The organism is uncultured Aquimarina sp. (genome assembly GCF_947496855.1).
Classification (GTDB): Bacteria; Bacteroidota; Bacteroidia; order Flavobacteriales; family Flavobacteriaceae; genus Aquimarina.
In genome coordinates this window covers 1-45,909 of record NZ_CANMED010000011.1, presented here as the reverse complement: position 1 = coordinate 45,909, position 45,909 = coordinate 1, and the positions used below count along the sequence as shown (strand labels likewise).

Here is a 45,909-nt window from a genome sequence, read left to right as displayed (position 1 = left end):
CCTGTTGTTGAATTTGTTAGTGATGATACTTCTGTTGCTGATTTGATCACAAGAACGTATCGTATAACGGACGAAGCGGGTAATAGTATTAATGTTACTCAGACCATTACCATAAATGATACGACAGATCCTACTGCGAGCGATCCAACATCAATTATTGTAGCATGTATTTCTGATGTACCTGCGCCTGATGTTACAGTGGTATTGGATGCGATGGATAATTGTACTACGAATCCCGTTGTCACTTTTGTTAGTGATGATACTTCCGTTGCTGGTTTGGTAACAAGAACGTATCGTATAACGGACGAAGCTGGTAATAGTATTAATGTTACTCAAATCATTACGATAGATGATGCAGAAGCACCAATTATAACATGTCCAGATAATCAAACACTAACTATAGGTTCTTTAATTCCTGATTATACAGGCTTAGTTATGGTTACGGATAACTGTGATACTTCTCTAAATATTACCCAAACTCCAGCTGTAGGAACAGCTTTTGTTGATGGAATGACAATAGAGTTCATTGCAACTGATTCTAACGGAAATTCTAATAGTTGTTCGTTTATAATTACAGCTTCTTCGGATACAGAATCTCCGGTAATTGATTGTATAGCTGATCAAACTCTTTCTTGTGATGCTCAAATAATTTTGGATTATAGCTCCGAAATTACGGTGATGGATAATATGGATCCTAGTCCAATCATAACTCAGGAGCCAGCTCCTGGAAGTGAAGTTATAGATGGAATGGAGATTGTGATAACAGCAACTGATGCCAGTGGGAATAGTTCTGATTGTCGTTTTAGATTATATATAGATACAATATCAATAGAAGCTGGAGAAGATGTAGAAATTGAAGAAGGACAAGAAATACAATTGAATTCTGAAACTTTGGATTTGGGTACTATTGTTTGGTCTCCTCAAACTGGACTTTCAGATACAACTATTTTCAATCCAGTAGCAAGTCCAACAGAGACTACTACATATATAGTAATATTTACCAGTGAGGAAGGATGTATTGCTGAAGATATGATAACCGTGTTTGTAGAGCAACTTCCTGAAGATGAAACTAAATATGGGTTCTCTCCTGATGGAGATGGAATAAATGAATTTTGGGAAATCGACGGAATCGAAAATTACCCTAATAACAAAGTTCTAATATTTAACCGTTGGGGAGATTTAGTTTTTGAAATCAACGGATATAATAACACTTCCCGTGTTTTTGACGGAATCGCTAATCGAAAGAGAAGCTTAGGAGCTGATAAACTTCCAGAGGGAACTTATTTCTTTAACATTGAAACTGAGGGTACAAACAATTTAAGGAAATCAACCGGTTTCCTTGTTTTAAAACGCTAATTCATGAAAAAAATCTATATACAATTGATAGTTGTTTTACTATCAAATGGATTCTTATTATGCAAAATGTACGGTCAGCAAACACCGGTTTTTGCAAACTATGATTACAATGCAATACTAATAAATCCAGCTCATGCGGGTTTTTATCCAAATACTGATGTAACGTTAACAAATAGAGGATATCTAAATCAAATTGATGGAAGCCCTAGAAATATAGGGTTGACTTTTAATACACCATTAAATTCTCGTAATGTAGGCTTGGGAGCAGGATTTTCTAGCGATAAAATAGGGGTTACAACCGCTACAAGCTTATTTGCATCTTACGCTTATAAAATCATTTTTGACCATAATTATAATCGCGCAAGATGGTGGTCTTATAATCCTAACGTATTATCTTTTGGAATTACAGGAGGGATATTGTTATATAATGAAAACCTACAGGAATTAGGAATACAGAATGATCCTAATTTTGAGAATAATATTAATACTACGATCCCTACTATTGGAATCGGAATTTTATATAACAGAGAACATATTTATGTTGGATTTTCAGCTTCTAATGTTTTGGTAAATTCTTTGGCTTCTGATGATAATATAAACCTTGATAACCCATTATATGCATATATGGGGTATAGATTTTTTACGACCCGTTTTCAGGAATTAATGATTAAACCAAATGTTCTCATAAAATACGTTTCTGGAGCACCAATTCAGACAGATCTTAATCTTACAGTAAACTATAAAAATAGAATTGAAGGCGGGTTGGGGTATAGAACGAATTCGTCAATAAACTTTCTGGCCGGTTTTTATTTCTTTGATCACTGGAGGTTGCTTTATAACTATAACCAAACACTAAGAAGTAATCCGATTAATAATACACACGGAATTATTCTTAGTTACCGTTTTGGAGCTGGTTTTAGTAATAAAGGATAGCCCAAAAAAATCGTAAAGTCGTTCTTTGTTCTAACTAGAAAAACAAAATCAATCTTGAATATAATTCATTTTCATTGCATACTTAGTTAGTCCAGCAAGATTTCTTACGCTAAGTTTAGCAATTAGATTCTTCCGGTAACTTTCTATTGTATGTTTACTTAAGAACAATTTATCAGCAATTTCCTGAGTTGTGAATTCTTGTGCGATTAAGGTAATAACATCTATTTCTCTTTGAGTAAGTTTTACTTCTTCATCTTTCTTTTTAGAAAACTTATTTTCCATGTAGATGTCTTTTATCTCACGCGAAAAATACTTTTCTCCTTTTAATATAGTTTGTATTGCTTTAAGAAGTTCTTCTTTTTCTGCATTTTTAGGTACATAACCATCGACATCATGCTCAATAAGGTTGTCAATCATATCTGGGTTATTGTGCATGCTCACTACCAAAGTTTTAATATTTGATTTTCTTTGTTTTACAATTTTATTCAGAGCGATACCATCCATTTCTGGCATTGTGATATCAGTGATAATAAGGTCTATCTTTTCATCTGGATTAATCTCTAAATATTTCGCTATATGTTTGCCATTTTTAGCAGTCAATAAAATATTATAATCTTTTTCAGAATTCAAAATACTTAATAAGCCATCCAAAAACATTTTATGGTCATCAGCTATAATTAGGTTATATTTCATTTATGGTCGGTGTTAGGTTGGTTATTTCTATATTAATAATAGTTCCTCTTTTAATTCTAGAATCGATATCTATAGTTCCGGAAATCTTGTTTAATCTACTTCTTATATTTCTAAATCCAATTCCTTCTATGTTTTTATTTGTATCAAAACCTACGCCATCATCCTCGAATAAAATACTTAACTCATTTTCTACCAAATTAAGTTGCAACTCTATAAAAGAAGCTTTTGCGTGTTTAATACTATTGGTAATTAGTTCTTGGATAATTTTAAAAGTTTCTATTTGTAATTCTTCTTCTAATAGATCAATTTCTTTTCTTGGATATACGCTGCAAGAGGTCACAAGACTGCTGGCCCCGCCAATGTTTTTAAAATATTCTTCGAGTACATCACAAAAATTATTTTTACTAAATTTTTTAGGAATCAAGTTATGAGAAAGATCACGAACTAACTCATAGGTATCGTCTATTTGAGTATTGACACCTTTCAGTGCACCTTCGATTTTATTTTCAGAATTATTTAATTGGAGTTTAATCGCAGCAAGATTTCCTCCGATACTATCGTGTAATTCTTGTGCGATTCGTTTTCTTTCTTTATCCTGACCTTCTACAGAAGCTTTAATAACCCTTAATTCTTGATCTTTTAGTAAGGATGAAATTTTTTCCTCATTTATTTCCTCTTGCTTTATAGTTAATTCACTTTGAGCCTTTATTTTTTGATAATAGGTAACGAGTAAACCAATTACAGGAATTAAAAGTATTAAAAAAGAATATAAAATAATATTTTTAAAACCTTTTTGTTTAGTGGTTTCAGCCTGTTGGACTGCTAATTGTGCATCTTTGATTTCTTGATTTTTCTTTAGAAGAATATTTTCATTTAATGTTTTTTCCGTTGAATTCTGAAAAGATAAAAGTTTATTTTCATTTTCTTTCTTCTCTATTTCACTCTCTTTATTTTTGATTTCTTGTTTAAGCGTTAGGTTTCTAATCGCTTCTTCGCGATTTGCTAATTCCAGATTTCGATTGGTGTTTTCTACTTGAAGAAATTTTATTTCTTTCTCTTTTTGTAAAGTTTTAAATTTCACTTCCAGTTCTCTGATATGATTGTCTTTCTGAAGCTCCCTAATGGAATCTTTTATTTTAATTTTTTTCTCAAAGTATATATAAGCATTTTTATAATTTTCTTGTGCTTTTGAGCTTTCTTCCAAATGATTGTATATTGTAATTTGTTTATCGAGAAAACCAAGTTCTTCAGAAAGTAATAGTGATTCTTGATAGGCTTTTTTTGCCTCTTCGTGCATCCCTTTATCTTGGTATACCAGACCAATATTATTCATAGCATCTAAAGTAGGTCTGCGATACTTTTTTTCTTTCCCTAAAACGAGTGCTTGATTATAATAGGATAGTGCTTCATCATAGTTTTTCATTAGATGATACTGTGCTCCTATATTTTGTAATATTACCATTTTATTTCTTGAACCCTTGTCGTCCTTAAAATATTCAAGAGTTTTTTTTAAATAAGAAAGAGCTAGTTCAAAATTATTTTTATAAGAATAGGCAGTTGCTAGACTTATGTATACTGTAAATATAAACTTAGTATTCTCCGTGTATTCAAGACAAGATTCTAGAAGTTTGATTGCATAATCATAATCCTTTAACCTAATGTATGTTGTAGCTAAATTGTGTACTTTTCTAAAATATCTTCCCCTAGTTTGATGTTTTTGAGCAATTTCGATACCCTTAAGATGCCATTTTTTGCTTTCTTCTAATAAGCTTTTGTCTCCATATGCATTGGCAATAATATTATATGCAGATGATAGACTTAGCATTGATAATGAGTCTTTTTGGTTTCCGATTAGTTTTATGGTTTCGTATCCATAAAACAATGCGGAATCAGCTAAGTTTCTATCATTGTTATAAATTCCAATAATGATATTAGCATAGATTTTGTTTTTTTTATGTTTTGTTTTTTTTAATAAACGATGACTATTAGTGTAGGCGTCTAGTTCTCTTTCTGTTCCTAGAAACTTGTATGCTTCATCTAACTGTTTTTGTTCTTTAGAATAAATATTCAATTTTTTAGTAGATAGAGATAGGGTATTACCATCAACTTGTCCATACACACAAAAAGAAATAAATAATAAGACAAAGATTAGTATTTGCTTAGAGAAATTACAAAATTTCAGACTAGTTAATAGAATATGATTAGATAATTTCATCTGTTCCTTCATTACTATCATGATATCATTTTTTTTTCTTCATTCATTTTGGTAATTACCGGAATGGAGATATCTATGATAGTACCTCTGTTTATTCTAGAATCAATAAATAAAGTTCCTGAAATATTTTCTAATCTACTTTTTATATTCCGAAATCCTATACCATCTTTGTTTTTATTTACATCAAATCCTTGTCCATTGTCTTCGAATATTATGTTTACAATCTTTTCCACAAGAGTAATTTGTAATTCAATAAAAGAGGCTTTTGAATGCTTAATAGTGTTGGTTATTAATTCTTGGATTATTTTAAAACTTTCGTCTTGTAAATTTTCTTCTAAAAGGTCAATCTCTTTTCTTGTATATGCACTAAATGAAGTAATCAAATTACTTGCGTCTCCTATATTATTAAAGTACTCTTCTAAGACATCGCAGAAGTTATTTTTACTAAACTTCTTAGGAATGAGGTTATGCGAAAGATTACGGACTAGTTCATAGGTATCATCTATTTGAGGATTTATCCTTTTAAGAATACCTTCATTTTTTTCAGAAGCATTATTTAATTGAAGTTTAATCGCTGCTAGATTTCCTCCAATACTATCGTGAAGCTCTTGTGCGATTCGTTTCCTTTCTTTGTCTTGTCCCTCAATAGACGCCTTTATAACCTTTAATTCTTGATCCTTTAGGAGTGAAGATATTTTTTGTCGACTAATTTCTTTTTGTTTTTGATTTAATTCACTTTGAGTTTGAATTTTTTGATAATATGTGATTAGCAAGCCAATTACTGGAATTAGAAGAATTAAAAAAGAATATAAAATAACATTTTTAAACCCTTTTTGCCTAATTGCTTGTTCTCGTTCCAATTCAAGCTCTAGATTTCGATTAGAATTTTCCGCTAATAAAAGTTTAATTTCTTTTTCTTTTTTAATTGTTTGATATTTTACTTCTAGTTCACTGATTTCTTTATCTTTTTGTAGCTGATTAATAGAATCTTTTACCTTATAATATTGAGTAGTAAAATAAAGAGCACTTTTGTAATTATTTCTTATTTTTTCGATTTCACTAAGGTCTTTATAAATTTCCATTTGTGTAGAAAATAGTCCTAGCTCTATAGCTTTGTATAGACATTCAGAAAGTATTAATTCTGCATCCTTATAATTACCTATTACCATTAAGACATCCCCTATATTCGCTTTTGCTAATAAAGATATTTTTTGAAATTGTTGTTTATCTGCAACTTTAGCAGCTTTTTGATAGTTTACGATAGCTTTTTTGTTTTCACCCATTTCTTGATAATTAGCACCTAGATTAAGAGCTATTACTGCCAATGCCTGATACTGATTATCTTTTATTGCTAATATTTCGGCTTTTTTAAGATAATTGTTGGAGGTCTCAAAATCTTTTAAATTAGCATATATGGTACCTATATTAATATAACTACCATAAATAATTTCGGGTTCATCATTATATGTTAGGCACTCTTCAAAAAGTTCTAGTGATTGTTGATAGTTCCCTAATTCGCTATATGTTAGGGCAAGTCCATGTAATTGTGTGAAATAAAGATTTTTTTCTTTAAAATCTTCTGTTAGAGCAATACCTTTTTGATGCCATTTTTTACTTTCATCTAATAATCCTTTATTCTTATAATTGATGGCTAAAATATTATAAGCTAAAATTTTCCCTCTGGTACTTAGAGAATCATTTCCTACTTTATTAAATTTCAGGGACTCTTCCACATAGTAAATAGAAGAATCAATTAATGTTCTGTTTTTATAATAATAGGCCAATAATAAATTAGAATTAGCTTTTGCGTATTCAGTTTTTACAGTTTTTAATAAATGATGCGCAATTTTTACTATTTTTTGATCTTCCTCACTATTAAGAACTTTAAAAGCCTTGTCAATAAGTTTTCTTTCTCTATCAAGGAGAGTGTCTTTTTTGAAAAAAAAAGGGATGTTATTATCCTTAACCTGAGCAGTACTGGTTAAATAAAATATTAAGAAAACACAAAAAAATCCTTGATGTAATAACTTAGGCATAGTCAAAGATATTCATTTTGAAAGGTATAGATATCCCTGAAAACAGGGTTCTTAAAGATCCCTTTTTATGTTAATTATAGAGAAGATATTGTGCTCTTATTTTTTTGAAATTTTCAAGATCTTTTATCCAGGTTTTTTTAATTTCTCTAGCAGTATAGCCTTGCTCTATTTGTTGTTGTAATTTTTGCGTTCCTGCATGTATTGTAAATGATTTGGTATTAAAAAAACCTTCTTTATTTTTAGAATTAAGATAGGCGTCAAGCAGCCATTGTAGGTTTATACTATCAAGTCGTTCGGTTTTTTTTAGATCTTTTCCATAACAAACTTCTCCTTTATGTTTTGGATATTTGGATCCAAAATTAGGTTGTGGAGTATATGCAAAATCATATTGATCAATTGGGAAATCGGGAGAACCAAAAATTTGAAATTGCATTTCCGTACCACGACCTGCATTTATAGTTGTTCCTTCAAAAAAACCAAGGCTAGGATAAAGATTTATCGATATATCATTTGGTAAGTTAGGAGAAGGTCTTATCGATAAACTATAAGGCGTTTGGTGTGTGTAATTTTGGACAGGTATAATCATGACTTCACATTTTAGATTATCTCCTAACCAACCTTCACCATTTACCATTTTCGCATATTCACCTATAGTCATACCATGAACTAGCGGAATAGGATGGACTCCAACAAAACTGGAATGTTCCGGTTCTAATGTGGGCCCATCAATATAGTGTCCATTAGGATTAGGGCGATCTAAAATTAACAAAGGAATGTTATTTTCGGCACAAGCCTGCATCACATAATGAAGCGTAGAGATATAGGTGTAGAATCGTGCCCCCACATCTTGAATATCAAATACTACAATTTCTATATCAGAAAGAGCTTCATTAGAAGGCTTTTTGTTTTTACCATGTAAAGAAAAAATGGGTAATCCTGTTTTAGTATCTTTTCCATCTGCTACCAATTCTCCTGCATCTGCTTTTCCTCTAAAACCGTGTTCTGGAGAAAAAACCTTTTGGATGTTAATGTTTCTTGAAAGTAGAGAATCTACTAGATGCGTATATTGTTCTAAGTCAGTTGGAGTAACTCCTTCTGTTTGTAAAAGAGGTCCTAGATTTGGAAATTTGAAAATAACAGAAGTTTGATTACCAACAATAGCTATTTTTTTATCTTTTAGTAAAGGTAGATAGCGTTCAGTTTGATTAGCTCCTACAATAATTGGTTCCAAAATGTTCAGAGAATCTTGTTTTTGATGTTCTGAAATGACGCTTTTTACGTTAATAATGGGCATTTTACCATTAGGAGTAGTCTGAGATGAAGTTTTTGTTCCGCTTCCACAAGAAATAAGCAGTGTAAAAAGGAATAAAAACGTATTTTTGAATGCATTTCTGATAAAAACCATAGATAACTTTGAATTTCGAATATTTTATTGCCAAACGCCTTATCAAAGGTAAGGAACATAAAAGTAGCATATCGTCTGCAATCATAAAAATAGCCATTTTTGCTATCGCTATAGGTATGGTTATGATGTTAATAACGGTTGCTACCGGTATAGGTTTACAACGTAAAATTAGAGAAAAAGTTGCAGCGTTTAACGGACATGTTATTATTACTAGTTATGACAATAATAATAGTATAGAGTCTTTAATACCCATTAAAAAAGATCAACATTTTTATCCAAATTTTGTTGATGTAGAGGGTATAAAGCATGTCCAGGGTTTTGCCACAAAAGGAGGTCTTATTAGAACTGAAGATGATTTTGAAGGAGTTGTAGTTAAAGGAATTGGAAACGACTATGACTGGTCATATTTTGAAGAATATTTAATAAAAGGAGCCTTGCCAGATTTTAAGGATCCCAGAAATAATCAGATATTAATATCGGCTTATACTTCATCACGATTAGGTTTGGAAGTAGGTGATAAGGCAAATACTATTTTTTTAAAGAAAAACTCTAGCTCTAATATTCCGGCCAATATTCGTGCTTTTGAAATTGTAGGGATATACGATTCTGGTTTTCAGGAATTTGATGAGAAATTTATTTTTGCGGATATAAGACATATCCAAAAAATGAATAAGTGGAAAGATGGTGAAGTAGGAGGTTTTGAAGTCTTTATAGATGATTTTGATGAAATAGATAAAAAAGGTAAAGAAATCTATGAGAGTATTCCGTCTGATTTAGAGGCGCAAACGATTGCTTTAAAGTATGGTAGTATTTTTGAGTGGTTAAAACTGTTTGATTTAAATATTATAGGTATTATTGGCATTATTATATTGGTAGCAGGAATTAATATGATTACGGCATTACTCGTTTTGATATTAGAAAGAACACAAATGATAGGGATCTTAAAATCATTGGGAACTAATGATTGGAGTATTCGAAAAGTATTTTTATATAACGCAGGATATTTAATTCTTCTCGGTTTATTTTGGGGTAATCTTATTGGTATAAGTTTGTTGTTTATTCAGAAACATTATGGAGTTATTGGTCTTAACCCTGTTACTTATTATGTAAGTACTGCTCCGATTTATATAAGCTTAGGATATATTATTTTGCTCAATATAGGAACTACGTTACTGTGTTTAACAATGCTTCTAATACCATCTTATGTAATTGCTAAAATATCACCTTCTAAGGCAATAAGATTTCAGTAGTAGTAAATAAGGCATCTTCCTCTTACTTAATGACTTTGTATTTGTATCTTTGCACCGCATAAAAAACAATTGTAAGAGACCGTAATAAATTAGTAAGCTTGTGAAGTACGCAAATAATATATTAGAAACCATTGGTGATACACCTATGGTAAAGATGAATGCTTTAGTAAAAGATGTAAATGCACTGGTATTGGCAAAATATGAGACATTTAATCCCGGAAATTCGGTTAAAGATCGAATGGCTCTAAAAATGGTTGAAGATGCTGAGGCTGATGGAAGATTAAAGGCTGGAGGAACTATTATCGAGGGTACTTCTGGTAATACCGGAATGGGATTAGCACTCGTAGCTATTATAAAAGGATATAAGTTAATCTGTGTAATGGCAGATAAACAATCCAAAGAAAAAATGGATATTCTACGAGCAGTTGGTGCCAAAGTGATGGTATGTCCAACAAATGTGGAGCCAGATGATCCTAGGTCATATTACTCGGTTTCTAAAAGATTGGCAGAAGAAACTCCTAATTCTTGGTATGTAAACCAATATGATAATCCATCTAATGCAAAGGCACATTACGAGAGTACAGGGCCTGAGATATGGGAACAAACAGATGGAAAGATTACTCATTTCATTGTAGGAGTAGGTACTGGAGGGACAATTTCTGGAGTTGGGAAATACTTGAAAGAAAAAAATCCTAATATTAAGATTTGGGGGATAGATACATATGGTTCTGTTTTTAAGAAATATCACGAAACTGGTATATTTGATGAAAACGAGGTGTATTCTTACATAACAGAAGGTATCGGAGAAGATATTTTGCCTGAGAATGTAGATTTCTCCATTATTGATGGATTTACGAAAGTAACAGATAAAGATGCAGCAGTATATACACAGAGACTTGCTAAGGAAGAAGGAATGTTTCTAGGTAATAGTGCTGGAGCTGCAATTAAGGGATTATTACAATTAAAAGATCATTTCACAAAAGATGACGTAGTTGTTGTGTTATTCCATGATCACGGAAGTCGTTACGTAGGTAAGATGTTTAATGACGATTGGATGAGAGAACGCGGTTTTCTAGAAGAAGAAGTATCTACTGCGGTAGATTTAGTTAAAAATCACATAGAAAAACCTTTGGTGACTGTGAAAACCGAAGAGCTGGTTTCTCATGCAATAGAACGTATGCGTAAATTTCAGATTTCTCAAATACCGGTTTTGGATAGTGAAGGTTTTGTAGGTTCTGTGGATGAAAGTGCTTTATTTACTGCATTTCTCGAAGATAAAAATATGGGTGATACTCCAATTAGGGAGATTATGAATGACCCTTTCCCAATAGTCGAAGCAAACACATCACTTGATGAAATATCAGGATTAATAAAAAATGGTAATCCAGCAGTTCTTGTAGCTCTTGATAATGGTAAACATCATATCATCACAAAATATGATGTTATCAGTCATATAAAATAAATTATTATATTTATATCAGGTAAGGAACCCCCTTTATTAGTTTAACAAGCTAATATAGGGGTTGTTTTTATACACTAATTTTAATTTAGATACCGTTTTACGCAACTTTATCGTAAAATATCAATCTATATAGAAAGATTCGTATAAAATCTTAGGGCTATGCAAAAATATTCATTCGACTTTTCTAATATAGATGATATAAGGAACTATTTTAGATCTCAATTAGATCCGAAAGGAACTACTGATAGAATCTATTTCCCACCCGAAATTGGAGAAGGGTATCTAAGTTATTATAAAATATCTCCAGAGGTTTTTCTTTTTATTAATAATTATAAAGCGCACGTTGATATAGAGTATGAAAGAGAGCCTATTGCTGAAAAAGATATTATCCTGCATTTTAGAAAGTATTCATTGGATCATCAAATAAAGAAAAATGAAATTATAAGCTCGTATTCTGATGGTTATACTCCTGGAAATATGAGATGCATGGATGCACAACAAGGCGAAAGAGTTTATATAACTAAAGGAGCTGAAGTAAAATCTATTATGATTGTACTGAAAAGTGAATATATAAAACCCTATTTTCTTAAAAATAGTGATATGGCGGAAAGAGTAGATAGCTATATTCGATACTCACATCAGCATATTGATAAATTTTATCTTTCGTATAAACAGTCTATTCTCTTTGATCAGATTGTTTCTCCAGATGTTAGTAAAGTGGAGAATTATTTATTTTTTATTGCAAGAGGAATTCGTTTGCTAGAAACGTTCTGGAAAGATGTTTTGATGTGGGAGACAGAAAGTAATCCTTTTAATATAAATAGTTCACAAGTTGGCAGTATTTATAAAGTTAGTAATTATTTGGAGCATAATTTACACGAACCATTTATTGGTGTAGATCAATTGTCGTCTATGGCACATATGAGTCGTACGAACTTTTTTAATATGTTTAAAGAGATTCATGATCAAACGCCTTTAGAATTTTTTAATAATAAAAAATTGGAAAGCTCTTATAATATGATATTTGCAAAAGGGTTGTCTATTAAAGAGGTAATGGATAATCTAAATTATTCTAATTCTTCAAAATTTAAAAAAGCTTTTTTTAATAAGTTTGATATTTATCCAGATATCCAAATTTGATTACACCATAAATTAATATAAAATAAAGATGGTCATCAAAAAATGACAACCATCTATAACCTAACACAAACTCAACTAAGCTTAGGATTTTGTAATCTTTATATTTTCTTGAAATTATCTTCCCTATTTCTAAGAACAAATTAAAGAAATCAAATAATTTTAGCAATTTCCATTAATACATAAAATCTTACCAATAGTACATTTTTATCGTATTTAAGTCTTTTTTAAGAATTATAAACACAAAATAGTACTATTTAATTCAGAATAGTATGATTTTAAGGGGGAATACCTCTATCTAATAAGCTTAAAAAGGTTTTTTGTTATTTAAAACGTATGAATAAGAGGTAACATTTTGATTATTGCTTACACATAACTATAGAAATCAAGAAGATTTTCAAATTAGTAATAAGTAATAGTATGAAAGAAGAGTTTTTACACTACCTATGGAAATATAAAAAATTTAATTTTTCAAACTTAAAAACAACAGATCTGTTACCAGTTATACTTCAGCGAGTTGGAGAGCACAATCAGATGAATTCCGGACCGGATTTTTTTAATGCTCAATTGGTTGTCGATAATCAGAAATGGGCTGGCAATGTCGAGATTCATATCAAGTCAAGTGATTGGTATGTGCATCATCACGAGAGTGATCCTGCCTATGATAATGTTATATTACACGTGGTATGGGAAAATGATGTTGAAATTTTCAGAAAGGATAATTCAAAAATCCCTGCCCTACAACTTAAAGATTATATTGATGAAAATATAATGTCTCAATATCAAAAGCTTTTTCAAGATAAAGATGTGAGTTGGATTCAATGCGAAAAAGAGATTTGTAAAGTGTCTGATTTTGTAATTTTCAATTGGCAGGAAAGACTCTATTTAGAAAGATTAGAACAGAAATCAGAATTAATAAAAGAATTATTAGATAAGTCTTCTAATGATTGGGAAACAGTTCTCTTTAAATTATTGTCAAAGAATTTCGGGTTGAAAGTTAATAGTGATTCTTTTTTAAGCTTGGCTAATTCATTTGATTTTTCAACTCTTAGAAAATGTAGTAATAATCTAAAGCAGTTAGAAGCTTTGTTTTATGGACAAGCCAATTTGCTGAATCCGGATTTCGATGTTTTATATGTTAAGGAGTTACTGAAATACTATCAGTTTTTAAAAAATAAGTTTACTTTAAAAAATCACGGTGTATTGCCTTTTCAATTTTTTAGGCTGCGTCCTTCTAACTTTCCAACCATTCGGATATCTCAGTTGGCAAACCTTTATGTTAAAAATAAGCAGCTATTTAGTAAGATTATTTTGATTAATGACCTAGAAAAGTTCTATGAACTATTTGATACAAGCGCTAGTGATTTTTGGAAAACCCATTATACTTTTGATAAGGAATCTTCTATTAGAAAGAAAAGGGTAACAAAGTCATTTATTCATTTGATTTTAATCAATACAGTTATTCCTGTAAAATTTTTGTATGCAAAGAGTCAAGGAAAAGATGTTTCAGAAGAAATTTTCGGATTAATATCTCAGTTACCTGTTGAAAAGAATACGATATCAGATAAGTTTATTAGTTTAGGAGTGAACATGGAAGATGCGCTGCATTCTCAATCTATGATTCAGCTTAAGAACAACTACTGTGATCAAAAAGCGTGTCTAAAGTGTTCGATTGGTAATTATTTGTTGAATAGGCAGGATAGTTTGAGATAATATAATTATTTTGCATTATGCTTTATGATCTAAGACATTTTTTAGAACGGAACGGATTTTATGTTTCCAGCAGATTCGCTGATCGATTAGGAATGCGCGCAAAAAACGTGCGTTTGTTTTTTATTTACTTAACTTTTGCTACAGCAGGTTTGGGTTTCGTAATTTATCTTAATCTTGCGTTTTGGCTTAGATTAAAAGATTTAGTCTACACCAAAAGAACTTCAGTATTTGATTTGTAAGTATGTTAAAAAGATTTGGGTCTAAAATATACATAGCATTAGTTTTGCTAATGACTGTCGTTGCGGTGGGAGTGTTAGGATTTCGTTTTTTTTCGGATTATTCTTGGGTAGACGCTTTGTATATGACGATTATTACGATGTCTACAGTAGGTTTTGGAGAAGTACAACCATTAGACGATACTGCTAAGTTGTTTACAATATTTTTGATTACGACTAGTGCTTTAATATTGGGGTATTCCTTATCTGTAATTACTGAATATATTGTTGGTAAAAGTGACCCACATCGATTACAATATCGAAAATTGCAAAAAATGATGGATAAATTAGAAAACCATATAATCATTGTCGGTTATGGGCGGAATGGTAAACAAGCTGCTGATAAGTTATTGGCATATAATAAGCCTTTTATTATTATTGAAAATGATAAAGCTGTAATTGAAAAGTACCAGAGTGATGAACTTTATTTTTTGGAAGGGAATGCTACGGAAGATGATGTACTTATAGAGGCTAAAATAAAAGATGCATTTTGTTTGATCTGTACCTTGCCAGAAGATGCTGATAATTTATTTATAGTGTTATCGGCGAGGCAAATTAATAGGGGGCTTAAGATCATAAGCAGAGCGTCTCAAGATGCATCTTATAAAAAAATAAGACTTGCCGGAGCTGATAATGTAATTATGCCAGATAGAATAGGAGGAGATCATATGGCTTCTCTAGTAGTAGTTCCAGATTTAATTGAATTTTTGGATAACCTTTCTATTGTAGGTAGAAAATCTATCAATATAGAAGAAGTATCTTTTGAAGATATGTTTGAAGATTCAAATGAAAGAACCATTAGAACGATCGATATGAGATCAAGAACTGGATGTACTATTATAGGGTATAAATCTCCGGATGGTGAATATATAGTTAACCCAGAAGCGGATACAGTCTTAATGCCAGGATCTAAAGTAGTTGTTCTAGGTAGACCAGAACAGGTGAACCAATTGAATAAAGAATTTAATATTTAGACGTGACAAAAGATTTAACCGTTAAATAATTGTAAACAATGGTTTTTTTTAGGATCTTGCTCACTTCTAAAAAAACTAAATTCAATTAACTCACACATTATGAAGAGAATTCTTCTTTCAATTTTAGCTTTTACAATTCCATTTATAACATTCGCTCAAGAAACCACAGAAAAGGGTTTAGATCAAAAAATAGATGAAGCTTTTCAACCAGTTTCCGATTTCTTCTCTAAAGTAATCTTTTTTGAAGTTTTTGCTGGAGCACCATTTGTTATTATCTTATTGGTATTAAGTGCTATTTTCTTTACTCTATATTTTGGATTTCCAAATATTCGATATTTCGCAAAAGCAATTAATGTGGTACGAGGTAAGTATGACGATGTAGAAGGTCATAGTTTAGGAGATCCTGATGCGGCAGTAGATGGAGACATACGAGATACAATAAGAGACGAAAGTAAAGAGGGGGAAGTTTCTCACTTTCAGGCGCTGGCAACGGCAGTTTCTGGAACTGTTGGTAATGGTAACATTGCTGGTGTTGCACTGGCAATTGCTTTAGGAGGTCCTGGAGCAACTTTCTGGATGATTATTTGTGGATTATTAGGAATGTCTACCAAATTTGTGGAATGTACACTTGGTGTGCAGTATAGAGATGTAGGAGAAGATGGAACTGTTTATGGAGGTCCAATGTATTACTTGAGTAAAGGACTTAAGGAAAGAGGTTTTGCTACACTTGGTAAAATTGCGGCAGTTATCTTTGCTATATTCTGTATCGGAGGATCTTTTGGTGGAGGTAACGCGGCTCAATCTAATCAGGCAACTATTGTATTGAAAGAGCTTATGGGGTTAGAAAGTGCAGGCGCAGGAACAATTATTGGTGTTATACTAGCAATTCTAGTAGGAATCATTATTATTGGTGGAATAAAGAGAATTGCTTCTGTTACAGAAAAAGTAGTTCCCTTAATGGCAGTGATGTATATCCTTGCTTGTTTGTATATAATTTTTAGTAATTTTTCTTTTATTGATGATGCACTTGCTATGATCGTAACTGAAGCTTTTAATCCAAAAGCAATAGGAGTTGGAGGTTTTATAGGAGTTTTATTAGTAGGTTTTAAAAGAGCTGCATTTTCTAACGAGGCCGGAGCTGGATCAGCTTCCATAGCACATTCTGCTGTAAAAACTAAATATTCAGCTTCTGAAGGGCTTGTAGCCTTACTAGAACCATTTATCGATACGGTAGTAATATGTACGATGACTGCACTGGTAATTATTATTTTTAATTCTGGAGGTGCTTTTCAGTATGGAGGAGATGGTAGTGGTGCTGTTTTAATTGATGGCGTATCTTATGAAGGAGCAGGAATAACTGCACAAGCGTTTGGTAAATTTATACCCTACTCTAATATATTTTTGACTATAGCTGTTGTACTATTCGCAGTATCTACCATGATATCTTGGTCATATTATGGATTACAATCCTGGAAATTCTTATTTGGTAGAGGTAAGACAGCAGATTTAGTGTACAAGATATTGTTTTTAACATTTGTAGTAATAGGTGCCGCAGCAAGTATGAATTCTATTTGGGCATTCTCTGATGCAATGATTTTTGCAATGGTATTCCCGAATATGGTTGGGCTGTTTTTCTTGTTCCCTGTTGTTAAAAAACAACTTGGCAGATATTTTGACGCAATAAAAGCTTCTAAAAATTAAGATTATTTATCGTCTTATATGAAATTAATAAAATCCCATTTCGAGATACATAGACGTTTCCGAAATGGGATTCTTCTTTTAGTAGTATTGATTTTTGTTTCCCTTATAGCCTTTTACTTCTATCCTAGTTCTATAAATAGTTCCAATAACTTTGGGGAATTAGCAAGATTTCAAACGCAAATCGACTCTCTTAAGCAGGAAGCGATCAAGAAAAAGAAATCATACAAACTAAGGCCTTTTAACCCTAATTTCATAACTGATTATAAGGGGTATACTTTAGGTATGTCAGCAGAAGAGCTGGATAGACTTTATTCATATAGGAAAGATGATAAATGGATAAATTCTGTTTCAGAATTTAAGAGTATTACCAAAGTTTCTGATTCATTATTGGCTGTAATTTCACCACTATTTAAATTTCCTGATTGGGTTAAAAACCCTAAGAAGTCTAAGTCTTACTCAAAACTAAAATACCCAGTAAAATCTTTTGCTCAGAAAGAAGATCTAAATATAGTAACATCGGCTGAACTTCAAGAGACAATAGGAGTACCTGATTTTATTGCTGAAAGAATTATAAAACACAGAAAGAATTTGAGCGGATTCATAAGTGACCTTCAGCTCAAAGATATTATAGGGCTTTATGAGAATCAACGAAATAAGATTTTGGCGCTATACACAGTTAAAACAAAGAAGGAAATAGAAAGGATTAATATAAATAGAGCTTCAGTAAAAGAATTGATGGAAGTCCCTTATTTTGATTTTGAAACTGCTTTGGATATCAAGGATTTTATAGAAGAAAATAACGGGATATCAAATCTTGAAGAATTAGGAAAAATAGAGGGTTTTTCTTTAGAAAAAATAGATAGAATAGGGTTATATTTGATATTAAATTAAAAATCGGAAAAAATTACTGTAAATATTGATAATACTTAAATTTTAGTTTAGGTTTTAAATTGTTTGTTTCTTTCTTTACAGTAATATGTTGCTATATAAATTAAAGTTATTATCTAAAACATGTATTTTACAGAAGAGCACGAATTATTTAGAGAAAGTCTTAAGGACTTTTTACAAAAAGAAGTAGTTCCACATATTGAAAAGTGGGAGAAAACTGGAGATATAGAACGGTTCATTTGGGAAAAGTTCGGAGAGATGGGTTATTTCGGAATTGCTTATCCTGAAGAATATGGCGGGTTAGACTTAGATCTTTTTTATACCGTTATATTTTTAGAAGAACTACAGAAAATTAATTCTGGAGGTTTTGCTGCAGCAATGTGGGCACATGCATATCTGGCAATGACACATGTTAATAAAGAAGGCGATCATAGAATTAAAGAAAAATACCTAAAGACCAGTATTACCGGCGAAAAGATTGGGTGTTTGTGTATTTCTGAACCCTTTGGAGGTTCTGACGTGGCCGGTATGAGAACTACAGCTGTAAAAGAAGGCGATTCTTATGTTATAAATGGATCTAAAACGTTTATTACTAATGGAGTTTATAGTGATTATTTGGTAATTGCTGCTAAAACAACTCCTGAGTTAGGGAACAAAGGGATTAGCATCTTCATTATGGATCGGGACACGCCAGGTATTTCTGCAACGAAATTAGATAAATTAGGTTGGAAAGCATCTGATACTGGAGAAATAGCTTTTGATAATGTAAAAATCCCTTTGGAAAACTTAATGGGTGAAGAGGACAAGGGATTCTCTTATATTATGCAACATTTCGCATTAGAGAGGTTGATAATGGGTATTAATGCGCACGCTAGAACAGAATTTGCTCTCGATTATGTTATTAAATATATGGGCGAGCGTGAAGCTTTCGGAAGAACCATAGATAAGTTCCAGGCACTGAGGCATACAGTGGCAGATATGGCAAGTGAATTAGAAATGTGTAAAGAATTTAATTACTCTGTAGCTAAAAGGTTGAATGAAGGGCAATATGTAGTAAAACAAGCTAGTATGTCTAAATTACTTTCTACAAAAATAGCTGACGAGGTAATTTATAAATGCCTTCAGTTGTTAGGAGGATATGGTTACATGGAGGAATATCCGCTAGCCAGATTGTTTAGAGATAGTAGATTAGGTCCAATAGGAGGTGGAACTTCTGAAATCTTAAGAGAGATTATCGCCAAAATGGTTATTGATAAGAAGGAATATAAACCAGCTGTTAAAGAATAATCAAAAATAGCTTTTTGGCGAAAATTGTTTTTTCAATTCGCCAAAATGGTTATTGATAAAAAGGAATATAAGCCAGCTGTTAAGGAATAATCAAAAATAGCTTTTTGGCGAAAATTGTTTTTTCAATTCGCCAAAATGGTTATTGATAAGAAGGAATATAAACCAGCTGTTAAAGAATAATCAAAAATAGCTTTTTGGCGAAAATTGTTTTTTCAATTCGCCAAAATGGTTATTGATAAGAAGGAATATAAACCAGCTGTTAAGGAATAATCAATAAGATACCTTACTGACTTGTGAACTTTTAAAAGGTTTTTTATTTGTCTATAGTTTTAAGACAAACAAAAAACCTTTTTTTTCTTCATATTATCTTGTGTCTATATGAAGTTGTCGAGCTTTTTTGATCCAAAAAAAAAGGTTGATGATCACTTTTTATTTCGAAATGTAAATCAAATCAGGTAAACTCGTTATGTATTGTATACCTGATACATATGTGCTATAAACCCAAAATCTAAAGGAATAATAAGAATTCCTTTTAACCGCTTTTTTTCCTTCTAAACGCTTTTTTTTCGCCCTCATCTTATTTCTTTTTTTCAACATTCACTGCATTTGTAGTATTGCACCATAAATCATTTATCTAAAACTCATTAATGTATTATGAAAAAGCTATCAAGATCTTTTATCAATTTCAGTGTATTAATTTTATTATGTCTCGCTTTGGGGTGTAGTAATGATGATTCAGTTAATTCCGAAGACCCAAATGTAGGAGGAGAACCCTTAACATATGATGATGTGTTTTCTATCGGAAATGAGATTCCTTCTTTTAATGAAGAAAGAATAGAAAACATTGTATCTGTAGAAGAAGCACCTTTAGATGAGGATAATGCAGATGGTACTACTTCTAGATTTATTTGTGTTACCGAAACTGTTAATTTAAGAGATGGTACAGGAAAGTTTAATTTATTCGATACGAATGCTGAAGTCATATTTCCTGGAAATTTGTTACAAGGAAGTACATTGTCAGAACCTACACCTTCTCCGATTGTGGTTGAACGTGCAGGAGGAACTATTTCTATAAATATTAATAACGGAAATTTGCAATCCTCTGCAGAAGTAGATGAGGTAAAACGTAGTACGATACAAGATGCAATCAATCAAATTATCAGTACTTCTGGCGAAGAAGCACCTGCAAATTTTACAGTAGACATCGAACAGGTAGAGTCTGAAGAACAACTGGCTGTTGAGTTAGGTATTAACGTACGTGCCTTTAGAGTAAATGTTTCTAGCAATTTTAGTTTTAGTACAGAAAAAGAATTTAATCGTACACTAGTTAAATTAGACCAAAGTATGTACACGATGAGTTTTGATTTGCCCACAGATATCGGACAAATTTTTGACGAAAGTGTTACTCCTGAAGATTTAGCGCCATTTGTACAGCCCGATAATCCGGCAACATTTATTTCCTCTGTAACTTTTGGACGTGTTTTTTACATGTTGATAGAATCGACTTCTACGCGTCAAGAAATGGATGCAAGTATCAATGCAAGTTTTTCAGGCCTGGCCGTTAATGCTTCAGCAAGCTTAGATGTTTCCTCTGTTGAAAGCTTAAGCGACTTAAAAATAAAAGTTATTGCATATGGAGGCCCTTCTAGTGGTGCTTTTGAATTGATTGGTGAAACGAATATTCGAGATATTGCTTCAGCATTAGGTCAAACTTCTGACTTACGTTTTGCATTGCCCATTTCTTATGTAGTACGAAGTGTAGAACGTCCTGATCAAATCGTAGGTGTAAACCTAGCAACAGAATTTGGTAGAACTACTTGCGAGTTAAAAGGACAATTACCACTAAGAGCTTATCGAAATCTAGTGGATATTTTCGGTGCTGAGGATCGTATAGGAGCCGCTTTTAATATAGATGGTGCAGTAATAGGTGTCTATAATGATGCGGGTGATAGATATGCTATTTATGATGCAGGACTAGGAGAGGTATTAGGGATATTTGATCATAATGATCCCGACGGACCTCTAGGAGTTAGTAATTTGGATAATGTTGGAGCTGGTTTCAAGCATACTGAAACTGATAAAGGATTTCCTGAAAATACGGTGGTGCTTACAGATAAAGGAGGGATTAGATCACATAGGTTTTTTGTGAATGATAATTTTAATATAAATGATGCAAATCCGATTGGAGTTTATGCTTCCAATACTGAAAGTATCGAGACTATTTTGAGTACTAATAGTTCTCCGTTTCCCTTTTCGGCAGAGGGTATTTCTGCAGCCGCAGGATTGCCTTCTAATTTAGCTGATGGTAATAGAATGACTTCTATTATTTTTTCTGGTGGGTCACCTGAGTTTATGCAAAACCTTTTTTCCAGTAGTACAGCTATGAGTAATGTAGCAACACAAAATTTATCAGTATTACTAAAAGAGGAAGGTAACGATAGTTTTAATAAAATAAGGGCTGCGGCTGTGATACGTTTTTTAGGAGGTGAAGAAGAACTCCTACTCATTAACGAAGAAGGAGATTTAATGATGTATTTGAGTGACTTGAATGCCAGAAGAAGAGACGTGTATAGAAGAATTAGAGAAGTTGATAATTTTGAAGCTATTTATTCCGGAATTAGAGTACTGAAATAATAGTTTTTCGAGTATCATGATCCAGTCAATCGAACTTATTTACAGTAAGTAGCTATAGTAATTGCCCTGAAATCCCTTCCCCAAGTTTACTATTTATGATTCCCCGATGGCTCTGCCTCGGGGTTTCTGATTTACTTTCTTTGGGAAGTTGGAATTACCTTTTCACAATTATGAATAGTGTAAAATAAAGAATTTAAGTTTTGGACCCTAAAAGAAAAATGAACTCACAGGAGGTGGAGCGTCTGAAGTTTTGAGGGAGATTATCAATAAAGTAATTATTGATCAGAAGAGATATAAACGAGCTACTAAAGATTCCTTGTTGTTATAATGTTTTTTCTGAGAGTTTTATAAAATCCGCAGCTTATAGTTGAGTAACTAATAAGTCTTGCGGATTTCGTTTATTTATTAGTTAAAAAGTAATGAATCATTAAGTTTTTGTGTCTGTTTTTGTGTAAGTGTTAATATTTTATCAACACGAAAACGTTTGCGTAACACTTCAAACGTTTTCGGTATATGCAAAAATATTACATTGTAAGAAAATTAACACACAAACACTTATTTTATGAAAACTTTTAAGTTCGTTTATTTTCTATTGGCGATATCCTTTGTGATGATATCGTGTGATAAAGATGAGGTTTTGGATTCTGTAGAACCAGAATCTGTAAAACCGGAAGAATTAATTTCTACCAGAGCAGGTCTTAAGTCTATTGGATCTGGAGTAATGATGCAAGCATTTTATTGGGACGTTCCTGCAGGTGGTACTTGGTGGAATGTCATTAAGGATAAAGTTGATAACTGGAGTGATGCTGGTATCGATGCTATTTGGTTACCACCTGTAAGTAAAGCGCAGAATGGTAAATTTTCTATGGGATATGACCCTTTTGATTATTATGATTTTGGACAGTACAATCAAATGGGTAGCACAGAGACTAGATTTGGATCTAAATCAGAATTAGAATCTCTTATTTCTAGAGCTCATAGATATAGACTGAATGTAATAGCTGATATTGTTATTAACCATAATAGTGGAGGGGATTTAGAATCAAATCAATTTGCAGGTAAAAGTACGTATACTAAGTTTAATCCTTTGTCAGGAAAGTTTAATAGAACGAAATATGATTTTCATCCTAATGATAAATACAATTCAGATAGCGGAATATTTGGAGGCTTTCCAGATTTGAGTCATAAAAAAGTATATGTTCAGGATTGGTTGTATAAAAAGAGTAACTCTGTTGCTAAGTATTATAGTAACACTATGAAATTTGATGGGTATAGGTTTGATTATGTGAAAGGTTTTGAACCATGGGTTGCAAGAGAATTTCGTAAATCTACCGGAGTATTTGGTGTGGGAGAATATTGGGATGGTAATGTGAATAGTTTAAAATGGTGGACAGATCAAGCTCAGATGTCAGCATTTGATTTTGCCTGCTACTATAAAATGAGAGATGCATTTGTAGGTAATAATTTAAATGCGCTTAGTGGAGATATGTTGTGGAAAAGAAACGCATCTAGAGCTGTTACCTTTGTAGCGAATCATGATACTGATGAGATTCATACAAATAAATTGTTAGCGTATGCTTATATTTTAACGCATGAAGGGTATCCTGCTCTTTTTTATAGAGATTATGAGGATTGGTTGGATAAAAATAAATTAAATAATTTGATTTGGATTCATAATAATCTTGCTGGAGGAAACACATCAAACCTTTGGACAGATAATGATGAATATATTGCCAGAAGAAATGGTGGCGGAGGAAAGAATGGTTTGGTTGTGTATATCAATAATTCTAACTCTTGGAAAGAAAGATGGATTCAGACGAATTGGTCTGGCAAAAAAATAAAAGATTATACAGGTAGTTCTAGTTGGGAACCTACAACACAAGGTGATAAGTGGGTTAAGATCCAGGCGCCACCAAAAGGATATACCGTTTGGTCTCTGAAATAATAAAGTGATTGTTCTTGGTTTATAAGGATAGCTTCTAAGTTATAAGTCGGTTTTTTATCTGTTATAACATTTTGTAACAGATAGAAAATCGGCTTTTTTACTTTGATTATAAGGTGTTTAAAATAAATATGTGAAAAATATTTAAGTTATTCAAAAAAAGCTTTGTTAATAATACTTTTGTGCTATCTTTGCATCCTAATTTTTAAAGAAAGGAGGTAACACTATGTTAATTATACCAGTTAAAGACGGAGAAAATATAGATAGAGCGTTAAAACGTTTTAAGCGTAAATTTGATAGAACAGGAACAATGCGTCAGCTGCGTAAGCGTCAGGCGTTCATGAAGCCTTCTGTTGAACGTAGAGCTCAAGTTCAAAAAGCGCAGTACATTCAGCACTTAAGAGACCAAGAGGAAATTTAAAACAACATGTTGAGACGTTGTATGTTTTAATTCTTTTTAAGAATTAAACTTCGTTTTTCAGTATATATAATTTTAAACCATTAGATGCTAAAAGTTTTATACTTTTGTGTTCTAATGGTTTTTTTGTGTTTATTAAAGAGTTTGTAGATTATTTACTTTTAGAAAGAAAGTATTCAGTTCATACGGTTACTGCTTATAAGGCAGATTTAATGTCTTATACTGAGTTTTATGAAAGAGAATACGATGAAAGAGATATTTCAAGATCAAATTACGCTCAAATCCGTTCTTGGATTGTAGGTTTGGTTGATGAAGGGGTGTCTAATAGAACAATTAATAGGAAAGTGTCTTCACTTAAGGCATATTATAGGTTTTTGTTAAAGACAGGGCAAATACAAAAAACTCCTTTAGCCAAGCATCAAGCATTAAAAGTTTCTAAAAAACTTCAAATTCCGTTTTCAGATATTGAGGTGGATAAGGTTTTGGGTGAATTATTAGATAATGAAGACTTTAAAAGTGTTAGAGATAGGTTAATTGTTGAGTTTTTTTATGCAACAGGAATGCGTAGAATTGAATTAGTTAATCTCAAAATAAATAATATTGATCTATTAGGTAGGCAGGTGAAGGTTTTGGGTAAACGTAATAAAGAGAGGTATATACCTTTAATACCATCTATTCTTATTACTATTAAGCGGTATTTAGAATTAAGAACAGAAGTTGTGATAGAGTCTGAAAACCCTTTTTTATTGTTAACAGAAAAAGGAGTTAAAATCTATGAAACACTTGTGTATCGAATCATAAATAGTTATTTTAGTGAGGCATCTTCTAAAGTAAAAAGAAGCCCGCATATATTGAGACATTCATTTGCGACGCATCTGCTTAATGAAGGTGCTAACTTAAATGCTGTAAAAGAATTACTTGGTCATTCCAGTTTAGCTTCTACTGAGGTGTATACACATCATAGTGTTGCGCAATTAGCAAAAGTGCACAAGCAATCTCACCCAAGGAATAAAAAGTAAAGTGTTTATCGTTGTATTTATGTCTTTTGGACTTTAAATATTTGTTTAACCAATTAAAATAACACCTATGAAAGTGAACTTGCAATCCGTAAATTTTAATGTAGATCAGAAATTGGTAGATTTTACACAGACGAAATTGGATAAGTTAGAAAATCATTTTAGTCGTATTATTCATGCTGATGTTTTTTTGAAAGTTATGAATACAAGTGGTAAGGAAAATAAAATCACTGAAATTTTACTAAGTGTTCCAGGGGATGAGTTTATAATAAAAAAAATAAACAAAAGCTTTGAAGAAGGTGTGGATGAGTGTGTTAGTTCATTGGAAAGGCAATTGCGAAAACGAAAGGAAAAATTAAATGCACATGTTTGATAATTTTTTTTCAAAAATTGTTTTGTGAAAGAAATAAATTCTATACATTTGCAGTCCGTTAGAAATAGCGGACTTTTTTATGCTTAAAAAAGTAACCAAAAGCCGATGTAGCTCAGCTGGCTAGAGCAGCTGATTTGTAATCAGCAGGTCGTGGGTTCGAGTCCCTCCATCGGCTCTTGAAATATTGAAAAAAGTATCAGGTTCCGGAGTTGTTTTCTGTTTGAAAACACATTCTTGAAAGGGCTAAAATTTATCCTGAGCTATGACAAAGAAAGTCCCTCTGTCGACTAATTAAAAGGTGAAATTTTGAAAAAAAAATCAACCTTTTTTTATAAAATTTTGAATTGTAAATTATTTGATTAATTTTGCGCTTTCAAAATTTAGAAGTTCATTCTAAAATTATGATTTCAATTGGGGAGATACTCAAGCGGCCAACGAGGGCAGACTGTAAATCTGCTGACTACGTCTTCGCAGGTTCGAATCCTGCTCTCCCCACAACCTTCAATTTTGATTTCAAAATTGTAAATGCGGGAGTAGCTCAGTTGGTAGAGCGTCAGCCTTCCAAGCTGAATGTCGCCAGTTCGAACCTGGTCTCCCGCTCTTAAAAAATACAGAGCTAATCTTGATGCATTATTAGCATTGGATTTTTAAAATAAAAATAATGATGAATCGGTTTTCTTTCGATATGTAATGAAGGACTCTGGTTTATCATTGTGTACTTTAAAAAGCCGGTGTAGCTCAGGGGTAGAGCGTTTCCTTGGTAAGGAAGAGGTCACGAGTTCAAATCTCGTCATTGGCTCTTGGTTCAGAATTATAAATTGAACACTAATATATAACTAAGATTAAATAAATTCATTATGGCAAAGGAAACTTTTGATCGTTCCAAACCGCACTTAAATATTGGTACTATTGGACACGTTGATCACGGTAAAACAACTTTAACCGCTGCAATTACTAAGGTATTGGCAGATGCTGGATTTTCTGAAGCAAAATCTTTTGATCAGATCGATAATGCACCAGAAGAAAAGGAAAGAGGTATTACAATTAATACATCACACGTAGAATATGCAACGGAAGAGCGTCACTACGCACACGTTGATTGTCCAGGTCACGCCGATTATGTGAAAAACATGGTAACTGGTGCTGCTCAAATGGACGGTGCAATCTTAGTGGTAGCTGCTACTGATGGACCAATGCCACAAACACGTGAGCATATCTTATTAGGACGTCAGGTTGGTATTCCAAGAATCGTTGTATTCATGAATAAAGTGGATATGGTTGATGATGAAGAGTTACTAGAATTAGTTGAGATGGAAATCAGAGATCTTCTTTCTTTCTATGAGTATGATGGTGATAATGGACCTGTAGTTGCTGGTTCTGCACTTGGAGCTCTAAATGGAGAAAAGAAATGGGTTGATTCTGTTTTAGAATTGATGAAGGAAGTAGATGCTTGGATTGAATTGCCAAAACGAGATGTAGAAAAAGATTTCTTAATGCCGATTGAAGATGTATTCTCTATTACTGGTCGTGGTACTGTTGCAACGGGACGTATCGAAACTGGTATTGCTAACACTGGTGATCCTGTAGAGATTATCGGTATGGGAGCTGAGAAATTAACTTCTACTATTACTGGTATTGAGATGTTTCGTCAGATATTAGACAGAGGAGAAGCTGGAGATAATGCTGGTATCTTACTAAGAGGTATTGAGAAAACTCAGATTTCTCGTGGTATGGTAATTACTAAACCAGGATCTGTAACTCCACACTCTAAGTTTAAGGCTGAAGTTTATATCCTTAAAAAAGAAGAAGGTGGACGTCATACTCCGTTCCATAATAACTACCGTCCTCAGTTTTACGTTCGTACAACTGACGTAACTGGAAACATTGCGCTTCCTGATGGAGTTGAAATGGTAATGCCTGGAGATAACTTAACAATTACTGTTGATCTTATTCAGACAATTGCAATGAATGTAGGTCTTCGTTTTGCGATCCGTGAAGGTGGTAGAACAGTAGGTGCTGGACAGGTTACTGAAATTTTAGACTAATACAATATATAAATATATGAGGTAAGGTATTCGTTACGACGAATACCTTGACTTATGTATACGGGTTTAGCTCAGTTGGTAGAGCACTGGTCTCCAAAACCAGGTGTCGGGAGTTCGAGTCTCTCAACCCGTGCTAATAAATATGAAAAATTTCTTCATTTAGATAAAATGAAGTTGATATAATGAATTTATAGTGATGAGAGTTTTTTCTTATCATTAAAAAGAATAATAAGATGGCTGGATTAATAAATTACATTACGGAATCATATAGCGAGTTAAAGAATCACGTAACATGGACTCCTTGGGCAGAAGCACAAAGACTTACTTTAGTTACTATCATTTTCTCGGTTATTTTTTCTTTAGCTATCTGGGGAGTTGATACTGTGTTTAGTAATGTGATAGAGTATTATTTCACTTTAGTTAAATCGTAATTATAATGGCTGAGGTTGGTAATACTAAAAAATGGTACGTTGTGCGTGCTGTAAGTGGTCAGGAAAACAAGATAAAGGACTATATTGAGAGAGAAATTGCTCATATGGGAATGGAGGACTATGTTTCTCAGATCTTGGTACCTACGGAAAAGGTAATTCAGATCAGAAATGGGAAAAAAATCCATAAAGAGAGAGTGTATTTTCCTGGATATGTTATGATAGAAGCAAATCTTTCAGGAGAAATTCCTCATATCATAAAGTCTATTAATGGAGTTATTGGTTTTCTTGGGGAAGTTAAAGGAGGAGATCCTGTGCCTTTAAGAAAAGCCGAGATTAATAGAATGCTTGGTAAAGTAGATGAACTTGCTGTGAAAACTGACAATATTGCGATTCCTTATACGGTTGGTGAAACGGTAAAAGTGATCGATGGACCTTTTAATGGTTTTAACGGTACAGTTGAGAAGGTAAATGAAGAAAAGCGTAAGCTAGAAGTAATGGTTAAGATTTTCGGAAGGAAAACACCATTAGAATTGAGTTATATGCAAGTCGAAAAAGTATAATAATTGTTACATTATATATCCTGAATTGTTCTTATTGCTTCCACTTTATAGAACAATTCTAATTTAAAATTAGAAAAATGGCTAAAGAAATAAGTAAGGTTGTAAAACTTCAAGTACGTGGAGGAGCGGCGAACCCATCCCCACCAGTTGGACCTGCTTTAGGTGCTGCCGGAGTGAATATCATGGAATTCTGTAAGCAATTCAATGGTAGAACACAAGATAAGGCTGGTAAAGTATTGCCAGTTGTTATTAATGTTTACAAAGACAAATCTTTTGATTTTGTAATCAAAACTCCACCTGCGGCAGTTCAAATACTGGAAGCAGCAAAAACGAAAAAAGGTTCTGGAGAGCCAAATCGTAAAAAAGTGGCTAGTGTTACTTGGGATCAAGTTCGTACAATCGCAGAAGATAAAATGCAGGATTTAAATGCATTTACTGTAGAGTCCGCTATGAAAATGATTGCCGGTACCGCTCGTTCAATGGGTGTAACTGTAAAAGGACAAGCTCCTTTTTAATCCAAAAACGTGTAGAAAATGGCAAAAGTAACTAAAAAGCAAAAAGAAGTTAGAGCTAAAGTTGAAAAGAATAAAGCATATTCAGTAGACGAAGCTTCCGCTTTAGTAAAAGAAATAACAAACGTAAATTTTGATGCCTCTGTAGATCTTGCTGTTCGTTTGAACGTAGATCCTCGTAAAGCAAATCAAATGGTACGTGGTGTGGTAACATTACCTCACGGGACAGGAAAGGATGTTAAAGTTCTTGCATTGGTAACACCGGATAAAGAAGCTGAAGCTAAAGAGGCTGGAGCTGATTTTATAGGTCTAGATGAGTATTTAGACAAAATTAAAGGTGGATGGACTGATGTAGATGTGATCATTACAATGCCTAGTGTTATGGGTAAATTAGGTCCATTAGGTCGAGTATTAGGACCTCGTGGTTTAATGCCTAATCCTAAAACGGGTACAGTAACAATGGATATAGCAAAAGCTGTTTCTGATGTTAAAGCTGGTAAAATTGACTTCAAGGTTGATAAAACTGGTATTGTTCACGCTGCAATTGGAAAGTCATCTTTTTCTGCTGATAAAATAGCAGGAAATGCAAAAGAATTATTAACAACGTTAGTGAAGTTAAAACCTGTGGCTGCGAAAGGTATATATATTAAGTCAATATATATGTCTTCTACAATGAGCCCTAGTTTGGAGATTGATTTAAAGAACTACGCTGGTAATTAAGATAAACGATTATGACAAGAGAAGAAAAATCACAAGTAATTGAAGACTTAACTGCTCAGTTAGCTGAAAACACTAATATCTATTTAGCAGATATTTCAGGTTTGGATGCAGGAACAACTTCAAACTTACGTAGAGCTTGTTTTAAAGCTAACGTATCATTAAAAGTAATTAAGAATACACTTCTTGCGAAAGCAATGGAGAAATCTGATAAAGATTTTGGAGAATTGCCAGAGGTATTAAAAGGTAATACTTCAATTATGTTCTCTGAAACTGGTAATGCACCAGCAAAGGTTATAAAAGAGTTTCGTAAGAAATCTGAGAAGCCTTTATTAAAAGGAGCTTTTGTAGAAGAAGCGATTTTTGTTGGAGATGAAACTTTAGACGCACTTGTAAATATCAAGTCTAAAGAAGAAGTTATTGGAGAAATTATTGGCTTACTACAGTCACCAGCTAAGAATGTTATTTCGGCATTAAAGTCTAGTGGAGGTACTATAGCAGGTATTCTTAAAACATTATCTGAGAAAGAAGGATAATTTAAGCGTGTACGCACTTTTTAACAAATATATTTCAATTAAAAAAAATTATTAAAAACGATAGAAAATGGCAGATTTAAAAGAATTCGCAGAACAATTAGTTAACTTAACAGTAAAAGAAGTTAATGAGTTAGCTGATATATTAAAAGATGAGTATGGTATCGAGCCTGCTGCTGCTGCAGTAGCTGTAGCTGCTGGTGGTGGAGCTGCTGGTGGAGATGCTGCTGAAGAAAAAACTGAATTTGATGTAATCCTTAAAGCAGCTGGTGGTGCTAAATTAGCAGTTGTAAAACTTGTGAAGGAATTAACTGGTCTTGGTCTTAAAGAGGCTAAAGGATTAGTTGATGATGCTCCAAGTGCAATCAAAGAAGGTATTGCTAAAGATGAAGCAGAAGCTCTAAAAGCTCAATTAGAAGAGGCTGGAGCTGAGGTTGAGCTTAAGTAAGCTTACCATATATTGACATAGAGGTTTAGACCTGGAGAATTTTCTCTAAGGTCTAAACCATTTTGCGTATATAAATATGATGTATATTAAAATACGCTGTTTTTTAAATTTTAATTTAATTCCGTCCATTGATGTTAGCAACGCAAACTGAAAGATTGAATTTTTCTTCTGTAAAGAATAGACCTGATTATCCTGATTTTTTGGATATTCAGATCAAATCCTTTCAGGACTTCTTTCAATTAGAAACAAAGTCTGAAGAAAGAGGAAATGAGGGTCTTTATAATACCTTCATGGAAAATTTCCCGATTACGGATACACGTAATCAATTTGTACTAGAATTTTTAGACTACTTTGTAGATCCACCAAGATATGATTTACAAGAGTGTATAGAAAGAGGTCTTACATATAGTGTACCTCTAAAAGCACGTTTAAAACTTTTCTGTACAGACCCTGAGCACGAAGATTTTGAGACGATTGTTCAGGACGTATATTTAGGTACGATTCCTTACATGACTCCAAGTGGTACATTCTGTATTAATGGAGCAGAACGTGTTGTTGTATCTCAGTTACACCGTTCACCTGGTGTGTTCTTTGGACAATCATTCCATGCGAATGGAACAAAGTTATATTCTGCCAGAGTAATACCTTTTAAAGGTTCTTGGATAGAATTTGCAACCGATATCAATAGCGTAATGTACGCATATATTGATAGAAAGAAAAAATTACCAGTAACTACACTTTTCCGTGCTATTGGTTTTGAAAGAGATAAGGATATATTAGAAATTTTTGACCTTGCAGAAGAAGTTAAAGTTTCTAAATCAGGATTAAAAAAAGTATTAGGTCGTAAGCTTGCTGCACGTGTTTTAAATACATGGCATGAGGATTTTGTAGATGAAGATACGGGAGAAGTAGTTTCTATCGAGCGTAATGAAATTGTTTTAGATCGCGATACTGTTTTAGATAAGGATCACTTAGATGAGATCGTTGACTCTGGAGCTAAAACCATTTTACTTCATAAAGAAGATAATGATAAGGGTGATTATGCTATTATCCACAATACATTGCAAAAAGATCCTACAAATTCTGAAAAAGAAGCTGTAGAACATATATACCGTCAATTGCGTAATGCAGAACCGCCTGATGAGGAAACGGCAAGAGGTATTATTGACAAGTTATTCTTTTCTGACCAACGTTACAATCTTGGTGAAGTAGGTCGTTATAGAATGAATAAAAAATTAGGTCTTAATATTGAAATGGACAAGCAAGTGCTTACCAAAGAAGATATTATAACCATCATAAAGTATTTAATAGAATTAATTAACTCTAAAGCAGAGATTGATGATATTGATCACCTTTCTAACCGTCGTGTAAGAACTGTAGGTGAGCAATTATCGCAACAGTTTGGAGTTGGTCTAGCGCGTATGGCTCGTACAATTCGTGAGCGCATGAATGTTAGAGATAATGAAGTATTTACACCAATTGATTTAATAAATGCAAAGACGCTGTCTTCTGTAATTAATTCGTTCTTTGGTACCAACCAGTTATCTCAGTTTATGGATCAAACAAATCCACTAGCAGAGATTACTCATAAGCGTAGACTTTCTGCTCTTGGACCTGGTGGTTTATCGAGAGAAAGAGCAGGTTTCGAGGTTCGAGATGTACACTATACACATTACGGTCGTTTATGTCCTATTGAAACTCCAGAGGGTCCGAATATTGGATTAATTTCTTCACTTGCAGTATTTGCTAAAGTGAATTCAATGGGATTCCTTGAAACTCCTTATCGTAAAGTTGAGGAAGGTAAAGTTGATTTAAGTGAGTTTAGATATTTAAGTGCCGAAGAAGAGGAAGAGAAATTAATAATGCAAGCCAATCTACCGTTAAAGGAAGATGGTACGATTGAGAGTGATAAAGTAATTGCTCGTATGGAAGGTGATTTCCCTGTGATTGATCCATCAGCGGTCAATTATGCGGATGTTGCGCCTAATCAAATTGCTTCGATTTCAGCATCTTTGATTCCTTTCTTAGAGCATGATGATGCGAACCGAGCGTTGATGGGATCGAATATGATGCGTCAGGCAGTTCCTTTATTAAGAGTAGATGCTCCAATTGTAGGTACAGGACTTGAACGTCAGGTAGCTTCTGATTCTAGAGTATTAATAAATGCTGAAGGAGCCGGAGTTGTTGAGTATGTGGATGCTCAAAAGATAACTATCAAATACGATAGAACGGAAGAACAGAGAATGGTAAGTTTTGAAAGTGATTCCAAAACATATAACCTGATTAAATTTCGTAAGACCAACCAAGGTACTTCTATAAACTTGAAACCAATTGTAAGAGTTGGAGATAGAGTAAACAAAGGACAAGTTTTGTGTCAAGGTTATGCAACTGAGAACGGAGAACTTGCTTTGGGAAGAAATATGAAGGTTGCCTTCATGCCTTGGAAAGGATATAACTTTGAGGATGCGATTGTGATTTCTGAGAAAGTAGTTAGAGATGATATCTTTACTTCTATTCATATTGATGAGTATTCATTAGAAGTTAGAGATACTAAGTTAGGTAATGAAGAGTTAACTAATGATATTCCTAATGTTTCTGAAGAAGCTACAAAAGATCTTGATGAAAACGGAATGATCCGTGTTGGTGCTGAAATCAAACCAGGAGATATTCTTATCGGTAAAATTACACCAAAAGGAGAGAGTGATCCTACTCCAGAAGAGAAGTTGTTAAGAGCTATTTTTGGAGATAAAGCAGGAGATGTTAAAGATGCATCTTTAAAAGCTTCACCTTCTTTACACGGTGTTGTTATAGATAAGAAGTTGTTCGCTCGTGCTATTAAAGACAAGCGAAAGCGTTCTCAAGATAAAGAAGATATTTCTATCTTAGAAAGATCCTATGATGCAAAATTTGCATTATTGAAAGCAGAATTGATAGATAAATTATTTATAATCGTTGGAGGTAAGACTTCTCAAGGGGTTATTAATGATTTAGGAGAAGAAGTACTTCCAAAAGGTAAAAAGTTTACTCAGAAAATGCTTAATAGTGTTGATGACTATGCTCACCTTACTAAAGGTACTTGGACTACTGATGATAATCTTAATAAAATGGTTGCGGATTTAATCCACAATTTTAAGATTAAGGAAAATGATTTACAAGGTAACTTGCGTAGAGAGAAATTTACAATCTCTGTGGGTGATGAATTACCTTCTGGAATTATAAAACTTGCTAAAGTTTATATTGCTAAAAAACGTAAACTTAAAGTAGGAGATAAGATGGCAGGGCGTCACGGTAACAAAGGTATTGTTGCACGTATCGTAAGAGAAGAAGATATGCCTTTCCTAGAAGACGGAACACCAGTAGATATCGTACTGAATCCATTAGGGGTACCATCTCGTATGAATATTGGTCAGATCTATGAAACTGTATTAGGTTGGGCTGGTCAGAAATTAGGTAGAAAGTATGCTACTCCGATTTTTGATGGTGCTTCTTTAGATCAGATCAACGAATTTACAGATGAAGCAGGTATTCCAAGGTTTGGACATACATATTTATATGATGGAGGTACAGGAGATCGTTTTGATCAACCAGCAACTGTAGGTGTAATCTACATGCTTAAGTTAGGTCATATGGTAGACGATAAAATGCACGCACGTTCTATAGGACCATATTCATTGATCACACAGCAACCACTTGGTGGTAAAGCACAGTTTGGTGGTCAACGTTTTGGAGAGATGGAAGTTTGGGCACTTGAAGCTTATGGTGCTTCAGCTACCCTTCGAGAAATACTGACTGTGAAATCTGATGATGTTATTGGTAGAGCCAAAACGTACGAAAGTATTGTAAAAGGTGAGCCTATGCCAGAACCAGGATTACCAGAATCATTCAATGTATTAATGCATGAATTGAAAGGTCTTGGTCTGGATATCAGATTAGAAGAATAATAAAGATGAAATCGTACCTGGAGCGAAGTCAAAGGGTGCGATACATCATATAATTATTCAATATTAAATTACAATAATTCTTAAGCAACCATATATTATGGCAAGAAATAATGATAAGAATACAGTAAAGAGATTTAATAAAATCTCTATAGGTTTAGCCTCTCCTGAGTCGATTTTAGCAGCGTCGCAAGGAGAAGTTTTAAAGCCTGAAACTATCAATTATCGTACTCACAAACCTGAGCGTGATGGTTTGTTCTGTGAGCGTATTTTTGGACCTGTGAAGGACTTTGAATGTGCTTGTGGTAAATATAAAAGAATTCGTTACAAGGGGATCGTTTGTGATCGATGTGGTGTAGAAGTAACAGAAAAGAAAGTTAGAAGAGATCGCGTAGGACATATTAATTTAGTTGTTCCTGTAGCGCATATATGGTATTTTCGTTCTTTACCAAATAAAATAGGATATTTACTAGGCCTTCCATCTAAGAAATTAGATATGATCATTTACTACGAAAGATATGTAGTAATTCAGCCTGGTATTGCTAAAAATGAAGAAGGAGAACCAGTTCAGAAAATGGATTTCCTTACTGAAGAAGAGTATCTGAACATTTTAGATAGTTTACCTCAAGAGAATTTATATTTGGATGATGCTGATCCTAATAAATTCATTGCTAAGATGGGGGCAGAATGCCTTATTGAAATCTTAAAAAGAATTGATCTTGATGAGTTATCATACCAATTAAGACATAAAGCAAATAACGAAACTTCTAAGCAACGTAAAACAGAAGCGTTAAAGCGTCTTCAGGTTGTAGAGTCTTTACGTGATGCTAATAAGAATAGAGAAAATCGTCCAGAATGGATGATTCTTAAAGTAGTTCCGGTAATTCCGCCAGAATTACGTCCATTAGTACCACTTGATGGGGGTCGTTTTGCGACTTCTGATTTAAATGACTTGTACCGTCGTGTAATAATTCGTAATAATCGTTTGAAGCGTTTGATGGAAATTAAAGCGCCAGAAGTAATTTTACGTAATGAAAAACGTATGTTGCAGGAATCTGTAGATTCTTTATTTGATAATACACGTAAAGCTTCCGCTGTAAAAACAGATTCTAATAGACCATTAAAATCATTATCTGATTCTTTAAAAGGTAAGCAAGGACGTTTCCGTCAGAACTTACTTGGAAAACGTGTGGATTATTCTGCTCGTTCTGTAATCGTTGTTGGACCAGAATTGAAATTATTCGAATGCGGTATTCCTAAGAATATGGCAGCTGAGTTATACAAGCCATTTGTAATCCGAAAGTTGATTGAGCGTGGTATTGTAAAGACGGTAAAGTCAGCAAAGAAAATTATAGATAGAAAAGAGCCAGTAGTTTGGGATATCTTAGAGAATGTTCTAAAAGGACATCCGATATTATTAAACCGTGCTCCTACGCTTCACCGTTTAGGTATACAGGCGTTCCAGCCAAAACTTATTGAAGGTAAAGCAATACAGTTACACCCACTGGTATGTACTGCATTTAATGCGGATTTTGATGGAGATCAAATGGCTGTGCATTTACCACTTGGACCAGAAGCCATATTGGAAGCACAGTTATTAATGTTAGCTTCTCATAATATTTTGAATCCTGCTAATGGTTCTCCAGTGACGGTTCCTTCTCAGGATATGGTATTAGGTCTATATTATATGACTAAATCTCGTAGATCTACACCCGAATTAGAAATTAAAGGTGAAGATTTAACGTTCTATTCTCCAGAAGAAGTAGTTATCGCTTATAACGAGAAAAGATTAGACATAAATGCTAATATTAAAGTAAGGACTAAGGACATTGAAGAAGGAGAATTAGTTACGAAAATAATAGAGACTACTACAGGTAGAGTATTATTTAATGAAAAAGTTCCTGAAAAAGCTGGTTATATTAATGAAGTATTAACTAAAAAATCTCTTAGAGATATTATTGGTGATATTTTAAAGGTGACTAGTGTTCCGGAAACGGCTGCTTTTTTAGATGAAATAAAGACATTAGGATATAACTTTGCATTTAGAGGTGGTTTATCATTTAGTTTAGGGGATATTATTATTCCTAAGGAGAAGCATACGATGATTGCGGATGCTAATGGGCAAGTAGATAATATTGTAGCTAACTATAATATGGGTCTTATTACCAATAATGAGCGTTACAATCAGGTAATTGATATTTGGACTTCTACAAATGCCGCATTGACAGAACTGTCGATGAAGCGTATTAGAGAAGATCAACAAGGGTTTAATTCGGTATATATGATGCTTGATTCTGGAGCAAGGGGATCTAAAGAACAGATTCGTCAGCTTACAGGAATGCGTGGATTGATGGCAAAACCGAAGAAATCAAATTCTGCGGGTGGAGAAATTATTGAGAATCCAATTCTTTCTAACTTTAAAGAAGGTCTTTCTATTCTTGAGTACTTTATTTCTACTCACGGTGCTCGTAAAGGTCTTGCGGATACAGCACTTAAAACTGCAGATGCAGGATACCTTACACGTCGTTTAGTTGATGTTGCACAGGATGTAATCGTTAATATCGAGGATTGTGGAACATTAAGAGGAGTAGAAGTTAGTCCATTAAAGAAAAATGAGGAGATTATAGAAGGTCTTGCTGCCAGAATTGCAGGTAGAACCTCGTTGATGGATGTTATTAATCCATTAACTCAGGAAGTACTTGTAAAGGCTGGTGAAGAGATTGATGATGTAACTGCTAAAAACATAGAAAATTCTCCTGTAGAATCTGTAGAAGTTCGTTCTGCTCTTACCTGTGAAGCTAAGAAAGGTATATGTGTCAAATGTTATGGACGTAACCTAGCTACCGGTAAAACAGTTCAGCGAGGTGAAGCGGTAGGTGTTGTCGCAGCTCAATCAATTGGAGAACCGGGGACACAGCTTACATTACGTACATTCCACGTTGGAGGTATCGCGAGTAACATTTCAGAAGAAAATCAATTAAAATCTAAATTTGCAGGTAAAGCAGAAATAGAAGAATTGAAAACTGTAAAAGGTAAGGATTCTAATGGAAATGAAATTGATGTAGTTATCTCTCGTACTTCTGAAGTTAAGGTTACGGATCCAAAGACTAAGATTGTACTTAGTACAAATCTTATACCTTATGGTTCACAATTGTTTATCAAAAGTGGTGATACGGTTAAAGCGGATCAAAGTATCTGTCAATGGGATCCATATAATGGTGTAATTATTTCAGAATTTGCTGGAAAAGTAAGCTATGAAAATGTAGAGCAAGGTATAACATATCAAGTAGAGATAGATGAGCAAACTGGATTCCAGGAAAAAGTAATCTCAGAATCACGTGATAAGAAAAAGATACCTACCCTTCTGATTATGGGTAAAGGTGACGAAGTTCTTCGTTCATATAACCTTCCTGTTGGGGCTCACTTAATGGTTGATGATAATGAAAAGATTGAGGTAGGTAAGGTATTGGTTAAGATTCCTCGTAAATCAGCGAAAGCTGGTGATATTACAGGAGGTCTTCCACGTGTAACAGAATTATTTGAAGCACGTAACCCATCAAACCCTGCGGTTGTTAGTGAGATTGATGGTGTAGTATCATTTGGTAAAATTAAGCGTGGTAATCGTGAGATTATTGTAGAGTCTAGAATTGGTGAAATCAAGAAGTATCTTGTTAAATTATCAAATCAGATTCTTGTACAAGAGAATGATTTTGTACGTGCAGGTATGCCATTATCTGACGGTTCTGTAACTCCAGAAGATATCCTTAAAATAAAAGGACCTTCTGCAGTACAGCAGTACTTAGTGAATGAGGTACAGGAAGTATATAGATTACAAGGTGTGAAGATTAATGATAAGCATTTTGAGGTAGTAGTACGTCAAATGATGCGTAAAGTAAGAATTCAAGATCCAGGTGATACAATTTTCCTAGAGAATCAATTAATCCATAAAGCTGATTTCATTGTCGAAAATGATTCTATGTATGGAATGAAAGTGATTGAAGATTCTGGAGATAGTGAAAACCTTAAAGCTGGACAGATTATATCACCTCGTGATTTAAGAGATGAAAATTCTCTTTTACGTAGAGAAGATAAAAATTTAGTAGAGGCTAGAGATGTTACTCCTGCTACAGCGACACCAATACTTCAAGGTATTACTAGAGCATCGCTTCAAACTAAATCGTTTATCTCTGCTGCATCATTCCAGGAAACAACAAAAGTATTAAACGAAGCTGCTGTAAGCGGTAAGGTTGATGATCTGGAAGGATTAAAAGAGAATGTAATCGTTGGACACAGAATTCCTGCCGGAACTGGTATGAGAGACTATGAGAGTATTATAGTGGGTTCTAAGGAAGAGTTCGAAGATCGAATGGAACAACGACAAGAAGTAAATTATAATTAATCAGTTAAAGCCTGCCAATTGGCAGGCTTTCTGTTTTAAGGACGAATGTGTTCAGGTAAAATATTTTAAAATGGCAGACGAAAAGAAACAAAAACAAAATCAGTTAAATATAGAGTTAGATGATGCTATAGCTGATGGAGTGTATAGCAATTTGGCAATTATTAACCATTCGGTATCCGAATTTGTGGTTGATTTTGTAAATATTATGCCAGGAAGACCTAAAAGCAAAGTGAAAAGTAGGATCATTTTAACTCCTCAGCATGCCAAAAGATTATTAAAGGCATTAGGAGATAATGTATCAAGATTTGAAGCCGCTCACGGTGAAATCAAAGATTATGAGCAACCACCAATTCCTTTAAATTTTGGTCCTACCGGACAAGCATAAGAAGTGTAACATATTCTTAAGGATATAGTGATCCGCTTGATTTTATTAATCAAGCGGATCTTTTTTTGAATATATGGAAGCTTGATCAACACATATATTTTTATTATCTTAAACGTTCTTTAAATAAGTGTATTATATATGTCTGATCGAATTAAAACTTATTCTGAATTCTATAAGTTCTATCTAACAGAACACAGAAATAGAACTAGTAGGACTTTACATTTTGTAGGTACTTTTTTAGTTTTTATTATTATCGCAATTGCTATTTATTTTGGTTGGGGTTGGAAATGGTTTTTAGTACCCGTTGTGGGATATGGTTTCGCTTGGGTAGGTCACGCTTTTTTTGAAAAAAATAAACCGGCAACATTTAGATATCCTTTATGGAGTCTAATTTCAGATTTTAAGTTATTCTTTGAGATTCTTTTTGGAAAGAGATCGTTGGATAGTACGAAAGATTAATATAGTTATGCCTTATGAAAGATTGATTTTAAATAGATTTTGTTAATATTTGATATAAAAACCGATCAAATAAATATCTTTTAATAGACTTTTGTATTATAAACATACTTTGCTAGCATTCTTTTATAAAAATCCTTAAAACTCCTCTAAATCACGTTTAGAATTCTGAAGTAAAGTGAAAAATTATAGAAGGATACTTTTGTTGTGTCATTTGTAAACTAAAAGAAGAATCAGCTAAAAAAACCAATTGGTCTTGCTTGTCTTTTGCCAAAAATTTACTTTTCACACGTTTGAAATCTTTAAACTCGTCACTGTCCGTGTCTTCGGTTTCAATCCAACAAGCTTTGTGCACGTTAAGATTCTCATAGGTACATTTTGCTCCATATTCGTGTTCTAATCTATATTGTATTACTTCATATTGAAGCGCTCCAACTGTACCAATCACTTTTCTTCCGTTCAATTCTAGGGTAAATAATTGCGCTACTCCTTCATCCATTAATTGATCAATTCCTTTGGCTAATTGCTTGGATTTCATAGGATCCGCATTATTGATATATCTAAAATGCTCTGGAGAAAAACTAGGAATTCCTCTATAATTTAATTGTTCCCCGGTTGTTAGTGTATCTCCTATTTTAAAGTTACCTGTATCATGTAAACCAACAATATCACCTGGATAAGAGATGTCTACAATTTCTTTTTTTTCTGCAAAAAAAGCGTTAGGACTAGAGAATTTAAGTTTTTTGTTGTGTCTTGTATGTAAATACGGTACATTTCTTTCAAAGGTTCCTGAAACAATTTTGATGAAAGCCAATCGGTCTCTATGTTTAGGGTCCATATTCGCATGAATCTTAAACACAAAGCCAGTAAAATCTTTTTCATTAGGTTCCACAACTCTGGTATCACTCTCTTTAGGTCTTGGTGTTGGAGCAATTGAAACGAAACAATCTAATAACTCACGAACTCCAAAATTATTCAATGCCGAACCAAAAAAGACCGGTTGTAAACTTCCATTTTGATAAGAATCTTTGTCAAAAGTTGGATAAATACCCTCTACTAATTCTACTTCTTCACGTAAGGTTTCAGCTTCAGTATCGCCAATTAATGTGTTAAGTTCAGATGAGGATAAATCAGAAACTTGAATGGTTTCTTCTATGTTCTTTCTACTATCGCCGCTAAAAAGATTAATGTTTTTTTCCCAAAGATTATAAATTCCTTTAAAATCATAACCCATTCCAATAGGAAAACTTAGTGGAGTAACTTTCAATCCAAGTTTTTGTTCGACTTCGTCTAATAATTCAAAAGCATCCTTCCCTTCACGATCTAGTTTATTGATGAATACAATCATAGGAATGTTACGCATTCTACAAACTGAAACTAGTTTTTCAGTTTGCTCCTCTACACCTTTGGCAACATCAATGACTACAATTACACTATCAACAGCAGTTAGGGTTCTAAACGTGTCTTCTGCAAAATCTTTATGCCCAGGAGTATCCAAGATATTAATTTTAATACCTTGATATTCAAAAGCCAATACAGAGGTAGCTACAGAAATTCCTCTTTGGCGCTCAATCTCCATGAAATCACTGGTTGCACCTTTCTTGATTTTATTGGATTTAACGGCTCCAGCCTCTTGTATCGCTCCCCCAAATAAGAGTAACTTTTCTGTTAAAGTTGTTTTACCTGCATCAGGATGCGAAATGATACCAAATGTTCGTCGTCTCTTTATTTCTTCAGTGAATTTCATTGTAGTTCTATTGCTAAAGTTTGCAAATATACTACTTAAAAACACAAAGATGTTATAAGTAATAAAAACTAGATTTTTTCGAAATGTTATTTTTTTGATGTGGTTTATGACGTAACAAAAGTGTATTTCATCGAAAAAGCGAAAAAAAAATGGGAAAAAAGGTGTTAATTGTATAATTGTATTGCCATCTTTGTGATAAGTATCAATTACGGCTTTACCGTAATTTTGCTTAAATTTTGAATTTATAAATATTATTAAGATATTTATAAATAGCTTGTAACAGTTACTACCCATAACCTTTACAAGCTATTGTAAACCATCGTCATATGAAAAAAATTACCCAAATCTTGTTGGGTCAAAGTGCGTTTATGTCTCTTTTGACCTTTATCTTTTTATTTACCTACAGCGCTTCCGGTCAGGAAGGGAAAGATGGTGATCTTACGGTAACAGCTGCAAATACTATTCTTAATACGTATAGTCCAATTACTTCAGACATATCAGCTGGAGATACTTCAGTGGATGTGAATAGTGTTGCAACCGATTTAGGAGGTCTCTCTAGTGGAGATCTTATTCTTATTTATCAAGCTCAAGGAGCAACTATTAATACAACGAATACTATTAATTATGGTGATATTACAGATTATGGAAGTTCTGGGGTGTATGAGTATGGTTATGTTTCTAGTATTAGTTCAAATACAATAACACTTACTTGTGAGGTTGCTAATGGCTATTTTGTGGCGGGTAAAACACAAGTAATAAAGGTACCACAATATGACACATTAACTATAGATGCAGGTGCATCAGTAGTACCGTTACCTTGGGAAGATTTTGCAGGGAATAGACGTGGTGGTGTTGTAGTTATTACAGCGAATATAATCAATATAGAGGGTGATATAGATGCTTCTGGACTTGGGTTTAGAGGAGGAGTTGTTGATAATATCACTTCTACGAATGGGACTACAGTTGTTAATGATTACGTAACCAATGCAAATGGACGAGGAGCAGAAAAAGGAGAAAGTATTGTTGGATATCAAAACGATTATGACGCGTTAGGTGGAAGATATGGTAGAGGTGCACCGGCCAATGGTGGTGGTGGTGGAAATTCACACAACTCTGGTGGTGGTGGTGGATCCAATGGAAATAATGGAAATACTTGGTTTAATGGATCAGGTGTAATGTGTTCCGGCTGTACTGGAACCGCTGCATGGACTTTGGACCCTGACTATATTGCAAATGGTAATGCTCTTACAAATTCTTCTGGTGGAGGAAGAGGAGGATATTCTTATGGTTCTAGTAATCAAAATGCGTTAACTCTTGCTCCTGGTAGCGATGCTTGGGGAGGAGATGATAGAGATCCAGTTGGAGGCTTAGGAGGTAGACCACTTATCGCAGACGAACAAAATAGAATTTTTCTCGGAGGAGGAGGAGGAGCCGGTGATAGAAATAATAGTGCTAGTCAAGATGCTGCTAATGGAGGTGGTATTATATTGTTAGGTGCTAATTCTATAACTGGATCTGGTAATATAATAGCTAATGGAGCGGAGGCTTTGCCAACAGTTCCTAACCATAATGACGCACCTGGTGGTGGTGGTGGTGGTGGAAGTATCGTTTTAAGAGCTTCTTCTGTAGATAATACATTGACTCTTAGTGTTAATGGAGGAGATGGAGGAGATCAATTAATTACGAATAATGAAAACGAAGGTCCTGGAGGAGGAGGAGGAGCTGGTTTTGTGGCAATTTCTGCAGGTTCACCTACGGTTAATATAAATGGAGGTTCTAATGGTATTACTAATAGTGTTGCTGTAACTGAATTTCCTGCAAATGGTGCTACGAGCGGTGCGAGTGGTGAATCAGTTACAGGTATAAGTAATGGAGCAATAACTTGTTCTAATCCTGGAACAATAAGTGGAGTAGTATATAATGACGTAAATGGTGATGGTACACAAAGCGGTGAATCAGGAATAGGAAGTGTAACAATTACTATTACAGACGTAAATGGAAATACTCAGACGATACAAACAAATCCTGATGGAACTTATACTGCTACATTGCCCCCAGGTAATGCTACTATTGATATCTTAGATTCTGATCCGGGATTGCCACTTAATGCAGTTCAAACAGAAGGTGATGATCCAACCAATATTACTGTAATAGCTGGTACAAATACAACTTCTGTCGCTGACGGTTTTGTTATAGATACTGATGGAGATGGTACAGGTGATCCATCTGATAATTGTCCTTCAATTCCCAATGGAGATCAAGCAGATAATGATTCTGATGACGTAGGAAACAATTGTGATAGTGATGATGATAATGATGGGATCTTGGATACCGATGAAGGGCTTAATTGTCCAACAGCAGATATCAATGTCGGTTCAGCTCCTTCTGGTAATCAAAATGGTGTTGGATCTATAAGTGATATTTTTGATTTTGATGGAGTAGATGTAGATGTCACAACTACGATTAATCAAGTAAATGGAGGTACACTAAATATCTTAGAAGTTGAAAACACTACCACTTTAAGAGTTCAAGGAGAGGAAATAGATGATGGTTTATCAGAAAGTTTAGTATATACATTTACGTTTAGTGAACCTGTAACAAGTCTTAAATTTAGATGGTCTGGTATTGATCAAGGGGATAATGTAACGGTAACAGCAGCTGGACCTAATGTGCAAAGTATTTCTTTAGGATCTTTAATGGGGGCTAGTGCTTTCCCAAATAGTGATTATGCTACAACTTCAGGAGGTGCATCTCACGTGATAACTAACAATAATAGTTTATCTCCAACCATAACTTCTTTTACTAATGGTTCTGGTGACGCAGCGCTAAACTATTCAGATATAACTTTGGAAGGGTTGGTTACATCTTTTACGATTACGACCAATAAATTAAGACAAGATGGAAATATAGTAAATAATGGACTTATCACATTTCTTTTTTCAGATTTTACATATTGTACATATGAAGATGCTGATGGAGATGATATTCCTAATCATTTAGATTTAGATTCTGATGATGATGGTTGTAGTGATGCTAATGAGGCCTATAATGATAGTAATGCAGATGGAGGAGATGGAGGACAATTTGGTATGACAGACCCAGCAACTGTTGACGCTGCTGGATTGGTAACTGAAACAGGTGTAGATTATACTTTAGGTAATAACCCAAGGGTTACAAATGGAACTACTACGAATATATGTGATGCACCAGCTGCGACAACATTGCATCAAAACCCAGCTTGTAGTAGTACAATTTATAATTTAGTTTGGGATGGTTTTGTCCCTAATGGAATAGATGAGTTTGATTGGACTCCAGATGGAGCCTTTACCAATACATTTTCTGACGTAGATGGATCAGGAATCAATATTACACATGCTTTTTCTGGAGAAACAGCCACTTTAGCAGGTTGGCCTGTAACTACTTCTTCGGATACACCAAGTGTTGCTAGTAATGCTTCTGGGAATTTAGGGGATGAAGTTTTAGAATATTTTACAAATGGTTTTGGTACAACAGGAGTAACACAGACAATCTCTTTTAGTACAAATATATACTCTGTAGGATTTGATATGTATCATATCAATTCTAATGGAACAAGTGGAGATTTGTTTACAGTAACTGCTACAGATGGCGCAGGTAATACTATATTTCCAACCTTTACAGATTCAGGGACACCTTCTTATGTCTCTAATGAGACTAATGGAGAAATTGATGCTGATGATAGCTCAGTAACAAATGATAATGATCAAATAGGAGTTAATTTTGTAGATGCAGATGGGATTGCGAGTATTACCATTGTATGGCAAAACTGTAGTAGTTGTGCAGCGAATGTGGTTCACGGTTCAGGAATTGGAGGCTTTGATTTTTGTACTGAGATACCGCCATCTAGTGATTTGAGTTTGGCAAAGACAATAAATAACAGCACCCCTAATGTAGGGGAGAATGTTACGTTCACCTTAACGGTAAGCAATGGTGGAGGGAATGATCTACCAGCTGGCGCTACTGTTACGGATCAGTTACCGAGTGGTTATAC

General features: G+C 33.6%; 33 protein-coding genes and 5 tRNA genes. 33 read left to right on the top strand and 5 right to left on the bottom strand.

All coding sequences use genetic code 11. The features are described 5' to 3' along the window. Both Q0921_RS24630 and Q0921_RS24625 read left to right on the top strand, forming a co-directional pair. On the top strand, window positions 1-1,356 hold a 1,356-nt coding region (locus Q0921_RS24630), incomplete at its 5' end, for a gliding motility-associated C-terminal domain-containing protein (protein WP_299261781.1). A gap of 3 nt (window positions 1,357-1,359) precedes the next feature. Then, the gene (locus Q0921_RS24625; protein WP_299261779.1) at window positions 1,360-2,289 is read left to right on the top strand and encodes a PorP/SprF family type IX secretion system membrane protein; all 930 of its coding nucleotides are present in this window, start codon (window positions 1,360-1,362) and stop codon (window positions 2,287-2,289) included. A gap of 48 nt (window positions 2,290-2,337) precedes the next feature. Here Q0921_RS24625 and Q0921_RS24620 read toward each other — a convergent pair whose 3' ends face one another. The 4 genes from Q0921_RS24620 to Q0921_RS24605 all read right to left on the bottom strand — a co-directional run bounded on the left by Q0921_RS24620 (window position 2,338) and on the right by Q0921_RS24605 (window position 8,638). Beyond that, window positions 2,338-2,982 (bottom strand): response regulator transcription factor, encoded by a 645-nt coding sequence (locus tag Q0921_RS24620; RefSeq protein ID WP_299261777.1) that lies wholly within the window; start codon window positions 2,980-2,982, stop codon window positions 2,338-2,340. Continuing rightward, on the bottom strand, window positions 2,972-5,218 hold the full coding sequence (locus Q0921_RS24615; protein ID WP_299261775.1) for a tetratricopeptide repeat-containing sensor histidine kinase: 2,247 nt from the start codon (window positions 5,216-5,218) through the stop codon (window positions 2,972-2,974). Before Q0921_RS24615 ends, Q0921_RS24620 begins: the two co-directional genes overlap by 11 nt. After that, entirely contained in the window at window positions 5,215-7,233 is a 2,019-nt protein-coding gene (locus Q0921_RS24610) for a tetratricopeptide repeat protein (protein WP_299261773.1), read from the bottom strand. Before Q0921_RS24610 ends, Q0921_RS24615 begins: the two co-directional genes overlap by 4 nt. A gap of 70 nt (window positions 7,234-7,303) precedes the next feature. Next, window positions 7,304-8,638 carry a DUF1343 domain-containing protein gene (locus tag Q0921_RS24605; protein ID WP_299261771.1) on the bottom strand — a complete coding sequence of 445 codons (1,335 nt, stop codon included), beginning with the start codon at window positions 8,636-8,638 and terminating at the stop codon, window positions 7,304-7,306. Between the two features lie 8 nt (window positions 8,639-8,646). On the opposite strand from Q0921_RS24605, the gene Q0921_RS24600 reads away from it, so the two are divergent. The 30 genes from Q0921_RS24600 (at window position 8,647) to Q0921_RS24455 (ending at window position 40,135) form a co-directional block, all read left to right on the top strand. Continuing rightward, window positions 8,647-9,888 carry an FtsX-like permease family protein gene (locus Q0921_RS24600; protein WP_299261769.1) on the top strand — a complete coding sequence of 414 codons (1,242 nt, stop codon included), beginning with the start codon at window positions 8,647-8,649 and terminating at the stop codon, window positions 9,886-9,888. 100 nt (window positions 9,889-9,988) lie between these two features. After that, window positions 9,989-11,350, top strand: a complete 1,362-nt coding sequence (locus Q0921_RS24595) for a pyridoxal-phosphate dependent enzyme (RefSeq protein ID WP_299261767.1) — start codon at window positions 9,989-9,991, stop codon at window positions 11,348-11,350. A gap of 159 nt (window positions 11,351-11,509) precedes the next feature. Continuing rightward, a complete protein-coding gene (locus Q0921_RS24590) occupies window positions 11,510-12,490 on the top strand; it encodes an AraC family transcriptional regulator (protein WP_299261765.1) in 981 nt (326 codons plus the stop codon). A gap of 417 nt (window positions 12,491-12,907) precedes the next feature. Beyond that, the gene (locus Q0921_RS24585; RefSeq protein WP_299261763.1) at window positions 12,908-14,200 is read left to right on the top strand and encodes a DUF2851 family protein; all 1,293 of its coding nucleotides are present in this window, start codon (window positions 12,908-12,910) and stop codon (window positions 14,198-14,200) included. A gap of 17 nt (window positions 14,201-14,217) precedes the next feature. Continuing rightward, window positions 14,218-14,439 (top strand): PspC domain-containing protein, encoded by a 222-nt coding sequence (locus tag Q0921_RS24580; RefSeq protein ID WP_299261761.1) that lies wholly within the window; start codon window positions 14,218-14,220, stop codon window positions 14,437-14,439. 2 nt (window positions 14,440-14,441) lie between these two features. Next, window positions 14,442-15,449 (top strand): TrkA family potassium uptake protein, encoded by a 1,008-nt coding sequence (locus Q0921_RS24575; protein ID WP_299261760.1) that lies wholly within the window; start codon window positions 14,442-14,444, stop codon window positions 15,447-15,449. 99 nt (window positions 15,450-15,548) lie between these two features. After that, a complete protein-coding gene (locus tag Q0921_RS24570) occupies window positions 15,549-17,150 on the top strand; it encodes a sodium:alanine symporter family protein (protein ID WP_299261759.1) in 1,602 nt (533 codons plus the stop codon). 18 nt (window positions 17,151-17,168) lie between these two features. Beyond that, a complete protein-coding gene (locus Q0921_RS24565; RefSeq protein ID WP_299261758.1) occupies window positions 17,169-18,041 on the top strand; it encodes a helix-hairpin-helix domain-containing protein in 873 nt (290 codons plus the stop codon). A gap of 120 nt (window positions 18,042-18,161) precedes the next feature. After that, a complete protein-coding gene (locus Q0921_RS24560; protein ID WP_299261757.1) occupies window positions 18,162-19,325 on the top strand; it encodes an acyl-CoA dehydrogenase family protein in 1,164 nt (387 codons plus the stop codon). A gap of 654 nt (window positions 19,326-19,979) precedes the next feature. Then, entirely contained in the window at window positions 19,980-21,959 is a 1,980-nt protein-coding gene (locus tag Q0921_RS24555) for a thiol-activated cytolysin family protein (RefSeq protein WP_299261756.1), read from the top strand. Between the two features lie 562 nt (window positions 21,960-22,521). After that, entirely contained in the window at window positions 22,522-23,904 is a 1,383-nt protein-coding gene (locus tag Q0921_RS24550; RefSeq protein ID WP_299261754.1) for an alpha-amylase, read from the top strand. A gap of 223 nt (window positions 23,905-24,127) precedes the next feature. Continuing rightward, a complete protein-coding gene (gene rpsU / locus Q0921_RS24545; protein WP_299261752.1) occupies window positions 24,128-24,322 on the top strand; it encodes a 30S ribosomal protein S21 in 195 nt (64 codons plus the stop codon). Between the two features lie 125 nt (window positions 24,323-24,447). Next, window positions 24,448-25,338, top strand: a complete 891-nt coding sequence (locus Q0921_RS24540) for a tyrosine-type recombinase/integrase (RefSeq protein ID WP_299261750.1) — start codon at window positions 24,448-24,450, stop codon at window positions 25,336-25,338. 67 nt (window positions 25,339-25,405) lie between these two features. Continuing rightward, complete coding sequence (gene raiA / locus Q0921_RS24535; protein ID WP_118457944.1) at window positions 25,406-25,708, top strand: ribosome-associated translation inhibitor RaiA; 303 nt, start codon at window positions 25,406-25,408, stop codon at window positions 25,706-25,708. Window positions 25,709-25,809: 101 nt separating this feature from the next. Next, window positions 25,810-25,883: transfer RNA gene (locus tag Q0921_RS24530), tRNA-Thr, on the top strand. Window positions 25,884-26,121: 238 nt separating this feature from the next. Then, window positions 26,122-26,203 (top strand) — tRNA-Tyr (locus tag Q0921_RS24525). Between the two features lie 32 nt (window positions 26,204-26,235). Next, window positions 26,236-26,308: transfer RNA gene (locus tag Q0921_RS24520), tRNA-Gly, on the top strand. 127 nt (window positions 26,309-26,435) lie between these two features. Next, window positions 26,436-26,507: transfer RNA gene (locus Q0921_RS24515), tRNA-Thr, on the top strand. 58 nt (window positions 26,508-26,565) lie between these two features. Then, a complete protein-coding gene (gene tuf / locus Q0921_RS24510; protein ID WP_299261748.1) occupies window positions 26,566-27,753 on the top strand; it encodes an elongation factor Tu in 1,188 nt (395 codons plus the stop codon). 60 nt (window positions 27,754-27,813) lie between these two features. After that, window positions 27,814-27,886 (top strand) — tRNA-Trp (locus Q0921_RS24505). A gap of 100 nt (window positions 27,887-27,986) precedes the next feature. Further along, on the top strand, window positions 27,987-28,184 hold the full coding sequence (secE, locus tag Q0921_RS24500) for a preprotein translocase subunit SecE (RefSeq protein WP_299261746.1): 198 nt from the start codon (window positions 27,987-27,989) through the stop codon (window positions 28,182-28,184). Window positions 28,185-28,189: 5 nt separating this feature from the next. Further along, window positions 28,190-28,744 (top strand): transcription termination/antitermination protein NusG, encoded by a 555-nt coding sequence (nusG, locus tag Q0921_RS24495; protein WP_299261744.1) that lies wholly within the window; start codon window positions 28,190-28,192, stop codon window positions 28,742-28,744. Window positions 28,745-28,821: 77 nt separating this feature from the next. Next, window positions 28,822-29,259, top strand: coding sequence for a 50S ribosomal protein L11 (gene rplK / locus Q0921_RS24490; RefSeq protein WP_091412200.1), 438 nt, complete (start codon window positions 28,822-28,824; stop codon window positions 29,257-29,259). An 18-nt stretch (window positions 29,260-29,277) separates the two neighbouring features. Continuing rightward, window positions 29,278-29,976: a 50S ribosomal protein L1 gene (gene rplA, locus Q0921_RS24485; RefSeq protein WP_299261742.1), complete on the top strand. Its 699-nt coding sequence runs from the start codon at window positions 29,278-29,280 to the stop codon at window positions 29,974-29,976. Between the two features lie 11 nt (window positions 29,977-29,987). Then, window positions 29,988-30,509, top strand: coding sequence for a 50S ribosomal protein L10 (gene rplJ / locus Q0921_RS24480; protein ID WP_299261740.1), 522 nt, complete (start codon window positions 29,988-29,990; stop codon window positions 30,507-30,509). Window positions 30,510-30,576: 67 nt separating this feature from the next. After that, window positions 30,577-30,954, top strand: coding sequence for a 50S ribosomal protein L7/L12 (gene rplL / locus Q0921_RS24475; protein ID WP_298548376.1), 378 nt, complete (start codon window positions 30,577-30,579; stop codon window positions 30,952-30,954). A gap of 131 nt (window positions 30,955-31,085) precedes the next feature. Further along, window positions 31,086-34,895, top strand: a complete 3,810-nt coding sequence (gene rpoB / locus Q0921_RS24470; RefSeq protein ID WP_299261738.1) for a DNA-directed RNA polymerase subunit beta — start codon at window positions 31,086-31,088, stop codon at window positions 34,893-34,895. A gap of 97 nt (window positions 34,896-34,992) precedes the next feature. Then, window positions 34,993-39,291 (top strand): DNA-directed RNA polymerase subunit beta', encoded by a 4,299-nt coding sequence (gene rpoC / locus Q0921_RS24465; RefSeq protein ID WP_299261736.1) that lies wholly within the window; start codon window positions 34,993-34,995, stop codon window positions 39,289-39,291. 70 nt (window positions 39,292-39,361) lie between these two features. Continuing rightward, entirely contained in the window at window positions 39,362-39,676 is a 315-nt protein-coding gene (locus Q0921_RS24460; RefSeq protein ID WP_118457926.1) for a DUF3467 domain-containing protein, read from the top strand. Between the two features lie 138 nt (window positions 39,677-39,814). Further along, window positions 39,815-40,135, top strand: a complete 321-nt coding sequence (locus Q0921_RS24455) for a DUF962 domain-containing protein (protein WP_299261733.1) — start codon at window positions 39,815-39,817, stop codon at window positions 40,133-40,135. Window positions 40,136-40,292: 157 nt separating this feature from the next. Here Q0921_RS24455 and Q0921_RS24450 read toward each other — a convergent pair whose 3' ends face one another. Beyond that, the gene (locus tag Q0921_RS24450) at window positions 40,293-41,879 is read right to left on the bottom strand and encodes a peptide chain release factor 3 (protein ID WP_299261731.1); all 1,587 of its coding nucleotides are present in this window, start codon (window positions 41,877-41,879) and stop codon (window positions 40,293-40,295) included. A 326-nt stretch (window positions 41,880-42,205) separates the two neighbouring features. Here Q0921_RS24450 and Q0921_RS24445 point away from each other — a divergent pair. Then, a partial coding sequence (locus tag Q0921_RS24445) for a beta strand repeat-containing protein (RefSeq protein ID WP_367183353.1) occupies window positions 42,206-45,909 on the top strand: 3,704 nt, incomplete at its 3' end.

Excerpts from the sequence above, each read along its gene's own strand:
- Q0921_RS24625 (WP_299261779.1), top strand. The coding sequence starts at position 1,360 with ATGAAAAAAATCTATATACAATTGATAGTTGTTTTACTATCAAATGGA.
- Q0921_RS24620 (WP_299261777.1), bottom strand. The coding sequence starts at position 2,982 with ATGAAATATAACCTAATTATAGCTGATGACCATAAAATGTTTTTGGAT.
- Q0921_RS24615 (WP_299261775.1), bottom strand. The coding sequence starts at position 5,218 with ATGATAGTAATGAAGGAACAGATGAAATTATCTAATCATATTCTATTA.
- Q0921_RS24610 (WP_299261773.1), bottom strand. The coding sequence starts at position 7,233 with ATGCCTAAGTTATTACATCAAGGATTTTTTTGTGTTTTCTTAATATTT.
- Q0921_RS24605 (WP_299261771.1), bottom strand. The coding sequence starts at position 8,638 with ATGGTTTTTATCAGAAATGCATTCAAAAATACGTTTTTATTCCTTTTT.
- Q0921_RS24590 (WP_299261765.1), top strand. The coding sequence starts at position 11,510 with ATGCAAAAATATTCATTCGACTTTTCTAATATAGATGATATAAGGAAC.
- Q0921_RS24585 (WP_299261763.1), top strand. The coding sequence starts at position 12,908 with ATGAAAGAAGAGTTTTTACACTACCTATGGAAATATAAAAAATTTAAT.
- Q0921_RS24580 (WP_299261761.1), top strand. The coding sequence starts at position 14,218 with ATGCTTTATGATCTAAGACATTTTTTAGAACGGAACGGATTTTATGTT.
- Q0921_RS24575 (WP_299261760.1), top strand. The coding sequence starts at position 14,442 with ATGTTAAAAAGATTTGGGTCTAAAATATACATAGCATTAGTTTTGCTA.
- Q0921_RS24570 (WP_299261759.1), top strand. The coding sequence starts at position 15,549 with ATGAAGAGAATTCTTCTTTCAATTTTAGCTTTTACAATTCCATTTATA.
- Q0921_RS24565 (WP_299261758.1), top strand. The coding sequence starts at position 17,169 with ATGAAATTAATAAAATCCCATTTCGAGATACATAGACGTTTCCGAAAT.
- Q0921_RS24560 (WP_299261757.1), top strand. The coding sequence starts at position 18,162 with ATGTATTTTACAGAAGAGCACGAATTATTTAGAGAAAGTCTTAAGGAC.
- Q0921_RS24555 (WP_299261756.1), top strand. The coding sequence starts at position 19,980 with ATGAAAAAGCTATCAAGATCTTTTATCAATTTCAGTGTATTAATTTTA.
- Q0921_RS24550 (WP_299261754.1), top strand. The coding sequence starts at position 22,522 with ATGAAAACTTTTAAGTTCGTTTATTTTCTATTGGCGATATCCTTTGTG.
- rpsU (WP_299261752.1), top strand. The coding sequence starts at position 24,128 with ATGTTAATTATACCAGTTAAAGACGGAGAAAATATAGATAGAGCGTTA.
- raiA (WP_118457944.1), top strand. The coding sequence starts at position 25,406 with ATGAAAGTGAACTTGCAATCCGTAAATTTTAATGTAGATCAGAAATTG.
- tuf (WP_299261748.1), top strand. The coding sequence starts at position 26,566 with ATGGCAAAGGAAACTTTTGATCGTTCCAAACCGCACTTAAATATTGGT.
- secE (WP_299261746.1), top strand. The coding sequence starts at position 27,987 with ATGGCTGGATTAATAAATTACATTACGGAATCATATAGCGAGTTAAAG.
- nusG (WP_299261744.1), top strand. The coding sequence starts at position 28,190 with ATGGCTGAGGTTGGTAATACTAAAAAATGGTACGTTGTGCGTGCTGTA.
- rplK (WP_091412200.1), top strand. The coding sequence starts at position 28,822 with ATGGCTAAAGAAATAAGTAAGGTTGTAAAACTTCAAGTACGTGGAGGA.
- rplA (WP_299261742.1), top strand. The coding sequence starts at position 29,278 with ATGGCAAAAGTAACTAAAAAGCAAAAAGAAGTTAGAGCTAAAGTTGAA.
- rplJ (WP_299261740.1), top strand. The coding sequence starts at position 29,988 with ATGACAAGAGAAGAAAAATCACAAGTAATTGAAGACTTAACTGCTCAG.
- rplL (WP_298548376.1), top strand. The coding sequence starts at position 30,577 with ATGGCAGATTTAAAAGAATTCGCAGAACAATTAGTTAACTTAACAGTA.
- rpoB (WP_299261738.1), top strand. The coding sequence starts at position 31,086 with ATGTTAGCAACGCAAACTGAAAGATTGAATTTTTCTTCTGTAAAGAAT.
- rpoC (WP_299261736.1), top strand. The coding sequence starts at position 34,993 with ATGGCAAGAAATAATGATAAGAATACAGTAAAGAGATTTAATAAAATC.
- Q0921_RS24460 (WP_118457926.1), top strand. The coding sequence starts at position 39,362 with ATGGCAGACGAAAAGAAACAAAAACAAAATCAGTTAAATATAGAGTTA.
- Q0921_RS24455 (WP_299261733.1), top strand. The coding sequence starts at position 39,815 with ATGTCTGATCGAATTAAAACTTATTCTGAATTCTATAAGTTCTATCTA.
- Q0921_RS24450 (WP_299261731.1), bottom strand. The coding sequence starts at position 41,879 with ATGAAATTCACTGAAGAAATAAAGAGACGACGAACATTTGGTATCATT.